This is a genomic window from Paraburkholderia dioscoreae (assembly GCF_902459535.1).
GTDB classification, from domain to species: Bacteria; Pseudomonadota; Gammaproteobacteria; order Burkholderiales; family Burkholderiaceae; genus Paraburkholderia; species Paraburkholderia dioscoreae.
In genome coordinates this window covers 2286909-2344007 of the sequence record NZ_LR699554.1, presented here as the reverse complement: position 1 = coordinate 2344007, position 57099 = coordinate 2286909, and the positions used below count along the sequence as shown (strand labels likewise).

Below are 57099 nucleotides of genomic sequence, written 5' to 3'. Positions count from 1 at the left end.
TCTGAAGCCGTGTTTTTCGCAACTGGCTTCGCAAATCCTCCGCATTTCCAAGTGAGCATGCCATGACTCCGACGACATCTCTGCAAGACCTGCCCCTCGCGGTCAGCACGCAAAGCACTTCGGCTACGAGTGCCGTGCCTGCAACTGCAGGCAATGAAGGCGGCGTGCGTCACGCGCTGGTGGAAGTGGCCACGCGCGTGGGCGCCGCGACCATGCTGAGCCTGTTCGCGTGTGCCGCGATTGCGCAGTGGTGGGCGGCGCCGTCGCGGATCACGCTGTTGTTGCTGGTGGTCGCGGCATGTTTCACGGTGGGCTTGTCGCTTTTCACGAGGGTGCCCACCAGGCGCGACTGGCGGCCGTTCGCTTTCATCTGTTCGATGGGCGGCACCTACTACTTTCTGGCCGTGCGTCTCGCGCCCGGCGCGCAACTCGTGCCGGAGACTATCGGCGCCGCGCTGCAACTGCTGGGGATTTTCTGGCAGCTGTTCGCCAAGGCTTCGCTGCGCCGCTCGTTCGGCATCCTGCCGGCCAACCGCGGTGTCGTATCGCGCGGAGCCTATCGCTTCGTGCGCCATCCCATGTACCTCGGCTACTTCGTGACCGACATCGGCTTTCTGCTGGTGAACTTCGGTTTGCAGAATCTGCTGGTATACGGCTGCCAGTTCGCGCTGCAGGTGGGGCGCATCGTGAGCGAGGAGCAGATTCTCTCAGCGGACGAGGGGTATCGGACCTATAAAGACCGCGTACGTTACCGCGTGATTCCGGGCGTGTTCTAGGTCCGCGCGCGTTCCCGGCCGAAGATCGCGCGATCCATGAGCCACACCGCGAGCAGCGTGGCGCCCATCAACGGGAACACGACGCCGAGCAGAACGAGGCCGGTTTTCCAGCCGCGCATGGGCGGCGCGGCCCGTTCGCGCGACGGCGCGCTGAGCGAGCGTTGCGGCCGACGCTTCCACCACATCACGCATCCGGTGACGGCCATTGCCGCCAGCCCCAGAGAAATAGCGGTGCAGAGAAGCTGGTTGGCGAGGCCGAAATAACGGCCCATATGCAGCGACGTGCCATACGACACCGCCTTCGACACCGCGCCGTAGTCGCTATAGCGAATGTCCTTCAGGATCGCGCCGTTGTATTGGTCGATGTACAGCGTGCGTTCGTCTTTCGGGTCGGCCGGAAAGTACGACACGGTGTAGACGCCGGTCATGGAGGTCGGCAGCACGATGTTATAGCCGTCCGTCACACCGAGCGATGCGGCCAGCGCGACCACGCGTCCGAGCGGCAGTGGGTGCGCCGGGCTTGCGCCGGCGGAAGCGGAGTTGGGTACCGGCGTGTTGCCGACCGCCCAGGGCGTGAGCGGCAGAGGCAGGTCGTCCATCACCATGCCGGGCATCGAGTCCATGCCGGCTGCGGCGGTATGGTGGCCGCTGTGCCCGGCATGCTCGTCACGCGCCGCGTTTTGCGCACGCGTGTCGGCTTCGGCGACTTGCATGTCGCCCGTACCAGGCAGGGTCGAACGCAACGCCAGGCCACCCCAGGAACCCGGCGGCGCGCCGAGATTCGCTGCGGTTGCGAGTGCCTTGAACTGCTTGCCCCACGATCCCGTCCAGGGCAGCCCCGTCAACACGAACGCAATTGCGCCGAGCGCGAGCCAGATGCCCATCACAGTGTGGATGTTTTTCCATAGCGTGCGGCCCTTCAGTGTGAAACGCGGCAATAGCGCCCTACGTGCCGTGGTTTTCTCACGCGGCCACCACAGGGCGACGCCGGTGCCGATCATCACAAGCGTCCAGCATGCGGCGAGTTCCATCAGCAGCTCGCCGGGTTTGCCGAGCAACAGCTTGCGATGAAGCATCCGGTCCACCTGCATGAAGCGCCGCTCGACGCTCAGCGTGCCCAGCACTGCACCGGTGTAGGGGTTCACATAGACGCTCTGTTTACTGCCGTCCGCGAGACGGAAGACGAATTCGGCGCTGCGCCGCGGGTCGCTATCGACGACGGCGGTCACCGCGGATGCGCCCCGCGGCATGGCCGAACGCGCTTTGGCGAGCAGCGCTTCTGCGGGCAGCCTGGGCACGGCTTGGGGTGCGACGATCAGACGTTCCGGATAAAGCAGTGGTTCGATCTGCGGCTGGAAGCAATATAGAGTGCCGGTGATCGCCAGCACGACCAGAAACGGCATGACGAAGAGGCCCGCATAAAAATGCCAGCGCCAGAGCGTGCGATAGCCGGGGTGAGCCGCGCTGGTCGCAGGGGGCGCGCGTCGTGCGTCAGCGATAGTGGTGGTAGCGGTGGTGGACATGAAATCCTCCTGGAGCAATAAATGAATCGATCGGTTCTAGCGGTGCCGGTGTGCATGCGGCAAGTCGGGCGCGCTTACATGCGCAGCTTCGCTTCGACGTAGAACGTGCGGCCGGGGTACGGGTGATAGACGAAGTAGCGGGCATCGAACAGGTTGTCGACGCCGATGCCGACTTCGCTCATCTTGTTCGGCCTTAAGGTGAATTTCGCGTCGGCCACCGTGTACGAACTGGTGCCGCCGAACACGTCCGGATTCGTGTCGGTATTGGTGAGCGTGTTGTACTGGCGTCCCGAGTAACGCGCGGCGAGTGTGAATGCCGCGCGTTCGCCGAAGTGATACGTCGCGGCGATATCCGCGCGCCACAGCGGAATCCGGTAGAAGTACTTGCCGACCGTGGCGGGGTTTTGCGCATTTTCGAGGATCTTCGACTGCGTGTAGGCCACGCTTGCCAGCAGGTCCAGGCCGTGCACCAGCACGTCCTCTCCCGAGTAGCTCGTCTCCACGCCGCGCGAGCGAACCTTGCCGATGTTCTGGAAGTTCGTCACGTTGGGAATCACGGTCGTATCGGTCTGGCTGAAGATCGTGTTCTTCACGTCGTCCTGAAACAGCGAGAAACGGAACACGCCATTCCAGTGCGCCCATTCGGCGGTCAGTTCCTTGGAGAGATCGTCTTCGGGTTTCAGGTTCGGATTGTTGTTGACGATCGATGAGCCGTTGATTTGCCCCTGGAACAGCTCGCTGACCGTCGGGAAGCGATACGCGCGGCCAATGGACGCACGCAAGGTCAGGTCGTCGGTAACATCGAACGACAAGGAGGCTTTCGGCGAGAAATGCTGCTGGCTTACGTCGCTGTACGGCAGGGTCGTGCCGGCCAGCGACTGCGAACCGCCGTAGGCCCGCCAGTCCTCGTAGCGCACGCCGTAGACGAGCTTCCAGCGTGGCAGAAAGCGCCATGCGTCCTGTGCGTAGAGCGCCTGGGTCTGGGTCTTGCCGGCGAACGCATTGGCGAACGAGGTGGCCGTGCCGTCGCGCCAGTTCAGCGTGTTGTAGCTCTCGTTGTCGAGGAAGTAGTTGTCGTAGTGATAGCCGAAGCTCAGCGCATGGTTCGTGAGACCTGCCTGGTTCGTCGCGGGCGTATAGGTGCTGCGCAGATCGAGCGTTTTCCAGCCGGTGCCGTCGCCGAAAATCACGGTGCCGGGGCCATTGCCCGGCGCGCCCGAATTCGCGGTGCGCGCCACGCTGTCGCTGACGTCGTAGTACGAAGCAATGGCCTCGCCATTCCAGCCAGTGGCATTGCGCGTTTTCAACGACACGCCATAGAGCCAGTTCTCGCTATGTCCGAGACTCGGGGCGAGGGCGGCGGCGGGAATCGTGTATTCATAGCCGTCGATCGCGACCTTGCCGCTGTATACCGGATTGCCGTTCGCATCGCGCAGGAAACTCGATGTCTGGCTGTTATACGTCTGATGCCAATAGCCGAGCGTGAAGCCGCCTTGCAGTGTCGGCGTGAAGTCGTACTGGGTTTTCAGCTTGAACTGGTCCTGCACCGTATGTTCTATACCTTCGCCGTTCACGCCGAGCACCGCCGTCGGTGTGTTGGTCTGGTTGTTGTAGAAATACGCGCCGGTTACCGGTATGTCGCCGGCTTTCGCGGGCGTATGTGACTGGGCCAGCGTGGCGAATTGCAGCGGCTGGCTGGTGTTTTCCAGGTGATTGACGCCGAGTAGATACGAGAACTTGCCGATGCGGTCTCCAATCGTTGCGCTCGCTTCACTGCCGTTGAAATTCTGGTTCACCCCGAACAGGCTGAAGTGCTGGGTAAAGCCTTTGACGTCGGCGCTCGCTTCGAACTGCTTCGGCATGCGTGTGCTGATGAGCACGGTCGCGCCGAGCGAATTGCCCGGATAGAGCGCGGAAAACGGCCCGTAGATCACATCCACTTGCTGGATCTCGTCGGGAAACACCATCGACCAGCGCGGCGGAAACGAATAGCTGTTGCCGAGCAGGTTGCTGAGCAGCAGACCGTCTGTGTAGACGAGACCTCGCGCGCTTTGCGTGTTGCTGGTGCCGCGCACGGCGATGATCGAATTGAGGTCGCCGATAAAGCGTTTGCGCACGGCGAGGTTCGGCATGTACTTCAGCACGTCTTCCGTATTGACGACGTTCCAGTTGCCGAACTGCTCGGGGGTGACGGTTTCGACCGAGGCCGGCAGGTTGGGATCGACGGCGCGCGGCGCGGCGACCGCATTCGCGCTCGCACTGACACTGACGACGGGCAGCGTGGCTTCGGCGCTCGCGCTCTGCGCGTGAGCGGGCGAGGCGACGAAAGCCGGTACGAACGCCGGAACGATGGCAGGCAGGCAGGCCGGGAAAAGCGACTGGGGCAGCGCTTGAAACGAGAGGCTGCGCACGCCGCTGCGGGCGCGAAGGGACAGCCTTCGCAGGACGAAGTTGAACATGAACGTTTCCTTGATGCATGGAACAGGCGATCGCGCGCCCCCTCGACGGGTGCGGCGAATGCGCGATCAGGACTGGCAGCGATCAGGAAACGGCGGGCGGAGCTCTGGGGCGGCCGGACGGAAATGCGCCGAGCGGCGTGAAGCGGGTGGAGAGCGTGGGCGGGGCAGTGCCCGCCAGCACGACGGCGGCCGGCGGCTCGACCGAGGCGACCGTCGGCATGGCGACGTGGTGTTGCAGCAGATGACAGTAGCCGCACGCGCCGAATGCGTCGTCGTGGCTCAAATGAACCGGCGCCGGGGCGGCCTGAGTCGTGGCGCTCGCCATGCCCAAATCACGAGGCTGGAGCGCGGAACAAAGCGCGGCGATCGGCTCGTGCGCACGGTTGGACACCAGCATCTGACTCACGACCGGCGCGAACACGACGAGCCACATGGCGAACAGGCCAAGCCAGGCGGTCATGCGGTTGCGGGAGCTTAGAGTCATGATGGTAGGCGTAAAGACGCGGGCGATTCTAACATCGCCGTGCCGTCTTTTCTCGGGTGATCCTGGTTATAGCGTGAGATTAGAAGCCCGAAAGCCGCTCATTTCGGCGCGTTACAGGTGCGCCGATTCCCGTAAGCTGCGTGGTAAATGTTCGCTTTCCCGGCCGGATCACCGCCGACTCCAGTTACCACGAACTCATGACCGACAAGCAGCTCGCGTCCCCGATCGACGACATCAACCAGCTGGCCGTCTCGTTGTTCTCCGCCGGTCAATTCGCGGAGGCTTTATTGATGGTGACGCCGCTGCTGGAAGGTGGTGCGCTGCCGGACGGCGCGCGGGCCGACGCGTTGAATATCGCGGGCGCGTGTTCTTTCGCGTTGCAACGGCCCGCGGATGCGGAACACCATTGGCGCCGCTGTCTGCGCATCAAACCCGGCTACGCGGAGGTGTACGGCAGCCTCGGCATGCTGCTCAAGTCGTTAGGGCGCCTGTCCGCAGCCAAAGCGATGTACCGGCAACTGGTCGCGCTGCAGCCCGCCCACGCCGACGCCCGCAATCATTTCGGCGCCGTGCTCTACGGCCTCGGCTACAAGGAGGAGGCGGAGGCGTCCTATCGCGAGGCGCTGGCGCTTCGTCCCGACTACGCCGAAGCCCACTACAACCGCGGCATTGTGTTGCACGACCTGGGCCGCCCGCACGAAGCGGAAGCGGCGTTTCGCCGCGCCGTGACGGGACTGCCTGGCCACGCCGAAGTCCATAACAACCTGGGCAACGTGCTGACGGAGCTGGGCCGTCTCGCCGAAGCGGACGCTGCCTACCGTGAGGCGCTGGCAATCCGGCCGCACTATCCCGAGGCGCTCAATAACCTCGGCGGTGTCCTGAAGGCCACGTTCCGTCTCGCCGAAGCCGAGCTGGCTTTTCGCCTTGCACTTGCCATTCGTGCGGATTACGCGGAAGCCCACCTGAATCTCGGCACGGTGCTCGCTGATTTCGAACGCTTGCCCGAAGCCGAAGCCGCCTATCGCGAAGCAATCTCGCAACGTCCTGATTATGCGGAAGCGCACTACAACCTCGGCGTGACGCTGGGCAAACTGGAGCGGCTGTTCGAGGCGGAAATGGCCTACCGCGAGGCGATCCGCCTGCGGCCCGATCTCGTCCGTGCGTACAACAACCTGGGTTGCGTGCTTCGCCGGCTCGATCGTCTGACTGCGGCGGTCGAGGCTTTCGAGCAAGCGCTTGGCGTATGTCCGGATCTGGCGGAGGCGCACTACAACCTGGGCGCGGCGTTGGCGCAACTCATGCAACTATCCGGGGCCGAAAACGCGTATCGCCGGGCGCTCGCTTTACGTGCCGATTACGGCGACGCGAAATTCGGTCTGGCCGTCCTGCTGCTCGGCATGGGTCGCTTCGACGAAGGATGGCGCCTGTACGAGTGCCGCTACGAGCAGCGCGGCTTCGTCCATTACAAAACCGCTTCGATGCTGGGCTGCCCGCAATGGCAGGGCGGTCCGCTGGCGGGCAAGTCCTTGCTGGTGTGGCAGGAAGACGGCCTGGGCGACATGATCCAGTTCAGCCGCTATTTCGCTTTGTTGAAGGCGCGGGGCGCCTCGCGCATCGCCTTTGCATGCGCGCCGTCGCTGCACAGGTTGATGGGTTGCGTCGATGGTGTGGACGCCGTGCTCGATCACGACACAGCGCGCGCAAACGCGGCTGCTTACGACTGCTGGACGAGCCTGCTGAGCGCGCCGCTGCATCTGGGTACGAACGTGGATACGATTCCGCGGCCTGTGTGTCTCGCTGCGGAGCCGTCTCTGGTCGAACGGTGGCGGCCGCTGCTGGATGCGCTGCCGGCCGCCCGCAAGATCGGTCTGGTGTGGAAGGGCAACGCGAACCATCATAACGACGCGAATCGGTCGATCCCCTCGCTCGCCATGCTGGCGCCGCTCTGGAGCGTGCCCGGCGTGAGTTTCGTGAGTCTGCAAAAAGGATGCGGCGAGGACGAAGCGAGACATCCTCCCGCCGGTCAGCCGCTGCTCGACCTCGGCTCGCGCGTGACGGATTTCGCGGACAGTGCCGCGATCATCGCGCAACTCGATCTGGTGATTGCCGTGGACACGTCCACCGCGCATCTGGCCGCATCGCTCGGCAAGCCTTGCTGGGTGATGCTGCCGGAAAAAGATATCGACTGGCGCTGGATGCACGAACGCAGCGATTCGCCGTGGTATCCGCACACGCTGCGCCTGTTCCGCCGCGCACCGGGCGAGGATTGGTCGATGCCGGTCGAGCGGGTGAGACAGGCGTGCGTGGAGCGATTCGCCGACGCGGGCCACGCGCTCACCTGACCCGTGCGCCGCGCTACCCGAGATCGCCGCCGCCTACCGGCAACACGGTGCCGGTGATGTACGACGCTTCGTCCGAGGCGAGAAACAGAATTGCGCCGACCTGTTCGTCGATCGTGCCGTAACGGTGCATCAAACTCGAAGCGATGGTCTGATCGACGATGCCTCGATACCAGCGCGCTTCCTGTTCGCTTTGCGGCGCGGTATTGCGCGGCACCTTGCGCGGCGGCGCCTCGGTGCCGCCGGTGGCGACGGAGTTCACGCGAATGCCGTCGCCGGCATGTTCGAAGGCGAGACTGGCCGTCAACGCGTTCACGCCGCCTTTGGACGCCGCATACGGCACGCGATAGATACTGCGCGTGGCAATCGACGATACATTGACGATCGCACCGCGCCGCTGCGCGATCATGGCGGGCAACACCGCGCGGCAACTCCACAAGGTGGGGAACAGCGAGCGGCGCACTTCGGCTTCGATCTGCGCTTCCTCATACTCTTCGTATGGTTTGGCCCAGATGGTGCCGCCCACGTTGTTGATCAGCACGTCGATCTTGCCGAAGGCGTCGAGCGCCGCTCGCATCAGCTTGCACGCGCCGGCATAGGTTTCCAGGTCGGCGATCACGGCGAGCGAAGGACTGCCGAGGGCGGCGATCTCCGCCTCCACTTCGTGCACGAGTTCGGCGCGATCGGCGAGCACGACGATCGCGCCTTCGGCGGCCGCGCGCAGCGCGACGCCACGGCCGATACCCTGCGCCGCGCCGGTGACGACCACGACTTTTTCATGGAAGCGTGGGTAGGACGAAGTCATAGTCATCATGCAAGGTTGCTCGCCGAGAACTTTTCGTAGAAGAAATGTGCCGGTGTGATGCCGGTTTCGCGCAACCATGTCTGCACAGCCTCGACCATCGCGACGGGGCCGCACAGATAGACATCGACATCGCCGTCGTTGAGCCAGGCAGGGTCCACATGCTGCGTGACGTAGCCTTTGCGGGCGTGGTCGCTGGCGGCGTCGGCCACACAGGTGCGGTATTCGAATTGCCCGATCGCGCGTTGCGCTTCATCGAGCTGCGCGGTGCCCACGAGGTCTCTGTCGTGCGTGACGCCATAGACCATGCGCACCGGTTGCGGGCTGCCGCTTGCACTCAGAACCTGCAACATCGAGAGAAACGGTGCAATGCCGGTTCCGCCCGCGAGAAACAGCACGGGCCGCACCGGCTCGCGCAGATAGAAGCTGCCATAGGGACCGGAAAACGTGATGCGTTGCCCCGGTTGTGCGTGCTCGCACAGATAGCGGCTCATGCGGCCGTCCGGCACGTTGCGGACCACGAAAGCGGCTTGCGCAGCGCCTGGGGCCGAACTGAAAGAGTACGAACGGAAGATGTCGCTGCCCGGAATGTCGACGTTCACATATTGACCTGGCAGAAAGCCCAGTTGCTCCGGCTCGTCCACGTCGATTGAAAAATGGATTGTCGAGTCGGTGAGTTTGTCGATCGTCGCCAGCTTGCCCGCATGCTTCGATACACCGGTCTTGCACGCCGCCGAAGAAGCCGGCACGCGGATCACGCAGTCCGAGCGCGGCCGCGTCTGACAGGCGAGCACGTAGCCTTGGGCGGCTTCGTCCTCGGTTAGCGCGTCTTCGATATAGCTCGACGCGGGCAGATCGTACTGGCCGGATTCGCAGAAACCGCGGCACGTGCCGCACGCGCCGTCGCGGCAGTCGAGCGGAATGTTGACCTTCTGGCGATACGCCGCGTCCGACAGCGTTTCGTTGTCGCGGCAGGTGATGAAGCGGGTCACGCCGTCTTCGAATTGAAGTGCAATGCTATGTTCCATGTGCTGCTCCCCAACCACGTCTACTCAGATGTGGTAAATGTCGATGACCTGATTGATGTAGTCGTTCTTCAGCACGACATACTTGTTCAGAATCCGCGGCTCATCGCCCGACAGGTCGATCACGTAGCGCGACATGCCGAAGTAGCTGTAATTCGTCTTGTAGCGGTGGCTCAGCGTGTGCCAGTTGAAGCGCACGGTGCACACGCCGTCCTGCTTGTTTTCCAGTTCCACGTTGCTGATGTTGTGACTGGTCCGTGTGTCCGGAATCGTCGCGCTCGAGCGCTCGGTCTTGATGCGGAACACGCGGTCTTCGAGCCCCTGACGATTCGGGTAATAGATCAGCGAGATTTCCGTCTGCGGATCGGTGACGAGCTTGTCCTCGTCGTCCCATGAAGGCATCCAGAACACCGCGTCGGGGTGATAGCACTGGAGCCAGTCGTCCCATTGCTCGTCGTCGAGCAGGCGCGCTTCGCGATAGAGAAACGCTTCGAGAGCGGTGATGGCGATCGGCTTCATGCGTCGACTCCTGCGGCGGATTCGGCGCGTGCCACTGGCGGCTGCAAAGCCTGTTTCATCGTCTGGAGCCAATAGCGATGCTGCACGGTGTAAAGGCCTTCGTCTTCGGTTTTGACGCCGCTCATCAACGGCTTCAGACCGATCCGGCTCGCTGCTTCGTCCGGACCTTCGATCCAGTGGCGCGCGCCACGGCACATGTCGTTCCATTCGAGCGCGCTGCCGGCATAGCCTTGCTGACAGGCGCGAAACTCTTCGAGATCGTCGGGCGTGGCCATGCCGCTCACATTGAAGAAGTCTTCGTATTGCCGGATACGGCGGGCACGCGCCTCGGCCGATTCGCCTTTGGGCGCGATGCAGTAGATCGTCACTTCGGTTTTGTCGACGGAGAGCGGACGCAGCAGGCGGATCTGCGAACCGAACTGATCCATCAGATACACGTTCGGATAGAGACACAGGTTGCGCGAGTTCTGGATCATCCAGTCGGCGGTTTCGCTGCCGCAACGCGCGGCGAACGCGTCACGCTGGCTGTAATTCGGACGGTCTTCCGGATTGGCCCAGCGCGACCACAGCAACATGTGGCCATGTTCGAACGCATAGAAGCCGCCGCCTTGCCGGCCCCAGTTGCCAGCGTCCATTGCGCGGACCTGATCGACCCGTGCGTTTTCTTCCTTGCGGTGGCTGGTCGTCGCGGCATAGTTCCAGTGAACCGCGGAGACGTGATAGCCGTCCGCGCCGTTTTCGGTTTGCAGCTTCCAGTTGCCTTCATACGTATACGTCGACGCGCCGCGCAGTACTTCCAGTCCGTCTTCCGACTGGTCGACGATCATGTCGATGATGCGCGCGGCCTCGCCGAGAAATTCTTCCAGCGGCAACACGTCGGCATTCAGGCTGCCGAAAAGAAAGCCGCGATAGCTCTGGAAGCGCGCGATCTTTTTCAGGTCGTGCGAGCCTTCCTTGTTGAAGCAGTCGGGATAGCCGGCCTCTTCCGGGTCTTTCACCTTCAGTAGCTTGCCGCTATTGTTGAAAGTCCAGCCGTGAAACGGGCAAGTGTAGGTGGCTTTGTTGCCGCGCTTGTGGCGGCAGAGCATCGCGCCGCGATGCGTGCATGCATTGATGAACGCATTCAGTTCGCCTTGCCGGTTGCGCGCGATCACGACCGGCTGTCGTCCCATGTGAGTGGTGTAGTAGTCGTTGTTGTTCGGAATCTGGCTTTCGTGCGCCAGATAAATCCAGTTGCCCTCGAAGATGTGCCGCATTTCGAGTTCAAAGAGAGCAGGGTCGGTGAACGCACTGCGATGCAGGCGATAGTCGCCGCGCCCGGCGTCTTCGACCAGAAAGTCGTCGATGCCGGTGACGCGCGGCGGACGATCGGGGTAAATCGGAATCATGGTTGTCTCCTGACAGTAGTGTGCTTGTCGAACGGCGCCGCGAAACGCTGCCGCTGTCGCCATGCAATGCCTGAAAGGTATAATTTGCGGAGGCTTCAGGTGTAGGTGCAGGATAGTTGGCGCCCGTTTGACGCGTCCAACACCGTTTTAGTATCAGGTTCATATCTAAAAGGTATGGTCATGGAATTGCGCCATTTACGCTATTTCGTCGCGGTTGCCGAGGAGCGCAATTTCACGCGCGCCGCCGAACGTCTGCACATTGCGCAGCCGCCGCTCAGCCGCCAGATCCAGCAGTTGGAGGAGTCGCTCGGCGTACTGCTGTTCGAGCGCGGCTCCCGCCCGCTCAATCTCAGCGACACGGGGCGCTTCTTTTATTCGCACGCGGTGCAATTGCTTGCGCAAACCGCCGAACTGGAATCGATGACGAGGCGCGTGGGCAAGATCGAGCGCAGCCTGTCGGTCGGTTTCGTCGGCTCGACGCTATACGGCATGCTGCCGAAAATCATCCGGCGCTTTCGCGATGAAAACAGCGCGGTGGAGTTGAGCCTCCACGAGCTGTCGACAATGGATCAGATCAAGGCGTTGAAAGAAGGGCGTATCGATGTCGGCTTCGGCCGCATCCGTCACGAAGATCCGAGCGTGCGCCGGGTCGTGCTGCGCGAGGAACGCATGATCGTGGCGCTGCCGTTGGGGCACCCGCTCACTGTGTCGAAGCCGGAACTGTCGCTGCACGATCTGCTCGGCGAGACGCTGATCATTTTCCCCAAGGCGCCGCGCCCGAGTTTTGCGGACCAGGTGCTCGCGGCGTTTCACGACCGCTCGCTCAAACCGAATCGTCTGTACGAAACGCGTGAATTGCAGATTGCACTCGGCCTCGTGGCCGCCGGCGAAGGCGTCGCGATCGTGCCGAGCAGCGTGTACGGCCTGAAGCGCGATGACGTGAGCTACATGAATCTGGACGACCCGAATCTCGTTTCGCCCATCATCATGAGTATGCGCATGCTCGACGAATCGGAAGACATCAACGCTATGCTGAAGCTGATCTACGCGTTGTATGTCGAAGAGCAGATGGAGTTTTTGCCGCCGGGCAAGCGTTGAGCCGCGGCCGGCGGCGTACAGTTACGCTCCAGTAACCTGCAGGTGATAGAGCCCCCAGGGCGACAGTTCGAAGCGGTCTTTGAGCGGTTTGCCCGACAACTCGGGGATATTGTCCGCGTCGTAGGTTGCCCATAATGGGCCGACGCCGCCAAGCGGTAACGGCTTGCCGTCCATGTGCGTCGCCACGATGAATTTATAGGCGCGCACCTTGTCGAGTGTCGTCGCGACGGCATAACCGTCTACCGCGTGCATGACGATTTGCGTGCTGCCCGCAGTTGGCGCGCCGACATGCTCCAGCACGTTGGTGAGCAGGGGGCCGCTCAAGGCGTGCGGGCGGGAATCGTATTCCGTGGTGGGCTTGATCGTCACGGCCGGCATGCCGGCGATGAATGGGACGTCGAGGCCGTATGCTTCGGAAAACTTCACCTGGTGCTTGGCGAGCAACTGGTCGAAGGCGGGATCGAGCGCGCCGCGATTGTGACGCCTGATCGCGCCGCTGATCGTAAGAACGACGGGAGATGCCGCGCAGGCTTGTTTGCGGACGGGCTGGCCGCCGAACGCGGGCGCAGCGGCCGCGCTTGCGCCGAGTAGAGCCGCGCTGCTCAGGAATTGGCGTTTGTTCATTGGCGTGGTCTCTGGAGAGTTAAAGGGGCGACGTGTTCCGGGCAGATCGTCGCGGTCTCCATTGTCGGGCAATTGGCGGTGACTGTGCCGCGTGGGCGGCTCGTCGGGGAAGCCGGTGGCCCGATCCGCTCTTTCTATTACATGCGAGGTAATTGGCGAGCCTCCGCTCCGCGCCTAATCTTCGGTTCTCGCGCAGTTCACGTTGAACCGCGTCCACTATCGAGGACACATCATGTCGACGTTTCGGCTTCACACCATCGACTCCGCACCGGAGCAATCCCGACCGGTATTGCGGCAGCTCCAGCAGACGTTCGGCTTTATTCCCAACATTGCGGGGGTCATGGCCGAATCACCCGTGCTGATCGGCGCTTTCATCAACCTGTTCCAGAAAGTCCACGCGGGCACGTTCACGGAAGCGCAGATCCAGACGCTGCTGTTGACGAATGCGGTGACCAACGCGTGTACGTGGGCGGTCGCGTTTCATACGGCATTGGCGCTGAACGAGGGGCTTACCTCCGCAGATGTCGAAGCGATTCGCGAAGGCCGGCAGCCTGCGGACCGCCGGCGTGCCGCGCTGTCGGCGTTGACGAAGACCGCGATCGAGAAGCGCGGACATCTCGACGAACACGATGTGAGCGCGTTCATCGCAGCCGGTTTCCGTCGCGATCAGGTGCTTGAAGTGCTCGCCGTGGCGGCAGCGTCGACGATTACGAACTACGTGGGCAGCATCGCGCAGCCGCCGCTGGAAGCGCAGTTCCAGGTTCACGCCTGGACGGCTTGAGTCGCGCGAGGGAAGAAACGGTCGGCCCGGGCGAGTATGCTCGGCGGCAGGCTTCGGTCGAACTGCGGCGCCGGCGCATCACGGATGTCGGCGTTCCCTCGTCACCGGCAATTCCGAATCGACTTGCGGACAAGAGAGCGATGAACCCAGCGAATCCGGTCAAAAATGCGCCGCCGAACGATCTCGGCGTGCTGTTGCGTCACTGGCGAGACATACGCGGCATCAGCCAGCTCGACCTGTCGTTCAGGGCCGGCGTCTCGCAGCGTCATATCAGCTTTATCGAAAGCGGGCGCAGTGCGCCGAGCCGTCAAATGCTGATGGATATCGCCCAGACCCTCGACATACCGCTGCGCGAACGCAATACGCTGCTGCTGGCCGCGGGCTATGCGCCGATCTACGCCGACGGCGCGTGGAACGCGCAGGAAATGCAGAGTGTCACGAAAGCGCTCGGACGCATGCTGCGTCAGCATGAGCCGTTTCCGGCACTGGTTATGGACCGCTACTGGAATGTGCTGATGACAAACGACGCCGCGCCGCGCTTTTTCAACTGTTTTGTCGATATGGCGGCACGCAAGGGGCCGCGCAACATGCTGCATCTAATTTTCGACCCGGGCGGAATGCGCCCGGTCGTGGCCGATTGGCAAACCGTGGCGAACAGCCTGATCCAGCGAGTCTACCGGGAGTCGGTGGGCCGCGTGATCGATGATCGGATGCAGCAGTTGCTTGACGAGCTGCGGGCTTATCCAGCCGTGCACACGAGCTTCGAGGCGGACCATCCGTTGGCTGCGGACGCCTCGGCGGCGGCCATGCCGGTCATTCCTATCGGTTTCGTCAAGGACGGCCACGTCATGAAGTATTTCTCGGTGGTCGCGAGCGTGGGCACGCCGCAAACGGTCGCGGCGCAGGAACTACGGCTCGAGTGCATGTTCCCCGCGGACGACGAAACCGAAGCACGTCATCTGGAGATGCTCGCCGCTGCACCGCAGTCGGAGCGTTAGTCGACTCGCGGTTGGCCGGCGCAGCCGCGTCGAGCACGGAAGGGCGTTTGCCTCATAGGCAATCGATGTGTGTCATGCGAGTCGGTCTACGGTGGCAGCTAGCGAGCTGGCCGGGAAAATCGCGACCCTCGAACAATTGAAGCGCGCACGCGGCTAGAATGCTGGCCACGGGCCGAGATAGGCGCTAAAGCGTCGACTCTGGCGGACCGCAGTGGCTTGCATGGGGCCGGAGTAAGCGCTAAAGCGCTAACTCCGACCGACCGCAATGACTTGCATGGGGCCGGAGTAAGCGCTAAAGCGCTAACTCCGACCGACCGCAATGACTTGCATGGGGTCGGAGTAAGCGCTAAAGCGCTAACTCCGACCGACACAGGAGACAGACAGGATGGCATCCCCAGATCATGCCGGCTCCGTCGCGAACAGCAGTGGCGCGGTATATTCGGATACGGCGGCGACTAGTGCGCGCGCGGCCACTCCGGTCGACGCCGGCAGCATTTCCGCCCGCCTCGACCGGCTGCCCGCCACACGCTCCATCTGGAAGCTGGTGGTGCTGCTGAGCCTCGGCTTCTTCTTCGAACTCTACGATCTGCTGTACTCGGGCTATGTCGCGCCGGGCCTCGTCAAAAGCGGTCTGCTGACCGCGACCACGCATGGTCTGTTCGGCTCGACCGGCGTAGCGAGTTTCATTGCCGCGCTGTTCAGCGGCCTCTTTATCGGCACGATCGCGTGCGGCTTTCTGGCGGATCGCTTCGGACGCCGTGCGGTGTTCACCTACTCGCTGCTCTGGTATACCGCGGCCAACGTCGTGATGGCGTTTCAGGAAACGGCTACCGGGCTGAACTTCTGGCGCTTCCTGGCCGGGATCGGCATCGGCGTGGAACTGGTGACGATCGGCACGTACATTTCGGAACTGGTGCCCAAGCAGATTCGCGGCCGCGCATTCGCGTGCGAACAGGCAGTCGGTTTTACGGCGGTGCCGGTGGTGGCATTTCTCTCGTATCTATTGGTGCCGCGCACGCTGCTCGGCCTCGACGGTTGGCGCTGGGTCGTGCTGATCGGCGCACACGGTGCGCTGTTCGTGTGGTGGATTCGCCGCGCCTTGCCGGAAAGCCCGCGCTGGCTCGCACAACAAGGACGTCTTGCCGAAGCCGATCGCGTGATGACCGAACTCGAAACGAAGGTGCGCCGCGAGTACGGCCGCGAACTGCCGCCGCCCGCGCCGCCGGTGCCGGTTGCGCCGCGCGGCAGCTTCCGCGATATGTGGGTGCCGCCGTACCGCAGCCGTACGCTGATGATGACGATCTTCAATATCTTCCAGACGGTGGGCTTCTACGGCTTTGCGAATTGGGTGCCCACGCTTCTGATCGAGCAGGGCATTACGATCACCACGAGTCTGATGTATTCGAGCGTGATCGCGCTGGCTGCACCGCTCGGTCCGGTGATCGGGCTTTTTATCGGCGACCGCTTCGAGCGCAAGACGGTGATCGTGGTGATGGCGGGTGTGAATATCGTCTGCGGGCTGTGGTTCAGTCAGGCGGCGGGTGCTGTGTTGCTGGTGAGTCTCGGTGTAGGTTTGACGCTCGCGGGCAACATCATTTCGTACAGTTTCCACGCGTATCAGGCCGAGCTTTTTCCGACCAGCATTCGTGCGCGGGCAGTCGGTTTCGTTTATTCGTGGAGCCGCTTTTCGGCGATTTTCACCGCCTTTCTGATCGCCGCCGTGTTGAAGCACTTTGGCACTGGCGGCGTGTTCGTGTTCATCGCAGGTGCGATGTTGATCGTGATGCTCGCGATTGGTTTGATGGGGCCACGCACCAACGGAATCGAACTGGAGAAGATTTCGAAGTAGCCAGTTCGTGCCTGGGACGATTGGGCCGGCGCTATTTCAAACGTTCAATGCGTGCGTCAACGGCAGTTGGTTATCCGCACCGGTTTCGATTTCACATCGGCTCGAGCTTTTCGTTGGTTTTTTCAGCGGCGGCCTGATAGTAGCCGGGGAATCGCTCGAACTGGCGTTTCGCGTCGGCCGGATCGACACCGTCTTTGAGTACCGCGCTAGAGAATCCCGTTCTCTGCATCTGGACGAGCTGGTCTATCAAAACGTCTCCGGTGGCGCGTAAGTCACCTTTGAATCCGAGCCTGCGGCGTAGGAGATAGGCTTGGCTGTATGCGCGTCCGTCTGTGAAGTCCGGGAAGTGGAGATCGATGCGTGCGATCGTTTCAATCCGCTCTGCAAGCGTAGTCGGGTCTGCGTCATTGGGAAGCAGAGTCGCGTTCTCGACATCGTCCGCCAGATGTTCGGACGTTGACAGGATTTTCAGTCGAGTGCCATTTGTCACAATGAAACCTCTGTTTTGCACCGGGCGCCGTTGGCGGCAAGCTTGAACGGTTCGAGACCGACGCGCCTGACTGTCTGGATAAACGTCTCCCGCGTTCCATCTGCGCTTCGTACATCGCGGTAAGTGGAGAGTATCGCTTCTATGACGTCAGGTATTTCATGCGAGGAGAAAGACGGTCCAATGACTTTTCCTGGCTGCGCGACACCGCTCGAATTCTTCCCATCCGCTCCGCCCAGCGTAACCTGATACCACTCTTGTCCGTCCTTGTCGACGCCGAGAATGCCGATGTGGCCGCTATGGTGATGACCGCATGAGTTGATGCAGCCGCTGATATGCAAATCGATCTCGCCGATATCGTCGAGTTCGTCGAGATCCTGATAACGCTCGGCAATCGCCTGTGCAACCGGAATGGAACGTGCATTGGCAAGGGCGCAAAAATCGCCGCCCGGGCACGCAATCATGTCTGTGAGAAGGCGCACGTTTGCACTGGCCAGGTCCGCGTCGGAGGCGGCTTGCCAGAGCGGGAAAAGGTCGTCCGCATGGACCCACGGCAGCACCACATTTTGCGTATGGGTTACGCGTGCCTCACCGGCCGAATATCGCGCGGCCAGTTCGGCGACAGTATCGAGCTGATCGGCCGATGCGTCACCGGGTGCCTGAAGCAGGCGTTTGAATGACAAGGTCACGACACGCATTTGCGGATCCTTGTGTAGCGCCACGTTGCGCTCCAACCATTTCCCGAAACGCGGATGGATTTCCGCTTGTGCGCGCAGATCCATGCGGACACCGCCGACGTTCGCAGGTGTTCGCTTATGCAAGGCTGGCGGCACGAACGAAGCGCTGACGCGGTCGAGTTCGGCCTGCGCAATGGTATGCGGTCCGCCATCGAATTCGACGATCTGGCGAAATTCCTCGTTCACGTCGTCGACATAGCGCTGCCCCTCGGCCTTGACCAGGATTTTTATGCGCGCCTTGTACTTGTTATCGCGTCGACCGTAGCGGTTATAGACGCGTACAACCGCCTCGATATAGTTCATGATCTGCTGCCACGGCAAAAACTCACGCAGCACTGCGCCGATCATGGGCGTGCGACCCATTCCGCCGCCGACTGTCACCCGAAAGCCAAGTTCGCCTGCTTCGTTCCTGATGAGCCGCAAACCTACATCGTGCCACTCCGTCGCGGCCCGATCTTCGGCCGCGCCGGTAATTGCAATCTTGAACTTGCGCGGAAGAAAGGCAAACTCGGGATGCAACGTAGTCCATTGCCGCATGATTTCAGCGAATGGCCTCGGGTCGGCGATCTCGTCCGGTGCGACTCCGGCACGTTCGTCGCAGGAAATGTTGCGAATGCAGTTGCCGCTGGTCTGAATCCCATGCATGTCGACGCTGGCGAGCAGGTCCATCACGTCCGCCGCTTTCGAGAGCGGAATCCAGTTGAACTGGACATTGGTGCGCGTTGTGAAATGCGCATAGTGGGTAGGCAGGTGGAGAGTGCCGAGTTTGCGCTGTGCTTCGCAAGCAAGCCGATAGACCTCGGCCTCAGGCTCGTCATACTCGCGCGCAATCCGGGCGAGCACACGCAACTGCGAACTCGACAACTCTCCATACGGCACGGCAACGCGCAGCATTGGAGCGTGCCGTTGCACATACCATCCGTTTTGAAGACGTAGCGGACGAAAGTCGTTCTCGCTGAGCTTACCGGATTGCCATCGCTCGACCTGGTCGCGAAACTGTGCTGCGCGGCTGCGTACGAAGGATTTGTCAAACTCAGTGTATTGGTACATGGTCCGGTGTGTCTGCGGCTGCACGTGGCGCTGCTCGCCCAGGCGTTGGGTCGGTAAAGAGACGGGTCTCGCCGGTGGTGATGCTTGCCGTACCTCGTCGGCCTGGCGGTGCCTGGCAAAGAGCCTTGCACAAAGACTTTTTTGCCACTTTTCGCCCTGTGCCTCGAAAGACAGCTGTGCGGTAAACGCGGGTTCTATTATCCGCAAACAATAGAGGGAAAGGAAAGCGCTGAAAAGTAGCAGATGCAGCAAAAATCGCGGTAGCAGATCCGGACGCAGGTCTCGGACAGGCCGCTGAACGGCCGCACGAAGGAAGACTGCTACGTTCGAATAGTTCACAACTGCTACTTCTTTGTCGGATCTGTCCGGCCCATAGTGTCACGGGAGATCAAACAATGCTGCATGGAGAGGTGCGGTCATGAACCTGTTGAAGATGACGCGAATCGTGCTGTGGAGTTTTCTGGGCGTTCGTCGCGGCGCCTCGCATCAAGCGGATATCACGGGAGTCAGGCTACCGCTGTTGCCTTTCGTTGCCGTGCTTCTTGCCACCGGGTTCGGCGCGATTCTCTTTGCCTTGGCGAAGCTCGCAATCACCGTCGCGCATTGAGAGGCGAGAAGGTGTCCGTTGTTCACTGGCTGGACAGTTTGATTAGCGAGCAGAGGGTTTTAACAGCCTGCTCGGTTCTTTCGTCCCACGGATGACCAAAATTCAAACGGATGTGGTCGCGGAATGCGTGCTGCGCGGAAAAAATGGGGCCCGGCGCAATGCTGATTCCATTTTCTATCGCAAGGCGGTGCAATTGCATCGCGTCGACATGGTGGGGCAGTCGGACCCAGACGAAATATCCACCGGACGGTCGCGTCCAGTGCGAATCAGCGGGCATCCAGCGGTGCAGTGCGGCATCCATCGTATCCAGCTGATTGCGCAACGCGCCACGTAGTTTCCGGAGATGCTTGTCGTAGCCGCCGTGCTGCAGATAGTCGGCTATGCCGGCCTGTGCGGGAATGCTGGCCGATAAGGTGGTCATCAACTTCAGACGTTGGACCTTCCCGGCGAAACGCCCCGCCGCTACCCAGCCAATGCGATAGCCCGGTGCAAGTGTCTTTGAGAATGAACTGCAGTGCATGACGAGTCCCTTCTGGTCAAAGACCCTCGCCGGCAGCGGGTTGGCGGCTCCGTGATGTAGCTCGCCATACACGTCGTCTTCAATGAGCGGCACGTCGTGCCGGGCCAGAAGCTCGACCAGTGCTTTCTTCTTTTCCTGCGACATCGTGGCGCCTGTCGGGTTCTGAAAGTTCGTCATGAACCAGCATGCCCGAATAGGCTGCGTCTCGAACGCATGCGCCAGAGCCTCCAGATCAAGACCCGAAACGGAATCGACCGGGATTTCCACCGCCCGCAAGTCGAGGCGTTCGATTGCCTGCAGCGCCGCATAGAATCCGGGTGACTCGATCGCCACCACGTCTCCCGGCCGCGTCACTGCCATCAGACAAAGATTGAGCGCCTCCAGTGCGCCATTCGTGACAACAAGCTCTTCCATTGGTTGCGCGATGCCCATCGCCATATACCGCAGCGAAATCTCGCGACGCAGTTGCTCATTGCCTGGCGGAAGGTCGACGACAGTGCTCCACGGACTGATCAAACGGGTCGAGTGCGCGAGCGATCTGGCGAGGCGCTGAAGGGGAAAAAGCTTGGGAGACGGAAACGCGGAGCCGAACGGAACCACGTTGGGATGCTTCGCCGCCTCGAGCACCGAGAAGACGAGGTCGCTGATCTCGACCCTGGCGGATGCCAAAGCAGGAGGAGGCTTCGAAGCCAGCGGCTGCTTAAGCGCGGCACCTGGCGCTACGTAGTATCCGGAGCGTTCGCGTGCTCGAATCAGCCCCCATTCTTCGAGAAGATAGTACGCGCGGAATACCGTTGACTGACTCACGCCGTGCTGCGTCGTGAGCTGTCGCAGGGAAGGCATCCGGGAGCCAACGAGGCGCCGGCCGGAGCGAATCTCGTCGGCCATTGTGTTGGCCAGCAATTCGAAGCGTTTCATTTAATGGCCGTGGTTCGCCTGAGTTTTTCCGGTAAGCGTCTGTAGCAGGTCGGTTTGGGAAATCCGGTTCATCGAGCAAGCGATGTTGCCTCGAATGCGCTGACAGGGCAAGTCGGCGCAGGCCATTGATAGATCCCTTGACCCGTGCAGCGTTACCGGGTTGAGACGAACGGGGGCTCAACTCAATCAGGGTGCCAGCACTGTTCTCGTTACGAGAACATTGATTTGACCTTGCGACGTATTCTGGAAAAAGGACGGCGTCCCTAGACTTGGCTCCAGTGGTTCGGATTTCCCAGCCACACCGCCAACCAGGGAAGATCGTCATGAAACTCTATTACCACCCGCTGTCCGGCCACTCGCATCGCGCCCACCTGTTCCTCTCGCTGCTCGGTGTCGAGCATGAACTCATTGAAGTCGACCTGATGAAGGCCGAGCACAAGTCACCGGAATTCCTCAAGCTGAACCGCTTCGGCCAGGTGCCCGCGCTGGTCGACGGCGACACGGTGGTGGCGGATTCGAATGCAATCCTCGTATACCTCGCCCGCAAGCTGAACCAGAAGGACTGGCTGCCGCAGACGCCGGCCGGCGAAGCGGCGATCCAGCGCTGGCTTTCGGTTGCCGCGGGGGAAATCGCTTACGGCCCGGCGGCGGCGCGGCTGATCACAGTGTTTGGTGCGGCACGCAATGCGGAGGAGGTGATCGGCCGAGCTCACGCGATCCTCAAGATCATCGATCAGGAGCTGACCGGTCGCGAATTCATCGTCGGAGCCCATCCGACCATCGCGGACGTCGCGCTGTACAGCTACATCGCGCGGGCGCCGGAAGGCAATGTCGATCTCTCCGGCTACCCGAACGTCAGTACCTGGCTGCGGCGCATCGAAGCGCTGCCTGGCTTCGTCGAGTTCAGGAAGACACCTGTTGGCCTCGCGGCGTAATGATGATCTCAGGGTGCCGCCCGGTTGATCCCGGCGCGATCCCCAAGCTGATACGGGCGCGACCTGATGCGCGCCAACCGTTTCTCTGATTCCCCGCTTATGCCTCATCCGGACAGGAGTGTCATCGTGAGCGCAAATTCGACAGACAACGCGGTTTCGCCCTGGCATGCGGGCGAATTGAAGCTTCAACGCGCAGTGGGCGTGGCTGAGCGGATGCAGGATGTCGGGCGGCGGGTCATTCGTCGTTTCATGCCCGACCAGCATCGCACGTTCTTCTCCCAATTGCCGTTTGTCGCGCTTGGCGCGGTGGATCACGAAGGCGACGTGTGGGCCACGCTGGTTGCCGGTAAGCCGGGATTTCTGCACGCACCGACCGCGCGCACGCTGCTAGTCGACCTGGTGCGCGACCCGCACGACCCGGCCTCCGCTGGTCTCGACGATGGCGAAGCGGTGGGTTTGCTGGGCATCGAACTGCATACCCGCCGGCGTAATCGCCTGAATGGTACGGTGAGCCATTGCACCGGCGCGGGTTTCAACGTCGACGTGACGCAGAGTTTCGGCAACTGTCCGCAATACATCCAGATGCGCGATGCCGAATTCGTTCGTGACCCGGCGAGCCCGCCGCCCGCCGAGGCCGTGCACCTTGAGTACCTGTCGGAACGGGCGCGCACGATGATCGATACGGCCGATACTTTCTTCGTCGCGTCTTATGTCGATGACCCCGCCGGCCGTCAGGTCGACGTCTCGCACCGCGGCGGCAAAGCAGGGTTCGTGCGCCTGAGTGAGGACGGCGTGCTGACGATTCCTGACTTTGCAGGCAACCTGTTTTTTGCCACGCTCGGCAACTTCGTCATCAATCCCCGCGCGGGGCTCGTCTTCGCTGATTTCGAAAGCGGCGATCTGTTGCAGCTCACGGGAGAGGCGCAAGTCGATCTCGACTCCCCCGAAATCGCCGCATTTCAGGGCGCGGAGCGTCTGTGGCGTTTCAAGCCGCGTCGCATCGTCTATCGCGCCGGCGCGTTGCCGCTGCGCTGGAAGTTTCAGGCGAACGGCTGGTCGCCGAACTCGCTGATGACGGGCAGTTGGGACGAGGTGGCGAGCCGCCTGAAAGCGCAGGCGCTGGCCGACGCGTGGCGTCCCTTCAAGGTCACCCAGGTCGTCGACGAAAGCTCGGTGATCCGTTCGTTCTACCTTGAACCGCTCGATGGCGCCGGCCTCATTCCGCACACAGCGGGCCAACATCTGCCGATTCGCGTCACGCCGCCCGGTTGCACCAAACCGGTAATCCGGACCTATACGTTGTCCACGGCGCCGGCAGACGGGGTGTACCGGATCAGCGTCAAGCGGCAAGGACTGGTTTCTGTGCATCTGCACGAAACGTTGCGGGTGGGCAGTGTCATCGAGGCGCGTGCGCCGGCCGGCCAGTTCACCATCGACGCCGCCGCGCACCGGCCGGCGGTGCTGCTCGCAGCGGGTGTCGGCGTGACGCCCATGCTCGCGATGTTGCGGCACGTCGTATATGAAGGTTTGCGTACACGCAGGGTCCGACCGACGTGGTTGTTTCACTCGGCACGCACGCTCGCCGAGCGGGCCTTCACGAAAGAGATCGATCAACTGGCCGCGAATGCCGGTGGTGAGGTGCGCGTGGTGCGCACGCTGACCGATAGCGAAGGCGCGCAAATGGGCAAGGATTTCGATGCCGCAGGTCGGCTCGATATCGAACTTCTGCGCGAGACACTCCCATTCAACGACTACGATTTTTACCTGTGCGGACCGGCGGGGTTCATGCAGTCGCTGTACGACGGGCTGCGCGAGCTGAATGTCGCCGATAACCGGATTCACGCCGAGGCGTTCGGGCCGGCGGGGTTGCATCGTCGGACAGACGCCGGCGCAGACGCAGGCCTTGCGCATTTGCCGGCGGATAAACCGACGCCGGTTGCGTTCGTCAAGTCCGGCAAGGAAGCGCGCTGGAATCCAGACAGTGGTTCGTTGCTGGATCTCGCCGAGTCGCGGGGCTTGTCGCCGGAATTCGGCTGCCGTGGCGGCAGTTGCGGGACTTGCCGCACCCGCGTCCTCGAAGGAGCGGTCGCGTATCCTGTCGCGCCCGAGTTCAGGGTGGCGAACGACGAGGCACTGATCTGTTGCGCTGTGCCGGCGCAAGCCGGGAGCGGCAGCGCCGAACGCCTGCTACTGGACCTTTGACGTGATCTCGCTTACGTCTGAAGCCGCGCGGCGCGCCTGCTATGCTTGGCGAATCCGCGCCGCTGATCGAAGTCTGCTGCTGATCGGCGAGCGTGCATCGATCGCTCACTCGCACATCCAGGCAGATATGGACCGACTTCAGGCAATGACGACGTTTGTGACCGTCGTCGAAACGGAAGGTTTTGCTTCGGCGGCGCGCAAGCTGAACGTGTCGCCCTCGGTAGTGAGCCGGATGGTGACCGAACTCGAAGAACGGCTCGGCGTCAGGTTGCTGACGCGTACCACGCGTATCGTCAGGCTGACCGATGCCGGCGCCACGTATTTCGAGGACTGCCGCCGCATACTCGGCGAAATCGACGCGGCGGAAGTTACGGCGGCCGGCACGCACGCGGCGCCGCGAGGCCAGTTGACCGTGACCGCGCCGGTGCTGTTCGGGAAGATGCATCTCATGCCGATCGTGCTCGACTACCTGGCGCGCTATCCGGCGGTCAACGTCAATTGCTGGTTTCTCGACCGCGTTGTGAATATGGTCGACGAAGGTGCGGACGTCGCGGTGCGTATCGGAGAGTTGCCGAGTTCTTCCCTGCAAGCGATCGCGGTGGGCGGGGTTCGGCGCGTCCTGTGCGCGGCGCCCGCTTATCTCGATCGATACGGTGTACCAGAGCGCCCCGAGGATCTGGCAGGCCACACCACCATTCAGGCAAGCGGTGTCTCGCCTGCGCCCGAATGGCGCTTCACTGCTGACCGGCAGTCGCTCGTTGTCCCGATTCAACCACGCATGATCACAACCACCAACGACTCCGCTATCGCGGCAGCCGTCGCAGGACTGGGGGTTACGCGGCTGCTGTCCTATCAGGTGGCGCGCGAGATCGAAGCGGGCGCGCTGAAGATCGTGCTGGCCGACTATGAACCGGCCGCGTTGCCTGTGCACGTCGTTCACCGAGAAGGGCGGCACGCAAACCAGAAGGTCCGGTCATTTCTGGACCTTGCTATCGAAACGTTGCGGACAAAGAGCTGGGTTTGACGGGTTCGTGCAGCGGCGGTGGTTCTTGCTTGCGCAAGGGCGGTATGCTTTCTGCCGCAGGATCGTGAAGGAAATTACTCTCGATGAAACTGCGGCAACACCTCATCAGCCAGTTCATTGACGACCTCGGCGACCGGCCGCGCCGATGACAGATTGAACGTCACATGATGCGTCCCGCCCGCGCGCATCTCCGTCAGTATGTCGATCAACGCATGCCGGCCGGTCCGGTAGCCAAGTGAAACGGCCTGGGCCGGCTCATGCGGATCACTGCTGAGTTCGAGCCGCATCGCGACACCGAACGCGCGAAACGCCTCGGGCGCCGCGCGTTCCACGGCAGCGCGCCACATGCTGTAGCGGGCCCGCTGCGCGTCGGGTTCGCGGTGGTAGGTCATCCATCCCAGCGAATGACGCGCAATCCAGTCGACGCTCTGGCCGCCCGATCCCACCGCGAGCAGCGGCACCTCATGAGAACTCTCGGGCAGCAGACGGAAAGTCGGCGCGCCTTCAGGCGTGCGATCGGGAATGACGCGCGGCGGCTCGCCGAGCGCGGCAGCAACCGTTTCCCAGTGACTGCGATACAGATCGCGGCGCTCGTCGGAATCCCGGCCGAATGCGGCATATTCCGGCGGACGGTCGCCCGATCCCAGACCTAAAATGAAGCGCCCGTGGCTGAGTGAGCCGACTGATACCGCCGCCTTGGCGATATGCAGCGGATGGCGCAGCGTGAGCACGATGGCGCCGCTCGCCAGCGCGATACGCCGCGTATTCACGGCGAGTGCGCCGAGCAACACCCACGGGTCGAGATGGCCGACAGGGTCCGGGTAATCCGCGCTGTTCAACGGAACATCGCGTATCCACAGTGCGCGAAAGCCGCGTTCGTCGGCAAGGCGTGCGAGCGCCAGTTGCTCGTCGAAATCGGCCACGACGGTGCCGGCGCGCAGCATCGGCAAGGTGAGTCCGATACTGAGCGCCCCGTTTGAAAACACGCGATCCGCAGCGGTTTGCGCGTCGTCTTTCAACTCGCCTGCCGTGTTCAGGTTCGACTCTTGCATGCGTGACCTTTGCTTTGAGCTTTGATCCGCCCGATGCTAGCACTGCTTCAGAACAGCGGCTTCTGGCCCGACATCAAAGTGATGAAATCATCGCGCAGCAGCGGCAGGATCGCGTCGGCGACGGGCTGCAACTGTCGCGTCAGATAGTGTTCGTAATCGATCGCCGAGCGCAGCGTTTCCAGCGGCTCGGGTCCGGCAACCGTCATGACATAACTGATCCAGCCGCCGTTCTGATATTGCAGCGGGCGCCCTTGCCGCCGATTGAACTCGTCCGCCACACGCGCCGCGCGCACGTGAGGCGGCACGTTGCGCTCGTATTCGCCGAGCGGCCGGCGCACGCGCTTGCGATACACGAGCTGGTCGTCGAGCTTGCCTTCGAGCGTATCGCGTACATAGTCGCGTACGTAATCCTGATACGGTTGCCGCGTGAAAATGCGCCGGTACAGTTCCTGCTGAAACTGTTGCGCGAGCGGCGTCCAGTCCGTTCGTACCGTTTCGAGTCCTTTGTAGACAATGTCCTCGCGGCCGTCCGGCATAACCGTGAGGCCTGCGTAGCGTTTCTTGCTGCCTTCCTCGGCGCCGCGAATGGTCGGCATGAAGAAGCGCCGGTAGTGCCGCTCGAATTGCAGTTCGAGCGCGCTGTCGAGCCCGAATCTCTCCCGCAGATTCTCCCGCCACCATGCATTGATATGTTCGACCAGCGCGCGGCCGATGCGGCTCGCGTCTTCCTCGCTGTGCGCATGCTTGAGCCACACGAAGGTCGAATCCGTGTCGCCGTAAATGACCTCGTAGCCTTCGCCCTGAATCAGTTCGCGCGTGGCATGCATGATTTCGTGGCCACGCATGGTGATCGACGAGGCGAGACGCGGATCGAAGAAACGGCAACCGGTCGATCCCAGCACGCCGTAAAAGGCGTTCATGATGATCTTCAACGCCTGCGAAAGCGGCTTGTTGTTCTCGCGTTTGGCCGTTTCGCGCCCTTGCCAGACCTGCCCGACGATCGACGGCAAACAATGGCGCGTGCGCGAGAAACGCGCGCCGAGAAAGCCCGGCACGGATTGATCGTCGGCGGGATTCAGCATGCCTTCCACCAGGCCGACGGGGTCGATCAAAAAGGTGCGGATAATGGACGGATAGAGGCTCTTGTAGTCCAGCACCAGCACGGAATCGTAGAGGCCGGGGCGCGAATCCATCACGAAGCCGCCGGGGCTCGCGGCGCCCGCCACGTCGCCGAGATTGGGCGCGACATAGCCTTGCCGATGCATACGCGGCATATACAGATGCGTGAACGCGGCCACTGATCCGCCGCTGCGATCCGCCGGCAGCCCCGTGACGCTCGCGCGTTCCAGCAGGAACGGCAGCAACTCCGTTTTTGCGAAAATGCGCGTGACCAACTCGCAGTCCTTGAGGTTGTACTGCGCGAGCGCGGGCTTGTCCTCGTCGAAGCGGCGCTGGATTTCGTCCATGCGCTGATATGGATTGTCGATCGACTTGCCTTCGCCCAGCACGGAACGCGCGACATGTTCGAGACTGAACGAAGGGAAACTCCACGTCGCGGAACGCAGTGCCTCGATGCCGTCGATAATCAGCCGCCCCGCGGCGCCGGCGAAGAAATGGTTCTGTTTGAGTCCGTGCTCGCGCCATTCCATCACCGCACCACCGCGGCCGAGCCGCAGCGGTATGCGATATTGTTCGGCGTGCTGCTGCAGCACACGCAGATCGAACTGCACCAGATTCCAGCCGATGATCGCATCGGGATCATGCCGCTCCAGCCACGCGTTCAGTTTTTCCAGCAAGTGTGCGCGGGTTTCGCAGTATTCGAGGTCGAAGTCGAGCGCGCCCGCATTGCCATTGGGTGGGCCCAGCATATACACCTGGCGCTGTCCGCAACCTTCCAGCGCGATCGAGTACAACTCGGCGTGGGCACTGGTCTCGATATCGAGCGAGACCAGCTTCAAGGGCGGGCGATAGCCCGTGGCCGGTTTGAGTTCGCTGTTAAGGAGCGGGCCGCTGTGGCCGTTGCTCTGCGCGTCTGCGCTGAACCACACCGGCGCCGTGATGAAGCGCTCCATCATGTAGCGCTCCGGCGGGAAGATGTCGGCTTCGTAGACGTCGACGCCGCCTTGCTTCAGGCGTTTCTCGAACCCCGTCAATTGCCGGTACTGCGGGCAATAAAGTCCCATGACCGGGCGATGCTGAAAGTCGCAGAGATCGAGCGGGCGCAGATCGAGCGGTGCTTCGCGGCGCAGGATCGTTTCGGCCCGCTCACGATGCTCGACGGGAATGAACGCCACCGAAGGCTGAGGGCGCAGACGGATGTGACGGGGCCCGCTGTCCGTTGCCAGCCAGAAATCGACTTCCGTGCCGGCGGGTGTGTCCCGCCAATGTCGGGTCAGGATGAAACCCTGTTCAAGCTCAGTCAAACTTCCACCTCTAATGCAGGCGTGATCGCCTTGCGCGATTTTACCGCCACGAGCTTCGAGCCGTGATGCCAGCACGGGGCATTGTCGCGAATACTCTTTACGTGGTCCGCATGCGGCCTCCCGCCGCGCTGGATGCAGTCGCGCGGCGCAATCTGTATGATCGTGCTGCAGCGATTCCTTTCGGCGCAGGCCATGCGCCGGTCAAGTCTTTAAACACGGAGTGAACGATATGACTTTGGGCAAACTTGTTGTTGTCGTCGCAGTAGCTGCAACCAGCCTGGGTGCGCAGGCGCAAGTCGCCGGCACGCAACCGCTGAGCATCACCGTCGAGCAGTCGAATGCGCTGTTGAGCGGCTGGAGTGTCAAGAAGAGCATTCTTGGCAAGGGGGTGTACAACGACCAGAACGAGAAGATCGGTACGGTCCGCGATCTGGTGGTTGCGCCCGATGGCTCGCTGTCCGCCGCAATCGTCTCCGCCGGTGGTTTCCTCGGCGTGGCCTCGCACGACGTTGCGGTACCCATCGCTGCGCTGGATATCCGCCAGGGGAATTTCTATCTGGCCGGCGCCACCAAAGACGCCTTGAAGGCGACGCCCGCGTTCCAGTACAACAAGGTTCAGGCGCCGCCGAAGCCCAAGAAGCTGACGGGGCAATAATGCATGAAGCCGGCATGGTCGCCGGCTGAGCCGCGAGAAGCGGCTCCGGATTGAGACCATGATGGAAAAGCGGCGCTCGCGGCGCGAATCGGTTGGGGGAAGCCGTTTCGTGCGCGGCGCCGCTTTCGCGTTTCTGGCGGACTGACGGACCAGGCCGTCAATGAAAATTCGAATCGGAGCCTTGAATCAAGGCTTATTCAAGCTTCCAATGCGAGCGTAGCGAACGTGCCCAGCCAGTGCTCGCCCATATAGTCGCCGGCCACGTGCGGTAGCGCGCTTTGCAGATGCCGCTCGGCGGCGTCGAACAGGACTGTCCGGCGAATGTCGCCTGCGGGCAATGCGCGCGCCAAAGAACGTTGGCACCACGCACGGCTCAGATTCAAACCGTCGAGGTGAGCGATCTTGCCGTCGGTACGATCCGTCACGGTGACGGGCTCGAACAGCGTGGCGGGCTTTTTCGCGCCGAGGTTCGGCAGAAAGCGGCCGAACCAGTCGACGAACTGCGCGGGCGGCAACACGCGGCGCATGAGCTCCGCTTCCATGAGTGACGGCGAGAGAAATTCGTCGCCGGCAGGCTCCCACGCCTGACACGCCACGTCGTCCACAAACCAGCGTTCCGCGGTATTGACGACCAATGCCTCAAGCGATTCACGCGACGTTTGCCGCGCGAAATCCAGCGTAAGCGCCAACGCGAAGGCCATGTTGAAGTGCGTGCCCACGCGCAGCGGGTAGGTCGCTTTCGGCAGAAATGCCTCGAACTGTTCGATAAAAAACCGGGTGAGCGGCGCAAAGGTTTTCGACCAGCGCGCGGCCTCCGAAAGCTTCAGCGAATCGAGTTGCGCGCTGAGCGCGAGCAGCCAGGCCCAACCATACGGACGCTCGAAACCACGGTTGTGCGGCAGATCGAGATACGCAAGTTCACCGGCCACGTTCGCCGCGGTGAAATGCTCGTCGACCACCGCGACAATGCGCGCCGCTTCGGGCAGATCGGGAAAGCGTTCCAATAGATGCAGAATCAACCAGTAGCCGTGCACGCACGAATGCCAGTCGTAGCTGCCGTAAAAGATCGGATGCAGCGCGCGCGGACCCTGTACGTCTTGCGGTCCGGCGAGCGAGTGCGTCAGCTTGTTCGGGTATTCGTGCGTGAGATGGGCGAGTGCGAGATTGGCGAATTTCGACGCGAATTCGCGAGTGAGTTGGGTAGTCATTGGCGCCTCCTCAAAAGCGGAATACGAACAGATATAACAGTATGGTGTTGACGATCAACAATAGCAAAGCGGTCGGCCATTGCGCCTTGATCACGCCGTTCTGATCTTTCAGCTCCAGCAGCGCGGCCGGCACGATATTGAAGTTGGCCGCCATTGGGGTCATCAAAGTGCCGCAAAAGCCGCACAGCATGCCGATCGCGCCCAGAATGGCGGGGTTGCCGTGGAATTGATGCACGATCAACGGCAAGCCGATACCCGCTGTCATGACGGGAAACGCGGCGAATGCGTTGCCCATGATCATCGTGAAAATGGCCATGCCGAACGTATAGGCCGCGACCACCGCGAAGGCGGAGTCGAGCGGAATCCACGTTTTCACCAGATCCGACACCACGTGGCCCACGCCCGCCACGGCGAACAGCGCACCGAGCGCGGCCAGCATCTGCGGAAGAATGGCGGCCCAGCCTACGGTGTCCATAGTGTGCCGCGCGTCTTTCAGTGCGTGCACCGGCGAGTCGCGCAGCATGAAAAGCGCCGCGCCGAACGCGACCAGCGTGCCCAATACGAGCGAAATCAGCGTGACATTCTTCGCTTCGACGAATGGTGCATATTTCAGCGTCAAGGTGCCGAGCAACGTGATGAACGGAATCAGCAGCGCCGGGATGAACAGCTTGTTGCCGAAGCGTTGCGCATTCGCTTCGCGGCGCGCGGCGGCCGCTTCGGTGTTGCTGTCCGCTTTGCCTTTGCCGAGCTTGCCGGAACCGGCGATCACGGCCAGTGCAATGGCAAGGCAGCCTGTCACGAAGTGCGGCAGTTCTCCACCGAACATGAAGGTGATCGCATAGACACCCCAGAAGAGAAAGTTGGCGAGGCGGCGCGGATTCGAACGGTCCTGCAGATTGAAGAGGGCGAAGGCGGCAAACATCAAACCGGCCAGCACGTAGAGCGATTCGAGTTTGATCATCATCGTGCGATACCCCGGCCGTACGCGGTCATCTTGTGTGAGAGATTGCGGTCCAGCAGCATCAGTCTCGCGATATGAATCACGAGTGCGGCCACGGCCGTGGGAATCGCCCACACCGACACCTGCAGCGGTTCGACGGCGATGCCGTTCTGTTCGAGAAAGCCCTTGATCAGCAGGATCGACTGGATCGCAATGAAAATGTCTTCGCCGAAGAACACGGCGATGTTGTCGACCGCCGATGCATTCGCGCGGATCTGCTGACGCACTGCATCGGGTAATTCGCCGTAGCGATTCGCGGCGGCCGCTTCGGCCATCGGCGCGATCAGCGGACGCACCATTTGCGCGTGGCCGCCGAGCGACGTCAGCCCGAGTGCGGCGGTGATCTGGCGGATCACGAAGTACAGCATCAGCACGCGGCCGGTGGTGGCGGCGTGCAGGCGCGAAATCAGGTGCTTGGCCTGTTCTTTCAGACCGTTGCGTTCCAGCAGTGCGATCACCGGCAGCGTCAGCCAGATCAGGCCCATGTAGCGGTTATCGGCAAACGCCTTGCCGAATGCGCTGACAATCTCGACCGGCTGCAAGCCGCCCGCGACGCCCGTGGCGATCCCCGCGATCGTCACGACCAGTAGCGAGTTAAAGCGCAATGCGAAGCCGAGTACCACGATCGGCACGCCGATTAAAACCCACATGATGTTCTCCTTGCTGCGTCGCTGAGGTGTCGTTGTTGTGTGCTGCCGGTGCGTTGCTTCAGTGCCGCGAACACGGGTTGCACGTAGGCGCCGATTGGTTGCGCCGGGTTGCGCCGGCTGGCAGGCGAAGAAATCTAACACGAGAATTTATCGATAAATAGTCGACAAATTGGGTATTTGGGGTAAACGCTTAGGAGAGTGTGGATGTTCGAGGGAACGGGGCCGAGGGAAAGGCGAGGCCAGTGACGCGCGTCACGGGTGGCGGAGGCGTGAATATAAGTGAAAAAGCAGCACGGCTACCGCACTTGCGCCGTGCTGTTGCTACAAGATGCGATGACGACTAGAACAACTCGAGTATTCGGTGATACATCATCCCAAGTTCAAGCGCCGGCCCGCGCAACGCCGGACCGCCTGGGAAGCGTGCATGGCGCAGCCGCGCGAACAGATCGAAGGCCGCCGTCTCGCCCGCCATTGCCTGGGCGACCACGCGCCCGGCAATACCGGTCAACGCAACGCCGTGCCCCGAAAACCCCTGCACGTAGAAGTAGTTCGGATCGATCGAACCGAAATCGGGCGCACGATTGCGCGTCACGTCGACAAAACCGCCCCACGCATAGTCGATTTTCACATCGGCGAGTTGCGGGAACACGGCGATCATGCGCTGGCGTATCTCTTCACTGAGTTGCGCCAGCGACGCCCCGGTCGAACTCGCCCGTCCGCCGAACAGCACGCGATGGTCCGCCGACAAACGGAAATAGTCGAGAAAGAAGTTGTTGTCGCAAATCGCCTCGCGCCCTTTGATCAGTGCATCCGCGCGTTCCTTGCCGAGCGGTTCGGTGGCGACGATATACGAGGCGATCGGTGCAATGCGCGCAGCGACCGGCGCAGGCAGCACGTCGCCGATGGTGGCGTTGCCGCATGCCGCGACGAAACGGCAGCGCACTTCGCCGCGAGCGGTACGCACCACAGGCCGCGCACCACGCTCAATCTCGACGACCGGCGAATGCGCGAACAATTGCGCGCCTTCGCGGCGCGCCGCATCGGCGAGACCGAGGCAGTACTTCAATGGATGCAGATGGCCGGAAAACGGATCGTACACGCCGGCCAGATAGCGCCGCGATGCAACCCGTGAACGTATTTCGTCGGTATCGAGCCACGAGAGTTTTGTATAACCCCAGCGCTGCGAAGCCGATTCCATCCACGAACGCAGATCGGGCACGCGTTTCGGTTTGGTGGCAACCGTCAGATAGCCGGCCGTGAAATCGCAGTCGATGCCATAGCGCCCGATGCGCTCGCGCACCAGCGCCACGCCTTCCACCGACATCGCCCACGCAGCGCGCGCGCCTTCGAGACCGAGCTGGCGCTCCATCACCTCGTCTTTCGCGAAACCCACCAGCGTCTGTCCGCCGTTGCGTCCCGACGCGCCCCAGCCCGGACGATACGCATCGAGCACGATCACCGAGAGGCCGCGCGCCCGGCACTCCAGCGCTACCGACAAACCGGAAAAGCCCGCACCGATCACGCACACGTCGGCTTCGAGCGTGCCTTCCAAGGCGGGGTCGTCGGTGAGCGGACGGGCGGCGCTCGCCTCATAGTAGGAGTTGGCGATCAGCGCATCGGCGCGGCGCTCGAGTGTGTTGAAGCCAGGCGTCGGAGCATTCATCAAAGCAGATCCTTCATTCGATACCAGGCCATTGCGAGTACGAGGGCGGGGGTGCGCAGTGTAGCGCCGCCAGGAAAGTCGCGGTGACGAATCTTGCCGAACAGATCGAAGCGCGACGCCTGGCCGTCGATCGCCTCGGCAATCAGTCTACCCGCGAGTCCGGTGGTGTTCACGCCGTGCCCGGAGAAGCCTTGCGCGAAATACACGGTTGGCGAGAGCCGGCCGAAATGCGGCGCGCGATTCATCGTGATGTCGACGAAACCGCCCCACGCATAGTCGATTTTGACATCGTCGAGTTGCGGGAAGGTTTTGAGCATATCGCGGCGCATCGCTTCGCCGAGGTTGCGCGGCGCGAATGTCGAATAACTCACTTTGCCGCCCCACAGCAGGCGGTTATCGGGCGCGGGACGGAAATAGTCGAGCACGAAGCGGCTGTCGCACACGGCGGCTTTGGCAGGCATTAACGCTTCGGCGCGATCGGGGTCGAGCGGCTCCGTGGCGATCACGTAGGTGCCGACCGGCATGATCTTGTTCGCGACGTCCGGCGCCAGCTTGCCGAGATAGGTGTTGCAGGCGAGCACGACGAATCGCGCCCGCACGTCGCCGCGCGCGGTTTGCGCGACATGGCGGCCGTTTTCTTCGCGTAAGGCCGTGACGCAGCTGTCTTCGAAAATCCGCACGCCGGCCTCGCGTGCCGCGCGCGCCAGACCCAGCGTGTAATTCAGCGGATGCAGATGGCCGCTGTCCGCGTCGAACAGTCCGCCGAGGTAGCGCTGCGACTGAACATAGTTGCCAACGCCGTCAGCGTCGACGTAACTGAAGCGGTCATAGCCGAAGCGCCGCCGCGCTTCGTCGCGCCATTTCTGCAGCGTGTCGGTATCGCGCGGCTTATTGGCAGCGGTCAGATAACCGATGGTCAGATCGCAATCGATCTGATGTTTGGCGACGCGTTCCTTGACGATGTCGAGGGTTTCGATCCCCATGTCCCAAACGCGTTTCACGTCGTCCGCGGGCATGTACTTCGCGAACGTATCGATATCGCACGCAAAGCCGCCGATCAACTGGCCGCCATTGCGGCCGCTCGCCGCCCAGCCGACTTTCGATGCTTCGAGCACGGCGACCGAATGGCCGCGCTCGGCAAGATTGAGCGCAGTGGAAATGCCGGTGAGGCCGGCGCCGATCACGCAAACGTCGACGTTGATGGTTTCTTCGAGTGCGGGATGGCGGGTGGTGTCGTTGGCGGTGGCGGCGTAATACGAGGCGACGTGAGGCTGATTCGAGAATCGGAGCATAGGCATTGCATGCGGAATGAGCCAGTGCGCGTGGCCTCTTTTACAGCGAGGCCACGCGCCGGCGGTACGGATTAGAACGAGTAGATGAACTGCGTCGCGAGCAGGTCGTTGGACTTGCCATACGAACCGTCGTTCTTCAGGAACACCTGCTTGTTGGCCCAGTCGTGGCGGTATTCCACCTTGACCGTGATCTGCTGGGTCGGATAGAACAGCAGGTCGAGCGAGACGTCCTGGCGGGTTGCGCCCTTGCATTCGAAACCAAGGCCGCCGTTTGCCTGCGAATTGGCAAGACAGTCCGCGCCGATACCGAAGCCGTTCGCCGTGTCCATGCCGTTGCCGTTCAACGCAATGCCAGCACCGCCACCGCCGTTCTTGCTGTCGACCAGCAGGTCATAGCGCACGGTCGCGCCCATGCGGCCCACCACCGGCAGATTGAACTTGCGGTGCGCGAGCAGCGACAGGCCGTACCACTGTGCCTGGCCGCCGTTGTACGCGGCGTTCTGCTGCTGACCGTAGTCGAGTTCGGCGTTGTACTGCACGTCGGCGAGCGTGTAGGTCAGGTCGGCTTCGGTGAAGAAGAACGTGCCGCCCGAGCTCGGCGCCTGGCCGCCTACGCCGTAGCTGACCGTGCCGTTGTCAGCGATCGAGCTCGGCAAGGTCTGACGCCCGATATTGATCGAGCCGCCGATATCCAGCGCGCTCGACCATGTGTAATCGGTGCGAGCCGTGAACGTCGGAATCTTGTTGCTGGTCGTGATCGGATCGCCCAGCGCGTTCGTGCCCGTCTGCGTGACTGCGCCGAACGTGCGGTACTGTTCGTTGCCGAGGAAGAACTTCCACGCCCAGTTGCCGGCCGTGTAGTTCGCGCCGATCCCGATGTAGCTGCCCGGATCCGAGAAGTCGTACAGCAGGTTGTGCGTGAGCGTGAGCATCTGATTCGACTGCTGCACTTCATAGCCGCCGAAGCTCGGAATCAAACCGGCCACGAGTGTCGTGGTCGCCGTGAGCGGCACGTTCACCACCGCCGTGTTCAGGATGTTGTTGCCGATATCGCCGTGCGAGTTCTGCAGCAGCGTAATGCCGTTACCACGGTTCGGCATCAACGTGATTTCGGCGGACGGCGCCATCGGGCCGACACCGAAAGTCTTCTTGATGTCGAGGTACAGGTCGCCGAACGTGCTGTTGAAGTAGTTGTAGCTGCTTTCGTGGTTAGCGAACAGGAACGACGAACTGCTCTGCGCACGGTTATAAATGTAGGTTGGGTCGATATAACCCGTCACCGACAGACCGGCGATCGGCCCGGTCTGAGCGGCATCTTCGAGCGAGTCGACCTTCAGTTGCTGATTGGCGATCTGTTGCTTCATCGCCGTCACGTCGTCGTTGGTCAGCGTCGCCTGAGCCTTGCCGTAATCAGGCGACGAGATATCCACCGGTGCGGCCACCACCGCCGGGGCCGGGGCCACGGTGGCGGCAGCGGCGGCCTTCGGTTTGGTGGCGACTTCCGCGCGCAGCTGCTTGACCTCCTTTTGCAGCGCGTTGAGTTGGGCCTGCAGCGCCTTGATCTGGTCGCTGGTGGCATCTGCCGCGGCTATGCCAGGCAGACTCCCCGCCACCAACAGACAGATGAGTTTCTTTCTCATTCAAATTCTCCTTATTGGTCGTATTGCAAACGGACTTCTTATGCACGTGCCGTATCGAGCGACTTCCGTACGGCGGCTTGTTGTGGAGCGGAGGGCAAGGGATCTGCGGCTTCGGCAAGCGCGAAAGCCATCTGCATGTCGCGGTTGCGTTTGCGCTCGCGCAACTGCATCCAGCGGTTCACGGCAATCACGCCGATCGTCACCGTGGTGATGAAGATCGTGGCGAGTGCATTCATTTCCGGATTCAGGCCGAGGCGAACACGCGAGAACACGACGAGAGGCAGCGTGGTCGAGCCGGGACCGGACAGGAATGCGGAGAGTACGAGGTCGTCGAAGGAAAGCGTGAACGACAGCAGCCAGCCGGACATCAGCGCCTGCGAGATCAGCGGCAGGGTGATCAGGAAGAACACCTTGAAGGGCGTGGCGCCGAGATCGAGCGCGGCCTCTTCGAGCGACTTGTTCAGCTCTTTCACACGCGATTGCACGATGATCGCCACATACGACACGCATAGCATCACGTGGCCGATCCAGATCGTGAAGAGACCCCGGCCCTTCGGCCAGCCGAGCATCTGTTCGAGCGCGACGAACAGCAGCAGCAGCGAGATACCCTGAATCACTTCAGGAATCACGAGCGGTGCGTTGATCATGCCGGCGAACAGTGTGAAGCCGCGAAAGCGTCCGAAGCGCGCGAGCACGAAGCCGGCCCACGTACCGATCACAACGGAGGCGCACGCGGTCAGCAGACCGATCTTCAACGACAGCCATGCCGCGTTCAGCAGTTCGCCGTCATGCAGCAGCGCGCCGTACCATTTGAGGGAGAAGCCGGACCACACCGTGACGAGCTTCGATTCGTTGAACGAATACACCACGAGGCTGATGATCGGAATGTAGAGAAACAGGAATCCGAACGTCAGCACGCCATTGGAAAGCGTCTTGTTAGGCTTGATCATTTCGCGCCCTCCAGTTCCTTGACCTGGTAGTACTGGAACACGGCCATCGGCACGAGCAGCAGTAGCACCATCGCGACGGTGACGGCGGATGCCATCGGCCAGTCCATATCGTTGAAGAATTCATCCCACATCACGCGGCCGATCATCAGCGTGTCGGCGCCGCCGAGCAGTTCCGGAATCACGTATTCGCCCACCGCCGGAATGAACACCAGCAAACTGCCGGCGATAATGCCGTTCTTCGACAGCGGCAACGTGATACGCGTGAATGCCGTCCACGGCTTGCAACCGAGGTCGTAGGCCGCTTCGAGCAGCGTCAGATCCATTTTCACGAGGTGCGCATAGAGCGGCATCACCATGAAAGGCAGGTACGAATAGACCATGCCGATATAGACGCCGATATCCGTGTGGTAGAGCCGCAACGGCGAATGAATCATGCCGATCGCCATCAGCGTGTGATTGAGCAGGCCGTCGTCCTTCAGGATGCCGATCCATGCGTAGACGCGAATCAGGAACGAAGTCCAGAACGGCAGCATCACGCCCATCATCAGCAGGTTGCGTTTGGTGGGTTCCGAGCGGGCGATGTAGTACGCAATCGGATAGCCGATCAGCAGGCAGAAGAAAGTGGAGACCGCGGCCATCTTCAGCGAACTGAGATAGGTGGCGACGTAGAGGTCGTCCTGCAGCAGGAACGCGTAGTGACTGAGCTGCATGGCGAAATGCACCATGCCGTCCTTGACCGTCACGAGATCCGTGTACGGTGGAATGCCCAGACGCAGATCGGCGAAACTGATCTTCAGCACCAGTACGAACGGCAACGCGAAGAACACCGTGAGCCAGAGGAACGGCACGCCGATCACGGTCGTGCGGCCCGACGGCACCAGCATCGACAGGCGTTTTTTCAGCGAGCCGGGCAAACGGCTGCCGGACGGCGCGCCGAGCGCCGCGGGGGAGGAGGTAGTGGGATTGCTCATTGCGTCAGCACCACGCCGCTAGCCGGCGACCAGTAGACGAACACGTCGTCGTTATAGGAGGGCGCACCTTCGGCCATCAGATGCGAGCTGGAGAGATTCGACACGACGGTCTTGCCGCTCGGCAGACGCACGTGATACAGCGAATAGCTGCCCATGTACGCCACATCCGAAACCACGCCGCGCGCCCAGTTGTGCGGCGTCGACGGCTTGTCGAGCGACACCTTGATGCGCTCCGGGCGCACCGAGATGCCAACCGGCATGCCGAGCGGCCCGGTAATGCCGTGGCTCACGTAAATGCGCGATTCGAGGTCTTCGCTTTCGACAAAGATGTGGTCCGGTTCATCCGCGACCACCGTGCCTTCGAACAGGTTGGTCGAGCCGATGAATTCGGCCGAAAAGCGGCTATTCGGAAACTCATAGACCTGGCTCGGCGAGCCGATCTGCACGATGCGGCCTTCGCTCATCACCGCGAGGCGGCCGGCCATCGTCATGGCTTCTTCCTGATCGTGCGTGACCATCACGCAGGTCACATCCACTTTCTCGATGATGTTCACCAGTTCGAGCTGGGTCTTCTGGCGGATTTTTTTATCGAGCGCCGACATCGGCTCGTCGAGCAGCAGCAGCTTGGGGCGCTTGACCAGCGAACGGGCGAGCGCCACACGCTGCTGCTGGCCGCCTGACAGTTGATGCGGCTTGCGTTGCGCGTACTTACTCATCTGCACGAGATTGAGCGCATCGGCCACGCGTTCCTTGATTTCGTTTTTGGGCGTGCCTTCCTGCTTCAGACCGAAGGCGATGTTCGCCTCCACGCTCATATGCGGGAAGAGGGCGTACGACTGGAACATCATGTTGACCGGCCGCTTGTACGGCGGCATCGCGGCGAGATCTTCGCCGTCGACGAAAATGCGCCCGGACGTCACCGTCTCGAGCCCCGCAAGCATGCGCAGGAGCGTGGACTTGCCGCAGCCGGAACTGCCGAGCAGCGCGAACAGTTCATTCTTCGCGATGCTCAGGTTGACGTTGTCGACAGCGGTGCTGTCGCCGAATTTCTTCACGACATTTTCGATGCGAACGAATTCGTCCGGTTTCGCTTTTGCCGTCACCGCGGGGCGGGCCATCTGGGTGGCGCCGGCGGCGCTTTTTGAGGTCGTCGAGTTCATGATGTAACCGTTCCTTGCGGATCGCGGGCGCAAGTGTCTCCATACGAGGCGCTGGAAGCGACTCGCAACGTGCGCTGCGATCGGAAAACATGGGACTGCGCGCAGGTGGGAGCCAAAAAGCGCGCAGGCTGACTGCCGTTACTGCTATTCATGCGCTCAGGGTTCGAGCGATCCCTGAGCGCGGGATCAATGTTTTATAACGTCGGCCTGATTAATGGCCGGTTTTGAGCTGCGCCCAAAGACGGTTTTCAAGGCGCAGAATGTCGGTCGGCATCGGCTTCATCAGCGTCATCTTGCTCAACACTTCGTCACCCGGATAAACGGTCTTGTCCTGTGCGACAGCCGGCGTGACGAACTGGCGCGCGGCCTTGTTCGCGGTCGGGTAGAACACTTCGTTGGTGATCGCAGCGTTGACCTTGGGGTCCGAGATGTAGTTGATCCATTTCAACGCGGCTTCGGGATGCGGCGCGTCTTTCGGGATCACCATCACGTCGAACCACAGCAGGCCGCCTTCCTTCACGTTCGAGAACTTGATCTGATACGAACGCTTGGCTTCTTCGGTACGGCGGCTGGCGATACCGACGTCGCCGGACCAGCCCAGCACCACGCACACGTCGTTGTTGGCGAGGTCGTTGATGTAGCCCGACGAATTGAATTGGGTGATATACGGGCGAATCTTCTTCAGCACTTCGAATGCGGCCTGGTAGTCGGCGGGATTCGTGCTGTTCGGATCCTTGTGCATATATTGCAGCGTGGCGGCAAAGACGTCGACGGCCTGGTCGAGAATCGAGACGCCGCAGCCTTTCAGCTTGGAGAGATTGGCCGGATCGAAGATCAGTGCCCAGCTATCCACCGGCGCATTGGCGCCGAGCGCCTTCTGCACGGCCTGCACGTTGTAGCCGATACCGTCCGTACCGTATGCCCAGGGCACGCCGTACTGGTTGCCCGGATCCGCGTCGGCAATCATCTTCATCAGCACGGGGTCGAGATTGGCAAGGTTCGGCAACTTCGATTTGTCGAGCTTCTGGTACACGCCGGCCTGAATCTGCTTGGCCATGTAGTTCGACGTCGGCACCACGATGTCGTAGCCGGAGCTGCCGGCGAGCAGCTTGGCCTGCAACGTGTCGTCGCTATCGTAGTTGTCGTATTTGACCTTGATGCCGTCCTGCTTCTCGAAGTTTGGAATCGTGTCCTTCGCGATGTAGTCCGACCAGTTGTACACATTCAGTTCCGTGTCGGCCGCAAGGGCCGGCGTGACCGACAGCGCCGCAAAACCGGTGAAGGCGAGAAGCGCGGCCCCCGCGACCGCATGACGAAGATGACTAACGCTCATGGTTTTTTCCCTTGATGTGAAGAACCGGCATGAGCGTGACGTGTGGGTGTGCCCATGCCGATACGGACTGCCGTTACGAAATGCCGAGTTGTTGTGCGGTCGCGTCGATGGCTTTTTTGGCCTTCGAGACGATCTCGTCGATTTCCAGCTTGTTGATGACCAGCGGCGGCGACAGCAGCATCCGGTCGCCGGTGGCGCGCATGATGAGATTGCCGTTGAAGCAGAAGTCGCGGCAGATCGTGCCGACGTCACCGCCATTGGCGAAACGCTTGCGTGTTTTCGGGTCTTCCGCGAGTTGCAGGCCGGCCACCAGACCCGCGCCGGAGATCTCGCCGATGATCGGGTGATTGCCGAGCGTGTCGCGCAGCTTCTTCTGGAAGTACGGACCCGTATGGGTCTTGACGCGCTCGACGATCTTTTCGTCGCGCAGCAGCTTGAGGTTCGCGACCGCAACGGCGGCGGCGACCGGATGACCCGAGTACGTGAGACCGTGGTTGAAGTCGCCGTTCTCGATGATTGCTTTGGCGACGCGATCATGCAGGCCGACCGCGCCCATCGGTATGTAACCGCTCGTCAGGCCCTTGGCCAGTGTGATCAGATCCGGCTCGAAACCGAAGTACTGGTGTGCGAACCACTCGCCGGTGCGGCCGAAACCGCCGATCACTTCGTCGGCGACGAGCAGAATGTCGTACTTGCGGCAAATGCGCTGGATTTCCGGCCAATACGTCGAAGCGGGGAAGATCACGCCGCCCGCTCCCTGGAAAGGCTCACCGATAAATGCGGCGACATTGTCCGCGCCGATTTCGAGAATTTTCGCTTCCAGCTGTTGCGCGCGAGCCAGTGCGAACTCTTCCGGCGTCAGATTGCCTTGTGCTTCGCCGAAGAAATACGGCTGGTCGATATGCACGATGTTCTCGACTTTCGAGGGCATCTGTTCATGCATGTAGCCCATGCCGCCGAGCGTGCCGCCCGCGATCGTCGAACCGTGATAGCCGTTCTTGCGCGAGATCACGAATTTCTTCGAGTGCTTGCCCTGCGTTGCCCAGTAATGGTGGACGATGCGCAGCACCGTGTCGTTGCCTTCCGAGCCGCTATTGCAGTAGAAGAAGTGATTGAACGGTTCGGGCGCCAGCTCCGCGAGCAATGCCGACAGTTCGATCACCGGCGGGTGCGTGGTCTTGAAGAATGTGTTGTAGTAGGGCAGCTCCATCATCTGTCTGTATGCGGCGTCGGCCAGTTCCTTGCGGCCATACCCGACGTTCACGCACCACAGGCCGGCCATGCCGTCGATCACCTTGTTGCCGTCCGAGTCCCACAGGTACACGCCTTGTGCCTTGACGATCACGCGGCTGCCGGTGCGATTGAGCGCGCCCATATCCGAAAACGGGTGGATGTGGTGCGCGGCGTCCAGCGCGCGATATTCGGCGGTGCTGCGTTGCTGTTGTGCGGCTTGCGCGCTTGCGGCAGGTTGCGCCGGTTGCACGTAAGCGACTTCTTCTGTTCTGTAGCTCATACTTCCTCCAGATTTTTTGCGTTTGCCTTACACGTGCAGCAGCAAATGCCTGCGTTCCCACGAACTGATCACGCGGAAAAACGCTTCGTATTCGGTTTCCTTCAGGGCGAGGTAAGCCTTGACGAATTTTTCGCCGAGTACTTCGGCGATCGGTTCACAGGCGCCCATCAACGTCAGGCCCTCTTCGAGATTGCGCGGCAACTGATACGGCAATTCGTAACCGTCGCTGAGCAGTGGCTCGGTGGCTTCGAGGTTCTGCGTCATGCCGAGATAGCCGGCGGCGAGCGTCGCTGCAATCGCGAGGTACGGGTTGCAGTCCACGCCCGGAATGCGGTTTTCGATGCGGCGCGCGGCCGGCCCCGAATGCGGAATCCGGAAACCCACCGTGCGGTTGTCGTAACCCCAGGCCACGTTGATCGGCGCGGCCATGAAGCGCGACAGGCGGCGATACGAGTTGATATACGGCGCGAAAATCGGCATCAACGCGGGCGTGTACTTCTGCAGACCGGCGATATAGCTCGTGAACAATGTGGTCGGCTTGCCGTCCGCGCCGGTGAAGAGGTTGTGGCCGGTTTCTTCGTCGACGAGACTTTGATGCATGTGCATCGCCGAGCCCGGTTCGCCTTCCATCGGCTTGGCCATGAAAGTGGCATACATCTTGTGGCGCAACGCGGCTTCACGCACCGTGCGCTTGAAGAGGAACACGCTGTCGGCGAGCTTGAGCGGATCGCCGTGCATGAAGTTGATTTCCATCTGCGCGGCGCCGACTTCGTGAATCAGCGTGTCGACTTCCAGTTCCTGCACCTCGCAGTACTCGTAGATGTCTTCGAAAAGCGGATCGAATTCGTTGACTGCCTCGATCGAATACGCCTGACGGCCGGTTTCCGGACGCCCGGTACGGCCGATAGGCGGTTGCAGCGGCAGGTCCGGATCCTTGTTCATGTCGACCAGATAGAACTCGAGCTCGGGCGCGATGACCGGCTTCCAGCCCTTGGCCTTATAGAGTTCGAGCACACGGCGCAGTACACGGCGCGGCGAGATCGCGACCGGCGTGCCGTCGAAGTGAACGCAATCGTGGATTACCTGGGCGGTCGGATCGACGGCCCACGGAATCATGCGGATGGTGCTGGGGTCGGGCACGCAGACCATGTCCGGATCGGTGACGCCAGTGAGCGTGCCGTCTTCCGGATAATCCCCTGTGACGGTCTGGATCATCACCGCCTGCGGCAAGCGCATGGACTCGCCGGATTCGAATTTGCTGCGCGGAATGATCTTGCCGCGCGCGATCCCGGCCATATCCGGAATGATCGCTTCGATTTCGGTGACACGGTTCTTCTTCAGAAAATCGTCGATGTCATGCATGATTGTTCTCTCAGTTTTGGTGCGCGACCGGCTCAGGCATGCGTGGCGGCGGCGGATGCCGCGCCATAGCCGGCCTTGGTGCGCATTCGATCGCGGCAGGCGTCGCCGAACGCACGAAAGATCGCGGTGGAAAGCGCGTCGCTGGCATGCTTCCACTCCGGGTGCCACTGCACACCCAGCGCGAAGGCACGCGCATCTTTCACGCTTACCGCTTCAATCAGGCCGTCCGGCGCGGTGGCTTCGGCCGTGAGGCCCACGCCCAGCCGCTCGACGCCCTGACCGTGCAATGAATTCACACGCGCTTCATTCGTGCCGCCCGCGAGGCGCTGCAACAAGCCGCCCTGCGTCAGCGTGATCGAATGCGACGGTGCGTATTGCACGTCGAGGTCGTCTTCCTTGTTCTCGCGATGGTCGTTCAGACCGTCCACCGCGTGAACGCTTTGATGCAGCGTCCCGCCAAAAACCACGTTCATTTCCTGGAAGCCCCGGCATACGGCCAGCACCGGCACACCGGCTGCGATCGCCGCGCGCATGAGCGGCAGCGTGGTCGCGTCGCGTGCGGCGTCGTGCAGCGTGCCCGGCGTGCTGGGCTGGCCGCCGTAGCGATGCGGCTCGACGTTCGAATAGCTGCCGGTAAACAGCAGGCCGTCGACTGTCGCCAGCACGTCCGCCGCGGACTGACGCTCGCCGAGCGCCGGCAGCAACATGGCGAGCGCCTGTGAGCCGTCCACGATAGCGGCGATGTACTTCTCGCCAACCACGTGCGACGGGTGAACTCCCATCATCGTTCTGTCGGCGCTGATGCCGACGAGAGGTTTGTTTCGCATAACGAATAGACGTGTGTGTTCCCCGCGGGACGCGGCATGAACAACGTTAAACACAGCGCGGCACGATTCCGCAGCCATGCGCGAAGCGCAAAGCCACCGGGTGGTGCAGGCGGTCGTCGTCGACAGAAACGCGCCGCGCGTGGTTATCGGATGGGCTGTTCGATTCGATCCGCTGCGGTGCGCAACTGATCCGATGGGCATGAAACGCGCGGGCGGCAGACGGCACCGCACATGCAGGAACGCACGGCTCGAAAGAGCGCGCTCACGCAAACGGATGAATCGAACGGCGAAAAGGAGAGAGGCGCTACGGCAGCAGCGAGGCGACTTCGTCCGTGCGCACGGCAATGAAGGCGCGCGCGGAGATAGAGTTGTGACGTCGAACTGAACGGCGGGACAGGATCGTGAAGACGGACAGAAAGCGGCGGAACGCAAGGCTGCCGTTGCTGCCGTCGGCGATGGCGCCGTCAGCGCGAGGACAACTCGCCTGACTACGATTCCATCTCACCAAAGGGCCTCGGACTCTCACGATTACACTCGACTAGCGACGTTGAAAGTATTGAACGGCCTGCTCGAAATCCGCACGGGGCGTTTAAAGAAACAGGACGCTGGGATGATCGCCTTGAACCGATGCGAACTGAATTCGCTGCGCCGCAAAACACGCTTTGGTGCTTCCCGACGTCGGTATGACGACCGCCTGTGAATCAGCATATACGAGCCAATAAAGCCGTCAAATCCTTTTTGATAAAAGATTTATCAGGGCTTTCCCGAGGGTGCGGCTAGAATCCCGCCCGGTGGGAACGTTCGTTGCGCTGTTCATATTTCGGAAACCTTTCAGGGTTTTCCCCAGCGGCGCAACGATTAAAGTGATTAGAATATTCAACACTCGCGGGCACCTCGTTGCCTGAGTCATGTGGTCCTTTAGCGGCCCGATCGTTTTCCATGTCAGAGAACCTAGCGATGTCCATAGAAGTAGCGACCCGTCTGCAATACATCCGCAAGAAGCACGGCTTGTCCCAGCGTGAACTGGCGAAACGGGCGGGAGTGACGAACGGCACGATCTCGTTGATCGAGCAGAATCGCGTGAGCCCCTCGGTTGGCTCGCTGAAGAAACTGCTCGAATGCATACCCATGAGTCTCGCCGAATTCTTCACCTTCGAAGTGGAGGTGGAGCGTTCGGTCGTGTCGCGCCGCGCCGATATGCCGAACCTCGGCAATGAATCGATCGAGTTCTATCTGGCGGGTTCGAGCGTGAAAGACCGCAACATGGGGATTTTGCGCGAAGTCTATCAACCGTTGTCGGACACGGGGCCGGAAATGCTGGAGCACGAAGGGCACGAGGGCGGGGTGGTGGTGAGCGGTCAGATCGAACTGACGGTGGACGGTACCACGTGGCTGCTCGACCCCGGTGACAGCTACTACTTCGAAAGCCGTCTTCCGCACCGTTTTCGCAATCCCAGCGCGGAGCATCTCTGCGAGATCGTGTCGGCCAATTCGCCGCCCACCTTCTGAGGACTCCGCGCCAACGCGCCTCGACTCAACTCAACTCAACTCAACTCAGTGCCGCAGTTCAGTACCGCATGAAGTCGATGCAGGTTTGCGTCGAGCGCACAACACATTGAGGCATCCTGATGGACAAGAAATCTCTCGCTTTCTGGCAAGACAAAGCCGCTACGCTTTCTATTGAAGGCCGCGCGTTTATCGACGGCGAATACCGTGACGCCGAAGGCGGCCGCACGTTCGACTGCCTGAGCCCGATCGACGGCAAGCTGCTCGCCAAAGTTGCCGACAGCGGCGCGGCCGAGGTCGACGCGGCGGTGTCGGCCGCACGCCGAGCATTCGACTCCGGCGTGTGGTCGGGCCTCAACCCGCGCCAGCGCAAAGCCATTCTGTTGCGCTGGGCAGCGTCGATCCGCGAGCATATGGACGAGCTCGCACTGCTCGAAACGCTCGACGCGGGCAAGCCGATCGCCGACACCACCAGCGTGGACGTGCCGGGCGCGGCGTATTGCGTCGAGTGGTTTGCCGAAGCGATCGACAAGATCGGCGGCGAAGTCGCGCCGGCCGATCATCATCTGGTCGGACTCGTCACGCGCGAGCCGATCGGCGTGGTGGCCGCGGTCGTGCCGTGGAATTTCCCGATCCTGATGGCGTCGTGGAAATTCGGCCCGGCTCTGGCTGCGGGCAATAGCGTGGTGCTGAAACCTTCGGAGAAATCGCCGCTCACCGCGATCCGCCTCGCGCAACTCGCTCTCGATGCAGGCATTCCCGCCGGCGTGTTCAACGTCGTGCCGGGCGGGGGCGAGCCGGGCAAGCTGCTGGCGCTGCATCAGGACGTGGACTGCCTCGCCTTCACGGGTTCGACCAACGTCGGCAAGCTGATCATGCAGTACGCCGGGCAATCGAACCTGAAACGCGTGTGGCTCGAACTCGGCGGCAAGTCGCCGAACATCGTGATGCCGGATTGCCCCGATATGGACCGCGCGGCGAACGCGGCGGCCGGGGCAATCTTTTACAACATGGGTGAAATGTGCACGGCGGGTTCGCGTCTGCTCGTGCACCGCGACATCAAAGACGTGTTCCTCGACAAGCTGATCGCCGCGGCACGCAGCTATACGCCGGGCAATCCGCTCGACCCGAACACGTCGATGGGCGCGATCGTCGACAAGGTTCAGCTCGAACGCGTGCTCGGCTATATCGAAGCCGGCCGCGCCGAGGCAAAGCTGCTGCTGGGCGGCGCACGCGTGAAAGAGGAAACGGGCGGCTTCTATATCGAGCCGACCATCTTCGAGATTCCGGCTTCAGGTGCGAAGGTCGCGCGCGAGGAAATCTTCGGACCGGTGTTGTCGGTGATCACGTTCGACACGGTGGAAGAGGCGATCAGGATCGCTAACGACAGCGAGTATGGTCTCGCCGCCGCAGTCTGGACCTCGAATCTGACCACCGCGCACGAAGTGTCGCGCAAGCTCCGCGCCGGCACGGTATGGGTCAATTGCTACGACGAAGGCGGCGACATGAATTTCCCGTTCGGCGGCTACAAGCAATCGGGCAATGGCCGCGACAAGTCGCTGCACGCGTTGGAAAAATACACCGAGCTGAAGTCCACGCTCGTGCGGCTGCGCTAAAGGATTCGCGAAGCCGGCGCGGCGGTGTGCGTGAGGCGCACCGCCGCGTTCCCAATGAATCCGATGCCGGCGTTGCGCGTGCCTCTTGAAGCTTCACGCGCGCCGCCGGACTGTCTATAGGTATCAGGTCACTCATGACTGAACTCGTCTACGGCGACGGCGCGATCCGCCGTGCGTCGCTCTATGGCTCGTCGATCGAAAACACCTATGCGGGCGTGCTGTCGTTCATGCGCCGCAAGTACACGCGTGAACTCGACGGCGTCGACGTCGTGGTCTCCGGCGTGCCGCTCGATCTGGCCACCACGTTCCGCTCGGGAGCGCGTCTCGGACCCGCGGCGGTACGCGCGGCCAGCGTGCAGCTGTCGGAACTGCATCCGTATCCGTGGGGTTTCAATCCGTTCGACGACCTCGCCGTGACCGACTATGGCGACTGCTGGTTCGACGCGCACAATCCGCTCACGATCAAGGCGTCCATCGTCGAGCATGCGCGCACGATTTTGCGCTCGGGCGCAAAGATGCTGACACTCGGCGGCGATCACTACATTACTTATCCGCTGTTGATCGCGCATGCGGAGAAGTACGGCAGACCGCTCTCGCTGATTCATTTCGACGCCCATTGCGATACCTGGGCCGACGATAGTCCAGACAGCCTGAATCACGGTTCGATGTTCTACAAGGCAGTGAAAGACGGCCTGATCGATCCGAAGACCTCGGTGCAGATCGGCATTCGCACATGGAATGACGATTTCATGGGCATCAATATTCTCGACGCCGCCTGGGTGCACGAGCATGGCACGCGGGCAACGGTGGAGCAGATTGCGTCGATTGTGGGGGAACGTCCCGCCTATTTGACTTTCGATATCGACTGTCTCGATCCGGCGTGCGCTCCGGGCACGGGCACACCGGTGGCGGGTGGTTTGTCGTCGGCGCAGGGACTGGCGATCGTGCGCGGGCTCGGCGCCTTGAATCTGGTGGGCGCGGACGTCGTGGAAGTCGCTCCCGCATACGACCAGAGCGAGATCACGGCGATTGCCGCCGCGCATATCGCGTGCGATCTGTTGTGCCTGTGGCGTCAGCGCAAGGTTGCGCAACGCGGCACTTAAGCGCTCGACGGCCATTTGCATTTAAATGGACCGGCTCAGCCCAACGACGACGAACGTTCGGGCTGACGCCGGCCTTCGCGCAATCCGAGCGTATAGACCACCAGCGCGCCGCTCATGAGCGCCAGTTGCCACATCAGCATGTCGCTGCCGCGCGCTTTCATTGCGAAGCCCGCGACAAGCGGTCCCACGATCGAACTCGCCGTGAAGGTAAGCGACACGAGGCGCATGTTGCGCGTGAGCGCGGCCTTGTCGCTGCAAGCCGCCGCGTACATGCCGAGCGTGATGAACGAACTGTTCATGCCGCCGAGCAATAGCGCGCTCGCGGCCGCGAGCCATGAGGCGGGCGCGGCCAGCGCGAAACCGCAGATGGCCAGCGTGCTGAGCGCGGCGCAGACGATCACCGCGGTGGCGAGCCCCGAGCGGTCGGCCAGCCAGCCGACCGGAAATTGCAGCGCCATGCCGCCCACGCCGAACAGCGTCAGCAGCGTGGCGGTTTGCGTGGCGCTGAGGCCGTGTGCGTCGGCGAATAGCGGAAAGAGGCCGTACAGTGCGCCGTCGCCGAGACCGCCGGCCGCGACGACCACCATGCCGAGGCTCACCAGCGGACCGATCGGCAAGCGCCGTCCGGCGGCTTTTCTTCGCACGGGCGGTTGTTCTGCCAAAGCAGGCCGCTTTCCATCCGATGCGGTCAGCCACAGCGGCAGCGCCGCGGCGAACGTGAAGGCCGCGCCGGCCGCGAACATGATGCGTCCGTCGACGTCGCACCACACGGCCAGCGCCGGGCCGATCACGCCCGCCGTGGCGATCAGCGCTTCGTGCACGCCCACCACGCGCCCGCTCGATTCAGCGGGAACCAGACTGTAGAGCCAGGTTTCGTTGGCAATCCAGCGCAGGCCGATACCCAAGCCCGTCAGCAGACCGGGCACGAGCCACAGTGGCCACGAAAGCGCGCTCATGGTAGCGAACGCCGCGAGCGTGGCGAGCAGGCCCAGCGACACCGTGCGTTTCGCGCCGATGCACGCCATCAGCCACGGCGCGATCAGCAAGCCGGCCAGCATGCCGGTCCATTGGGCGGCGGAGAAGAGGCCCGCGCGTGGCGCATCCAGACCGCGATGAGCGAGCCATACCGGCAGCACCATGAAGCCGATGCCGAACTGGCCGATCTGCGCCAGCGCCGACACCACGGTCAGCGCCGCGATTGCCCGCCAGCGCACCGGCGCGGCGGCTTTCACGAACTGCTCCGCGCGGGCATGGGCAGCCCCTGTTCGCGGCATTCGACCGGACAGCCGGCCTTCAGGCACGGCCCGTCGTCGCAGAGGCGGCACAGTTGCATGGCGTGTGCCGGGTCGCGGGTCTCGTTCCACAAGATCTTGATCAGCAGGCTTTCCAGCACCTCGCGCTCGTTGTCGTCGAGCCGGCCGACAATGCGTTGCAGCATCCTGTCGCGCGCCGTTTGCAGACGTTTAGCCTCGCGTTTGCCGGCCGCGGTCAACGCAAGGGCCACCGCACGTTTGTCCGCGCCCGATTTTTTCTCCACGAGGCCCGCTTCGACCAGCCCTGCCACGGCGCGCACGGCGGCCGGATGCGACAGATCGACTGCCTCGCGCAGCACTTCAATCGATGAATCGGGGTATTGGCCGACCGCGTTGAGCATGGCGCGGGCGGTGGGGCCGGCGAGCGCATCCACGGTGGGCTGCGCGTTCATTTCGTCAGTGACCAGCAGGGCGAGCACGCCCAGCAGATTTTCTGTGCGCTGCGTCATGGAGACACCTTAATGTGTGCAACGTGCATATATGCATGTTGCACACATTGGGTATGAAGTGCAAGCGGTTTTTTCGACGGCGCGTGCCGTGCTGCTGGAAGATAGAGGCCTTACTTCGCCAGCCGCGCCCGCACCGTGTATTCGCCTTCTTCGCCCTCGTCCTCCAGCATGTGCGCCTTCGCCGTGTGGAAGTCCGGCGGCAACGGCTCGACCGGATAACCGCGCTTCTCCCACGCGTCGAGACCACCCTTGAGCGCGCGGATATGGTGAATATTCTTGCGATGTAACTGGTTGACGATCCGCTTGGCCGTCGCCTCGTTCGGACACACGCAGTAGACGACAATCGGCCGCTCCAGCAGCTTCGGATCGATCGGTTCGGGCGAATCGAGATCGAGCGGCCGCGCGCCGGCAATCCGGTGCGATTCCTTTTCACGCACGCTGCGCGGCCGCGCGTCGAAAATCAGCGGCGGTTCGTTCGACTTCATCAGCTCGTCGAGTTGCTCCGGCGAAATACGCGTATGCGCGAGCCACCGGCGAAACTGCCAGCGGCGCACCCAGCGGTACAGCAAAACCGCCACGAAGATCGCCGCGAACGCGTCGAAAATCGTGCCGCCGTTGTGGCGTACGAGAAGCATCAGTTGCACGATCTGGTCGTGCAGGGCGCCGCCGCCGATCACCCACACGCCGGCCCACAGCACGGCACCGATAAAATCCCACAGCAGAAACACGCCCACGCTGATGGCTGTCGTGCCGAGCAGCGGCGCGGAGATCAGCCCGAGTCCGGGCAGGAACTTCGCGACGGTGAGAATCGGCGCGCCGTACCGTTCGTAGGTATTGCGCGCGACGCGGACGGTGGTGTCGAGCGAGAGGGAGAAGCGCACCAGCGAGTTCAGCAGGCGGCGGCCGTACGCACGTCCGGTGAAGAACCAGAGCGAGTCGGCAATCAGCGTGGCGCCGACCGCGGCGCACACGACGCTCGCATAGGAGGTTTGCCCCATGGCGGCCATGGTTCCACCGAGGATCAGCATCGGCGCGGCCGGAATCGGTACGCCGAGCTGCGTGACGAGCACGCTCATGAACACGGCCCACACGCCCAGCGAGGGTGGAATAGCAACCGGAAAATGCCACACAACCGCGCTCCTCAGAATGCGATGAAGGGATTTGAAATGTCCGCGCCCAGGCGGCGCGTTGCGAGCAGGCAGCGCATGTTCCGTTCCCGTACGACCGCGGGCGAGATGCCGTGCCGGCAGACGGGCGCAATAGTACAAGAACGGTGTGAAAGGCGAATTTAAGCACAGGTGGCGAAAGGGCGCTCTGAAAGAGGCTAACTGTCAGGGCAATTCATGCAGGTTGACGGGCTGAGGACGAGCGGCGTGAGGCGCTGCCGCGCGGTCCGTTGCTAGAATCGTCGTCGTGCACATTCAAATATGACGGAGACATCGCATGACAAAGATGGCAAAGCTTCAGCCGATTAGCCGCTACCCCGTGCCTGAACCGGGCCAATGGCCGGACGACATCCGCGCCCGCATTCTCGAAGTGCAGGAGAAAGCCGGTTTCGTGCCGAATGTATTTTTGACGCTGGCGCACCGTCCGGACGAGTTCCGCGCGTTCTTCGCCTATCACGACGCGCTGATGCTGAAAGAGGGCGGCCTCAGCAAAGGCGAGCGCGAGATGATCGTGGTCGCCACCAGTGCGATCAACCAGTGCCTGTATTGCGTGGTCGCGCACGGCGCGATTCTGCGCATCTACGAAAAGGCGCCGCTGCTCGCCGACCAGGTTGCCGTGAATCATCGCAAGGCGGATATCACGCCGCGCCAGAAGGCGATGCTCGATTTCGCGGTGAAAGTTTGCAGCGAATCGGGCACCGTCGGCGACGCGGATTTTCAAACGCTGCGCGAGCACGGCTTTTCCGACGAAGACATCTGGGATATCGCGGCGATCACGGCGTTTTTTGGTTTGTCGAACCGTATGGCCAACGTCATTTCCATGCGTCCGAACGACGAGTTCTATCTGATGGGGCGTGTGCCGAAAGCCGCTGCTGCAGATACGCCGCGAAAATAGCGGCGGGGGCAACTGCCGGGCGCTTCTATTCTCACCGCATTCCGCATTCCGCATTGAAGCGAGTGTGCGGTGGCAGCGCCCGCCGCCACCGCACGCAGGTTTACGCCGCCGCCGGCTCGGCCCGAAGCGCGGGCGTGCTCACCGTGGTGTCGTCGATCGGGAAGTGCAACATCGCGGCAACGAGGCCTGCCACGACAGTCGCTTCCCACAGCAGCGAATACGAGCCGGTGAGATCGAACACCAGCCCGCCCAGCCACGCGCCGAGAAAGGAGCCGATCTGATGGCTCAGAAAGCACAGCCCGAACAGGCTGCCGAGGTGGCGCGTGCCGAACACTTTGGCGACCAGTCCGCTCGTGAGCGGCACGGTGCCGAGCCAGGTCAGACCCATCACCGCCGCGAAGATCACGACCGAAGCAGGGGTTTTCGGCAGCAGGAAGAAGGCGCCGATCGTCAAGCTGCGGATCAGATAAAGCCAGCCGAGCACATGATGCTGCCGGTAACGGCCGCCGAGCCAGCCGCAGGCCCAACTGCCCGCCATATTGAACAGGCCGATCAGCGCGAGGGCAGTGGCGCCGAGTCCGACCGGCATATGGCAAAGCGACAGATATTCGGGCAGATGCGTGGCAATGAACGCAAGCTGGAAACCGCAAGTGAAGAATCCGAGTGTCAGCAGCAGGTAGCCGCGATGCCGGGCCGCCTGGCCGAGCACTTTGCGAAGCGGTGCGACGGGCGCTTCCTGAAGCGGTGTGCCGACCCGCGCGCGCCGGTCGAGCACCATGCCGAGCGGGGCGATCAGCAGCATCAGGAACGCCAGTACGAAGAGCGACGTGGCGATGCCCGAACTGAGCCGGACGCCTTGCACGAGCGGGACCATCAGCACCTGACCCGCGGAGCCGCCGGCGCTGACCAGACCCATCGCCATGCTGCGGTTTTCCGGCGAGGCGATGCGGCCCACCGCCGGCAGCACCACGCCGAAGGTCGTGCAACTCACGCCGATGCCCACCAGCAATCCCATGCCGACGATCAGCATGGCGCCGCTGGGCGCCACCGCGGCGAGCCCGAGCCCGGCCGCAAAGGTCGTCGCACCGAACGCGACCACGGGCGCCGAACCGTAGCGGTCCGCCGCGGCGCCCGCGAACGGCTGGGCTAAGCCCCACACCAGATTGTGCAGCGCGATCGCGAACGCGATCAGCGTGACCGGCAGACCGCGGTCGAATGAAAACGGACCGATGAACAGGCCGAAAGTTTGCCGGATGCCCATCGCGGCACTGAGAATGAGCGCGCCGGCGAGGATTACCAGCGTCGTCTGGTTGAACGCGGGGGCGAAGCGTTTGCTGTTAGCGGTTGACATGATTCTGATCTCCTTTGACACATGGTCGCAGCGAGCATCAGAAGCGGCAAAAGAAAAGATTTCGACGACAGGTGAGCGTGACTCACCTGTGCGGGCCGGACCTGCGGTTCAGCTGACGGCGTCGCGCACTGCTTGCCCAGAAGCGTCGACGTGTGCCTCCGGGCGCTCGGCCTCGCTCACCAGCCAGCGCTTGAAGTCGGCGAGCTCCGGCCGGCGATCGCCGTTTTCGGCGCTCACCAGCCAGTAGGCGGTGGTGGAGGCAATCGTCGCCGAATCGGCCTCCACAAGCGTGCCCCTGTCGAGGTCCGGGTCCACCAGCGGCCTTCTGCCGAGCGCGACGCCGAGGCCCATGCCGGCGGCTTCGAAGGCGAGCTGGATCGTGTCGACGCGCAAGCCGCCGGTCGTGTCGATGCCGTCGATACCGGTCGCATCCAGCCATGCCTGCCAGTCTTCACCGGCGGCGTTGACGTGAATGAGCGTCGCGCGGCGCAAGTCCGTGTTGCCCTGCTCGTCGCGCAGCGTCTCCAGGTACGCGGGGCTGCACACGGGCACGAAGCGCTCGCCGAACAGTCGCGTCCACGCGGTGCCGGCAACCGGCGCACGGCTCAGGCGGATCGCGAAGTCGAAACCGTCGACTGGAAAACCGACCTGACGGTGCGAGGTGTCGACGCTCACATTCACATTCGGCCAGCGCGCGCGAAAACCGGCGAGGCGCGGCAGCAGCCAGCGAGACGCGAAAGTCGGCGCGCAACTCAGCGCGATCGGGCGGTCCGCGCGATGATTAGGCAGGCGCTGCGTGCCGATGGCGATCAGCGAAAACGCTTCGGAGACGTACGATAAATAATCCGCGCCGCTTGCCGTGAGCGAAATGCCGCGCGGCTCGCGCACGAACAGTTCGACGCCGAGCGCCTGTTCGAGTCCGACAATGCCGTGGCTGATGGCGCTCGGCGTGACATTCAGTTCCGCGGCGGCAAGTTTGAAACTCTGGTGTCTGCCGGCCGCTTCGAAAAAGCGAAGCGCCGGCAGCGGTGGCAGACGAAGCGGCATGGTGCATCCTCATGGACGGCGCGTCGGGCGCGCGTGCTGGTGCGCTTAAGGATACCTTGCCGGGCGCTTCCGGTTGCCGTCACGGCGAACGTGAGCGTCGCCGCAAAAAAACTTGCCGATGCTGTCGATTTGCCGCCGCGCGGTTCGTCGTGGCTATATGGAGGACTGGAACGTGCCCGCCATCGCGGCGCGCCACTCGCGTTCTCTATCCTTTTTACGTAAGAGGAGACGGGCTGATGACTGACGTACACGCATCCACCCAGGCGCTGAAGCCGGCGCGGCTGCTCGCGGACTCACCGAGCCGGTTTCCCGGCGAGAGCGCCGAATATCGTCGCGCGCGCAACGATCTGCTCGTCGAGGAAATCGAATTGCGTCGCCATATCGAAAGCGTTGCCGCGCAAAGACGCGCGTTGCCGCCCGGCGGCGTCGTGCCCGAGGATTACCTGTTCATGGGCGAAGCCGGTCCGGTAGCGCTATCTGAAATGTTCGGCGCGCACGACACGCTCGTCACCTACAACTGGATGTTCGGCCCGCGGCGTGCCCGGCCGTGTCCGATGTGCACCTCGCTGCTGAGCGCGTACGACGGCGAAATGCCCGACATCCTGCAGCGCGTGGCGTTCGCCGTGATTGCCCGTTCGCCGATCGAGAAACTGGTTGCGTTCGGGAGAGAGCGAGGCTGGCGGAATCTGCGGCTGTATTCGTCGGGCGGCAACACCTTCAATCGCGACTACGCGGCGGAAGATCCTGCCGGCGACGATCATCCCGCGTTCAATGTGTTTACGCGCTCAGGCGGCACGGTGCGGCACTTCTGGGCCGAGGAGATGGGACCGTCGACAGCGGACCCGGGGCAGGATCCGCGCGGCGCGCCCGACGTGATGCCGATCTGGACCGTGCTCGACATGACGCCTGGCGGACGTGGCACGGATTGGTACCCGAAGCTGGAATACACTGCCGCAGCGGGTTAGGTCGCTATCGAGGCTGTCTGGCGGATTCGACACGGCTGTTCACTGGTGTCGGACGCGCGGCCGGCGGCGGCGCGGATCGCGTGGGCAATAGAGCGCAGACGGCATGCCGCCCGGGATCGACTACGACAGCGTTTGCACAGCGTAGTCGTGCCCACGCGTCGTATGCAAATACTCGGCGACGGCGCTTGCCCGCATCGGCCGGCTGAACAGATAGCCCTGCACCGCGCGAGCGCCGAGCGCTTTGACGACCTCGACTTGCGATGCCGTCTCGAGTCCTTCCACCACGCATTCGAGTCCAAGATTGCGGCACAGGTCGAGCACCGACTTGACGATCTTTTTCGACGCGCTGTTGGAATCCACGTCCGTCATGAAGCTGCGGTCGATCTTGATCGTATCGAAGGGCAGGCGATGCACGTAGCTAAGACTTGAATACCCGGTGCCGAAATCATCGAGCGACACGCGGCAGCCGGCTTTCTTGATCACGGTGAGCGAACAGCGCGCCTGTTCGAAATCGCGCGTCACCGCGGTCTCGGTGATCTCGAACGACACACGATGCGGCGGCACGCCGCTCGCCATGACGATATCGATCAGACGGCGGGCGCGTGCCGACGTGCAGATATCGATCGCCGACAGATTGAACGACAGATAAAGCTCTGACGGCCAGCGCGCCACTTCGGCGAGCGCTTTGTGCAGCAGCACTTCCGTGATGCGCAGAATCAGTTCTGTACGCTCTGCAATCCGAATGAACTCTTCCGGCCTGACCGCGCCGAGCCGCGCGTTGTGCCAGCGGCCGAGCGCTTCCAGGCCGATGGTGCGCTGTGCGAGCACGTCGTAGATCGGCTGA

51 protein-coding genes (2 of these 51 running past the window's edge) are annotated in these 57099 nt (G+C 62.3%); 18 read left to right on the top strand and 33 right to left on the bottom strand.

The annotated features are described in order from the left end of the window. Positions 1-55, top strand: partial view of a vWA domain-containing protein gene (locus PDMSB3_RS30695; RefSeq protein ID WP_007177812.1) — the 3' portion only. The gene continues 1286 nt to the left of window position 1, outside the view; only the last 55 of its 1341 coding nucleotides appear in the window; its start codon lies off the left edge, out of view; its stop codon occupies positions 53-55. A gap of 7 nt (positions 56-62) precedes the next feature. Beyond that, the gene (locus PDMSB3_RS30690; protein WP_165188694.1) at positions 63-776 is read left to right on the top strand and encodes a methyltransferase family protein; all 714 of its coding nucleotides are present in this window, start codon (positions 63-65) and stop codon (positions 774-776) included. On the opposite strand, the gene PDMSB3_RS30685 is transcribed toward PDMSB3_RS30690, so the two are convergent. The 3 genes from PDMSB3_RS30685 to PDMSB3_RS30675 all read right to left on the bottom strand — a co-directional run bounded on the left by PDMSB3_RS30685 (position 773) and on the right by PDMSB3_RS30675 (position 5242). Next, positions 773-2299 (bottom strand): PepSY-associated TM helix domain-containing protein, encoded by a 1527-nt coding sequence (locus PDMSB3_RS30685; RefSeq protein WP_007177810.1) that lies wholly within the window; start codon positions 2297-2299, stop codon positions 773-775. The genes PDMSB3_RS30690 and PDMSB3_RS30685 overlap by 4 nt on opposite strands. 74 nt (positions 2300-2373) lie before the next feature. Then, complete coding sequence (locus tag PDMSB3_RS30680) at positions 2374-4758, bottom strand: TonB-dependent receptor (RefSeq protein WP_165188692.1); 2385 nt, start codon at positions 4756-4758, stop codon at positions 2374-2376. 82 nt (positions 4759-4840) lie between these two features. Next, positions 4841-5242, bottom strand: a complete 402-nt coding sequence (locus PDMSB3_RS30675) for a DUF2946 domain-containing protein (protein ID WP_165188690.1) — start codon at positions 5240-5242, stop codon at positions 4841-4843. Between the two features lie 197 nt (positions 5243-5439). Here PDMSB3_RS30675 and PDMSB3_RS30670 point away from each other — a divergent pair, with 197 nt between their 5' ends. Continuing rightward, positions 5440-7584 carry a tetratricopeptide repeat protein gene (locus PDMSB3_RS30670; protein ID WP_007177807.1) on the top strand — a complete coding sequence of 715 codons (2145 nt, stop codon included), beginning with the start codon at positions 5440-5442 and terminating at the stop codon, positions 7582-7584. 13 nt (positions 7585-7597) lie between these two features. On the opposite strand, the gene PDMSB3_RS30665 is transcribed toward PDMSB3_RS30670, so the two are convergent. Genes PDMSB3_RS30665 through benA form a run of 4 tightly spaced genes read right to left on the bottom strand, consistent with a single transcriptional unit; the run spans position 7598 to position 11315 of the window. After that, on the bottom strand, positions 7598-8386 hold the full coding sequence (locus PDMSB3_RS30665; protein ID WP_035517306.1) for a 1,6-dihydroxycyclohexa-2,4-diene-1-carboxylate dehydrogenase: 789 nt from the start codon (positions 8384-8386) through the stop codon (positions 7598-7600). Positions 8387-8391: 5 nt separating this feature from the next. Further along, entirely contained in the window at positions 8392-9411 is a 1020-nt protein-coding gene (gene benC / locus PDMSB3_RS30660; protein WP_007177805.1) for a benzoate 1,2-dioxygenase electron transfer component BenC, read from the bottom strand. A 24-nt stretch (positions 9412-9435) separates the two neighbouring features. Continuing rightward, positions 9436-9927: a benzoate 1,2-dioxygenase small subunit gene (gene benB, locus PDMSB3_RS30655; protein ID WP_007177804.1), complete on the bottom strand. Its 492-nt coding sequence runs from the start codon at positions 9925-9927 to the stop codon at positions 9436-9438. Then, entirely contained in the window at positions 9924-11315 is a 1392-nt protein-coding gene (benA, locus tag PDMSB3_RS30650) for a benzoate 1,2-dioxygenase large subunit (RefSeq protein WP_007177803.1), read from the bottom strand. Before benA ends, benB begins: the two co-directional genes overlap by 4 nt. Before the next feature lie 180 nt (positions 11316-11495). On the opposite strand from benA, the gene PDMSB3_RS30645 reads away from it, so the two are divergent. Beyond that, a complete protein-coding gene (locus tag PDMSB3_RS30645; RefSeq protein ID WP_007177802.1) occupies positions 11496-12413 on the top strand; it encodes a LysR family transcriptional regulator in 918 nt (305 codons plus the stop codon). Positions 12414-12434: 21 nt separating this feature from the next. On the opposite strand, the gene PDMSB3_RS30640 is transcribed toward PDMSB3_RS30645, so the two are convergent. Then, on the bottom strand, positions 12435-13037 hold the full coding sequence (locus PDMSB3_RS30640) for a molybdopterin-dependent oxidoreductase (RefSeq protein WP_007177801.1): 603 nt from the start codon (positions 13035-13037) through the stop codon (positions 12435-12437). A 232-nt stretch (positions 13038-13269) separates the two neighbouring features. On the opposite strand from PDMSB3_RS30640, the gene PDMSB3_RS30635 reads away from it, so the two are divergent. The 3 genes from PDMSB3_RS30635 to PDMSB3_RS30625 all read left to right on the top strand — a co-directional run bounded on the left by PDMSB3_RS30635 (position 13270) and on the right by PDMSB3_RS30625 (position 16665). Next, positions 13270-13818 carry a carboxymuconolactone decarboxylase family protein gene (locus tag PDMSB3_RS30635; protein ID WP_007177800.1) on the top strand — a complete coding sequence of 183 codons (549 nt, stop codon included), beginning with the start codon at positions 13270-13272 and terminating at the stop codon, positions 13816-13818. A 140-nt stretch (positions 13819-13958) separates the two neighbouring features. Continuing rightward, positions 13959-14816: a helix-turn-helix domain-containing protein gene (locus PDMSB3_RS30630; RefSeq protein WP_165188688.1), complete on the top strand. Its 858-nt coding sequence runs from the start codon at positions 13959-13961 to the stop codon at positions 14814-14816. A 385-nt stretch (positions 14817-15201) separates the two neighbouring features. Further along, positions 15202-16665 (top strand): MFS transporter, encoded by a 1464-nt coding sequence (locus PDMSB3_RS30625; RefSeq protein ID WP_165188686.1) that lies wholly within the window; start codon positions 15202-15204, stop codon positions 16663-16665. 91 nt (positions 16666-16756) lie between these two features. Here the strand turns inward: PDMSB3_RS30625 and PDMSB3_RS30620 are convergent, their stop codons facing one another. Next, positions 16757-17155: a DUF934 domain-containing protein gene (locus tag PDMSB3_RS30620; protein ID WP_007177797.1), complete on the bottom strand. Its 399-nt coding sequence runs from the start codon at positions 17153-17155 to the stop codon at positions 16757-16759. After that, positions 17152-18939 carry a nitrite/sulfite reductase gene (locus PDMSB3_RS30615; RefSeq protein WP_035516730.1) on the bottom strand — a complete coding sequence of 596 codons (1788 nt, stop codon included), beginning with the start codon at positions 18937-18939 and terminating at the stop codon, positions 17152-17154. The genes PDMSB3_RS30620 and PDMSB3_RS30615 overlap by 4 nt, the downstream gene beginning before the upstream one ends. 418 nt (positions 18940-19357) lie before the next feature. Between PDMSB3_RS30615 and PDMSB3_RS30610 the strand changes: the two genes are divergently transcribed. Further along, positions 19358-19546: a DUF2970 domain-containing protein gene (locus tag PDMSB3_RS30610; protein WP_007177795.1), complete on the top strand. Its 189-nt coding sequence runs from the start codon at positions 19358-19360 to the stop codon at positions 19544-19546. Positions 19547-19568: 22 nt separating this feature from the next. Here the strand turns inward: PDMSB3_RS30610 and PDMSB3_RS30605 are convergent, their stop codons facing one another. Then, positions 19569-20984, bottom strand: coding sequence for an aminotransferase-like domain-containing protein (locus tag PDMSB3_RS30605; RefSeq protein WP_007177794.1), 1416 nt, complete (start codon positions 20982-20984; stop codon positions 19569-19571). A gap of 323 nt (positions 20985-21307) precedes the next feature. On the opposite strand from PDMSB3_RS30605, the gene PDMSB3_RS30600 reads away from it, so the two are divergent. The 3 genes from PDMSB3_RS30600 to PDMSB3_RS30590 all read left to right on the top strand — a co-directional run bounded on the left by PDMSB3_RS30600 (position 21308) and on the right by PDMSB3_RS30590 (position 25145). Then, positions 21308-21919, top strand: a complete 612-nt coding sequence (locus PDMSB3_RS30600; protein ID WP_007177793.1) for a glutathione S-transferase family protein — start codon at positions 21308-21310, stop codon at positions 21917-21919. A 126-nt stretch (positions 21920-22045) separates the two neighbouring features. Next, on the top strand, positions 22046-24121 hold the full coding sequence (locus PDMSB3_RS30595) for a 2Fe-2S iron-sulfur cluster-binding protein (protein ID WP_007177792.1): 2076 nt from the start codon (positions 22046-22048) through the stop codon (positions 24119-24121). Between the two features lie 127 nt (positions 24122-24248). Further along, positions 24249-25145, top strand: a complete 897-nt coding sequence (locus tag PDMSB3_RS30590; protein ID WP_007177791.1) for a LysR family transcriptional regulator — start codon at positions 24249-24251, stop codon at positions 25143-25145. 74 nt (positions 25146-25219) lie between these two features. On the opposite strand, the gene PDMSB3_RS30585 is transcribed toward PDMSB3_RS30590, so the two are convergent. Then, the gene (locus PDMSB3_RS30585; RefSeq protein ID WP_197740292.1) at positions 25220-26197 is read right to left on the bottom strand and encodes an LLM class oxidoreductase; all 978 of its coding nucleotides are present in this window, start codon (positions 26195-26197) and stop codon (positions 25220-25222) included. Positions 26198-26244: 47 nt separating this feature from the next. After that, a complete protein-coding gene (locus PDMSB3_RS30580; RefSeq protein WP_165188684.1) occupies positions 26245-28620 on the bottom strand; it encodes a DNA polymerase II in 2376 nt (791 codons plus the stop codon). Positions 28621-28849: 229 nt separating this feature from the next. Here PDMSB3_RS30580 and PDMSB3_RS30575 point away from each other — a divergent pair, with 229 nt between their 5' ends. Next, the gene (locus PDMSB3_RS30575; RefSeq protein WP_165188682.1) at positions 28850-29275 is read left to right on the top strand and encodes a PRC-barrel domain-containing protein; all 426 of its coding nucleotides are present in this window, start codon (positions 28850-28852) and stop codon (positions 29273-29275) included. A gap of 197 nt (positions 29276-29472) precedes the next feature. Here PDMSB3_RS30575 and PDMSB3_RS30570 read toward each other — a convergent pair whose 3' ends face one another. The 14 genes from PDMSB3_RS30570 to PDMSB3_RS38480 all read right to left on the bottom strand — a co-directional run bounded on the left by PDMSB3_RS30570 (position 29473) and on the right by PDMSB3_RS38480 (position 45370). Then, positions 29473-30483 (bottom strand): DUF2891 domain-containing protein, encoded by a 1011-nt coding sequence (locus PDMSB3_RS30570; RefSeq protein WP_165188680.1) that lies wholly within the window; start codon positions 30481-30483, stop codon positions 29473-29475. Between the two features lie 10 nt (positions 30484-30493). Then, the gene (locus PDMSB3_RS30565) at positions 30494-31444 is read right to left on the bottom strand and encodes a DUF979 domain-containing protein (RefSeq protein WP_035516726.1); all 951 of its coding nucleotides are present in this window, start codon (positions 31442-31444) and stop codon (positions 30494-30496) included. Then, complete coding sequence (locus tag PDMSB3_RS30560) at positions 31444-32133, bottom strand: DUF969 domain-containing protein (RefSeq protein WP_007177785.1); 690 nt, start codon at positions 32131-32133, stop codon at positions 31444-31446. Before PDMSB3_RS30560 ends, PDMSB3_RS30565 begins: the two co-directional genes overlap by 1 nt. Positions 32134-32473: 340 nt before the next feature. Next, positions 32474-33796 (bottom strand): NAD(P)/FAD-dependent oxidoreductase, encoded by a 1323-nt coding sequence (locus tag PDMSB3_RS30555; protein ID WP_165188678.1) that lies wholly within the window; start codon positions 33794-33796, stop codon positions 32474-32476. Beyond that, the gene (locus tag PDMSB3_RS30550) at positions 33796-35088 is read right to left on the bottom strand and encodes an NAD(P)/FAD-dependent oxidoreductase (RefSeq protein WP_007177783.1); all 1293 of its coding nucleotides are present in this window, start codon (positions 35086-35088) and stop codon (positions 33796-33798) included. The genes PDMSB3_RS30555 and PDMSB3_RS30550 overlap by 1 nt, the downstream gene beginning before the upstream one ends. A gap of 71 nt (positions 35089-35159) precedes the next feature. Continuing rightward, positions 35160-36728, bottom strand: a complete 1569-nt coding sequence (locus PDMSB3_RS30545; RefSeq protein WP_007177782.1) for a DUF3138 family protein — start codon at positions 36726-36728, stop codon at positions 35160-35162. 38 nt (positions 36729-36766) lie between these two features. Then, positions 36767-37678, bottom strand: coding sequence for an ABC transporter permease subunit (locus PDMSB3_RS30540; RefSeq protein ID WP_007177781.1), 912 nt, complete (start codon positions 37676-37678; stop codon positions 36767-36769). Next, positions 37675-38649, bottom strand: a complete 975-nt coding sequence (locus PDMSB3_RS30535; protein ID WP_007177780.1) for an ABC transporter permease subunit — start codon at positions 38647-38649, stop codon at positions 37675-37677. Before PDMSB3_RS30535 ends, PDMSB3_RS30540 begins: the two co-directional genes overlap by 4 nt. Further along, complete coding sequence (locus tag PDMSB3_RS30530) at positions 38646-39809, bottom strand: ABC transporter ATP-binding protein (protein ID WP_007177779.1); 1164 nt, start codon at positions 39807-39809, stop codon at positions 38646-38648. Before PDMSB3_RS30530 ends, PDMSB3_RS30535 begins: the two co-directional genes overlap by 4 nt. A gap of 211 nt (positions 39810-40020) precedes the next feature. After that, complete coding sequence (locus PDMSB3_RS30525) at positions 40021-41142, bottom strand: polyamine ABC transporter substrate-binding protein (RefSeq protein ID WP_165188676.1); 1122 nt, start codon at positions 41140-41142, stop codon at positions 40021-40023. 73 nt (positions 41143-41215) lie between these two features. Continuing rightward, a complete protein-coding gene (locus PDMSB3_RS30520; protein WP_007177777.1) occupies positions 41216-42655 on the bottom strand; it encodes an aspartate aminotransferase family protein in 1440 nt (479 codons plus the stop codon). Between the two features lie 27 nt (positions 42656-42682). Continuing rightward, positions 42683-44017 (bottom strand): glutamine synthetase family protein, encoded by a 1335-nt coding sequence (locus tag PDMSB3_RS30515; protein ID WP_007177776.1) that lies wholly within the window; start codon positions 44015-44017, stop codon positions 42683-42685. A 32-nt stretch (positions 44018-44049) separates the two neighbouring features. Further along, positions 44050-44844 carry a gamma-glutamyl-gamma-aminobutyrate hydrolase family protein gene (locus PDMSB3_RS30510; RefSeq protein WP_007177775.1) on the bottom strand — a complete coding sequence of 265 codons (795 nt, stop codon included), beginning with the start codon at positions 44842-44844 and terminating at the stop codon, positions 44050-44052. Between the two features lie 304 nt (positions 44845-45148). Continuing rightward, positions 45149-45370, bottom strand: coding sequence for a hypothetical protein (locus PDMSB3_RS38480; RefSeq protein WP_171983793.1), 222 nt, complete (start codon positions 45368-45370; stop codon positions 45149-45151). Between the two features lie 21 nt (positions 45371-45391). Here PDMSB3_RS38480 and PDMSB3_RS30500 point away from each other — a divergent pair, with 21 nt between their 5' ends. The 4 genes from PDMSB3_RS30500 (at position 45392) to speB (ending at position 49069) form a co-directional block, all read left to right on the top strand. Continuing rightward, positions 45392-45544 (top strand): hypothetical protein, encoded by a 153-nt coding sequence (locus PDMSB3_RS30500; RefSeq protein ID WP_157187714.1) that lies wholly within the window; start codon positions 45392-45394, stop codon positions 45542-45544. Positions 45545-45801: 257 nt separating this feature from the next. Further along, a complete protein-coding gene (locus PDMSB3_RS30495; protein ID WP_007177774.1) occupies positions 45802-46353 on the top strand; it encodes a cupin domain-containing protein in 552 nt (183 codons plus the stop codon). A gap of 119 nt (positions 46354-46472) precedes the next feature. Further along, positions 46473-47966 carry an aldehyde dehydrogenase gene (locus tag PDMSB3_RS30490; RefSeq protein ID WP_007177773.1) on the top strand — a complete coding sequence of 498 codons (1494 nt, stop codon included), beginning with the start codon at positions 46473-46475 and terminating at the stop codon, positions 47964-47966. A 134-nt stretch (positions 47967-48100) separates the two neighbouring features. Beyond that, positions 48101-49069, top strand: a complete 969-nt coding sequence (speB, locus tag PDMSB3_RS30485; RefSeq protein WP_165188674.1) for an agmatinase — start codon at positions 48101-48103, stop codon at positions 49067-49069. A 35-nt stretch (positions 49070-49104) separates the two neighbouring features. Here the strand turns inward: speB and PDMSB3_RS30480 are convergent, their stop codons facing one another. The 3 genes from PDMSB3_RS30480 to PDMSB3_RS30470 all read right to left on the bottom strand — a co-directional run bounded on the left by PDMSB3_RS30480 (position 49105) and on the right by PDMSB3_RS30470 (position 51961). After that, on the bottom strand, positions 49105-50301 hold the full coding sequence (locus PDMSB3_RS30480; RefSeq protein ID WP_007177771.1) for an MFS transporter: 1197 nt from the start codon (positions 50299-50301) through the stop codon (positions 49105-49107). After that, positions 50298-50831 (bottom strand): MarR family winged helix-turn-helix transcriptional regulator, encoded by a 534-nt coding sequence (locus PDMSB3_RS30475; RefSeq protein WP_007177770.1) that lies wholly within the window; start codon positions 50829-50831, stop codon positions 50298-50300. The genes PDMSB3_RS30480 and PDMSB3_RS30475 overlap by 4 nt, the downstream gene beginning before the upstream one ends. A 110-nt stretch (positions 50832-50941) precedes the next feature. Next, positions 50942-51961: a VTT domain-containing protein gene (locus tag PDMSB3_RS30470; protein ID WP_007177769.1), complete on the bottom strand. Its 1020-nt coding sequence runs from the start codon at positions 51959-51961 to the stop codon at positions 50942-50944. A 322-nt stretch (positions 51962-52283) separates the two neighbouring features. Here PDMSB3_RS30470 and PDMSB3_RS30465 point away from each other — a divergent pair, with 322 nt between their 5' ends. After that, positions 52284-52892, top strand: coding sequence for a peroxidase-related enzyme (locus tag PDMSB3_RS30465; protein ID WP_035517302.1), 609 nt, complete (start codon positions 52284-52286; stop codon positions 52890-52892). 100 nt (positions 52893-52992) lie between these two features. Here the strand turns inward: PDMSB3_RS30465 and PDMSB3_RS30460 are convergent, their stop codons facing one another. Both PDMSB3_RS30460 and PDMSB3_RS30455 read right to left on the bottom strand, forming a co-directional pair. Next, entirely contained in the window at positions 52993-54243 is a 1251-nt protein-coding gene (locus tag PDMSB3_RS30460) for an MFS transporter (RefSeq protein ID WP_007177767.1), read from the bottom strand. A gap of 108 nt (positions 54244-54351) precedes the next feature. Then, the gene (locus PDMSB3_RS30455; protein ID WP_007177766.1) at positions 54352-55290 is read right to left on the bottom strand and encodes a LysR substrate-binding domain-containing protein; all 939 of its coding nucleotides are present in this window, start codon (positions 55288-55290) and stop codon (positions 54352-54354) included. A 236-nt stretch (positions 55291-55526) separates the two neighbouring features. On the opposite strand from PDMSB3_RS30455, the gene PDMSB3_RS30450 reads away from it, so the two are divergent. Then, positions 55527-56255, top strand: a complete 729-nt coding sequence (locus PDMSB3_RS30450; protein WP_165188672.1) for a DUF899 family protein — start codon at positions 55527-55529, stop codon at positions 56253-56255. A gap of 120 nt (positions 56256-56375) precedes the next feature. Here the strand turns inward: PDMSB3_RS30450 and PDMSB3_RS30445 are convergent, their stop codons facing one another. Further along, positions 56376-57099 carry the end of a putative bifunctional diguanylate cyclase/phosphodiesterase gene (locus PDMSB3_RS30445; protein WP_007177764.1) on the bottom strand. It continues 1250 nt past the right edge of the window, so only the last 724 of its 1974 coding nucleotides appear in the window; its start codon lies off the right edge, out of view — the gene reads right to left on this strand; its stop codon occupies positions 56376-56378.

Excerpts from the sequence above, each read along its gene's own strand:
- benB (WP_007177804.1), bottom strand. The coding sequence starts at position 9,927 with ATGAAGCCGATCGCCATCACCGCTCTCGAAGCGTTTCTCTATCGCGAA.
- PDMSB3_RS30625 (WP_165188686.1), top strand. The coding sequence starts at position 15,202 with ATGGCATCCCCAGATCATGCCGGCTCCGTCGCGAACAGCAGTGGCGCG.
- PDMSB3_RS30575 (WP_165188682.1), top strand. The coding sequence starts at position 28,850 with ATGACTTTGGGCAAACTTGTTGTTGTCGTCGCAGTAGCTGCAACCAGC.
- PDMSB3_RS30540 (WP_007177781.1), bottom strand. The coding sequence starts at position 37,678 with ATGATCAAGCCTAACAAGACGCTTTCCAATGGCGTGCTGACGTTCGGA.
- PDMSB3_RS30590 (WP_007177791.1), top strand. The coding sequence starts at position 24,249 with ATGGACCGACTTCAGGCAATGACGACGTTTGTGACCGTCGTCGAAACG.
- PDMSB3_RS30570 (WP_165188680.1), bottom strand. The coding sequence starts at position 30,483 with ATGACTACCCAACTCACTCGCGAATTCGCGTCGAAATTCGCCAATCTC.
- PDMSB3_RS30645 (WP_007177802.1), top strand. The coding sequence starts at position 11,496 with ATGGAATTGCGCCATTTACGCTATTTCGTCGCGGTTGCCGAGGAGCGC.
- PDMSB3_RS30530 (WP_007177779.1), bottom strand. The coding sequence starts at position 39,809 with ATGAACTCGACGACCTCAAAAAGCGCCGCCGGCGCCACCCAGATGGCC.
- PDMSB3_RS30635 (WP_007177800.1), top strand. The coding sequence starts at position 13,270 with ATGTCGACGTTTCGGCTTCACACCATCGACTCCGCACCGGAGCAATCC.
- PDMSB3_RS30670 (WP_007177807.1), top strand. The coding sequence starts at position 5,440 with ATGACCGACAAGCAGCTCGCGTCCCCGATCGACGACATCAACCAGCTG.
- PDMSB3_RS30465 (WP_035517302.1), top strand. The coding sequence starts at position 52,284 with ATGGCAAAGCTTCAGCCGATTAGCCGCTACCCCGTGCCTGAACCGGGC.
- PDMSB3_RS30455 (WP_007177766.1), bottom strand. The coding sequence starts at position 55,290 with ATGCCGCTTCGTCTGCCACCGCTGCCGGCGCTTCGCTTTTTCGAAGCG.
- PDMSB3_RS30535 (WP_007177780.1), bottom strand. The coding sequence starts at position 38,649 with ATGAGCAATCCCACTACCTCCTCCCCCGCGGCGCTCGGCGCGCCGTCC.
- PDMSB3_RS30520 (WP_007177777.1), bottom strand. The coding sequence starts at position 42,655 with ATGAGCTACAGAACAGAAGAAGTCGCTTACGTGCAACCGGCGCAACCT.
- PDMSB3_RS30555 (WP_165188678.1), bottom strand. The coding sequence starts at position 33,796 with ATGAATGCTCCGACGCCTGGCTTCAACACACTCGAGCGCCGCGCCGAT.
- PDMSB3_RS30510 (WP_007177775.1), bottom strand. The coding sequence starts at position 44,844 with ATGCGAAACAAACCTCTCGTCGGCATCAGCGCCGACAGAACGATGATG.
- PDMSB3_RS30640 (WP_007177801.1), bottom strand. The coding sequence starts at position 13,037 with ATGAACAAACGCCAATTCCTGAGCAGCGCGGCTCTACTCGGCGCAAGC.
- PDMSB3_RS30680 (WP_165188692.1), bottom strand. The coding sequence starts at position 4,758 with ATGTTCAACTTCGTCCTGCGAAGGCTGTCCCTTCGCGCCCGCAGCGGC.
- PDMSB3_RS30475 (WP_007177770.1), bottom strand. The coding sequence starts at position 50,831 with ATGACGCAGCGCACAGAAAATCTGCTGGGCGTGCTCGCCCTGCTGGTC.
- PDMSB3_RS30450 (WP_165188672.1), top strand. The coding sequence starts at position 55,527 with ATGACTGACGTACACGCATCCACCCAGGCGCTGAAGCCGGCGCGGCTG.
- PDMSB3_RS30610 (WP_007177795.1), top strand. The coding sequence starts at position 19,358 with ATGAACCTGTTGAAGATGACGCGAATCGTGCTGTGGAGTTTTCTGGGC.
- benC (WP_007177805.1), bottom strand. The coding sequence starts at position 9,411 with ATGGAACATAGCATTGCACTTCAATTCGAAGACGGCGTGACCCGCTTC.
- PDMSB3_RS30685 (WP_007177810.1), bottom strand. The coding sequence starts at position 2,299 with ATGTCCACCACCGCTACCACCACTATCGCTGACGCACGACGCGCGCCC.
- PDMSB3_RS30525 (WP_165188676.1), bottom strand. The coding sequence starts at position 41,142 with ATGAGCGTTAGTCATCTTCGTCATGCGGTCGCGGGGGCCGCGCTTCTC.
- PDMSB3_RS30675 (WP_165188690.1), bottom strand. The coding sequence starts at position 5,242 with ATGACTCTAAGCTCCCGCAACCGCATGACCGCCTGGCTTGGCCTGTTC.
- PDMSB3_RS30495 (WP_007177774.1), top strand. The coding sequence starts at position 45,802 with ATGTCCATAGAAGTAGCGACCCGTCTGCAATACATCCGCAAGAAGCAC.
- PDMSB3_RS30585 (WP_197740292.1), bottom strand. The coding sequence starts at position 26,197 with ATGCAAGAGTCGAACCTGAACACGGCAGGCGAGTTGAAAGACGACGCG.
- PDMSB3_RS30490 (WP_007177773.1), top strand. The coding sequence starts at position 46,473 with ATGGACAAGAAATCTCTCGCTTTCTGGCAAGACAAAGCCGCTACGCTT.
- PDMSB3_RS30460 (WP_007177767.1), bottom strand. The coding sequence starts at position 54,243 with ATGTCAACCGCTAACAGCAAACGCTTCGCCCCCGCGTTCAACCAGACG.
- PDMSB3_RS30560 (WP_007177785.1), bottom strand. The coding sequence starts at position 32,133 with ATGTGGGTTTTAATCGGCGTGCCGATCGTGGTACTCGGCTTCGCATTG.
- PDMSB3_RS30615 (WP_035516730.1), bottom strand. The coding sequence starts at position 18,939 with ATGTACCAATACACTGAGTTTGACAAATCCTTCGTACGCAGCCGCGCA.
- PDMSB3_RS30690 (WP_165188694.1), top strand. The coding sequence starts at position 63 with ATGACTCCGACGACATCTCTGCAAGACCTGCCCCTCGCGGTCAGCACG.
- benA (WP_007177803.1), bottom strand. The coding sequence starts at position 11,315 with ATGATTCCGATTTACCCCGATCGTCCGCCGCGCGTCACCGGCATCGAC.
- PDMSB3_RS30605 (WP_007177794.1), bottom strand. The coding sequence starts at position 20,984 with ATGAAACGCTTCGAATTGCTGGCCAACACAATGGCCGACGAGATTCGC.
- PDMSB3_RS30600 (WP_007177793.1), top strand. The coding sequence starts at position 21,308 with ATGAAACTCTATTACCACCCGCTGTCCGGCCACTCGCATCGCGCCCAC.
- PDMSB3_RS30630 (WP_165188688.1), top strand. The coding sequence starts at position 13,959 with ATGAACCCAGCGAATCCGGTCAAAAATGCGCCGCCGAACGATCTCGGC.
- speB (WP_165188674.1), top strand. The coding sequence starts at position 48,101 with ATGACTGAACTCGTCTACGGCGACGGCGCGATCCGCCGTGCGTCGCTC.
- PDMSB3_RS30665 (WP_035517306.1), bottom strand. The coding sequence starts at position 8,386 with ATGACTTCGTCCTACCCACGCTTCCATGAAAAAGTCGTGGTCGTCACC.
- PDMSB3_RS30565 (WP_035516726.1), bottom strand. The coding sequence starts at position 31,444 with ATGATCAAACTCGAATCGCTCTACGTGCTGGCCGGTTTGATGTTTGCC.
- PDMSB3_RS30550 (WP_007177783.1), bottom strand. The coding sequence starts at position 35,088 with ATGCTCCGATTCTCGAATCAGCCTCACGTCGCCTCGTATTACGCCGCC.
- PDMSB3_RS30515 (WP_007177776.1), bottom strand. The coding sequence starts at position 44,017 with ATGCATGACATCGACGATTTTCTGAAGAAGAACCGTGTCACCGAAATC.
- PDMSB3_RS30545 (WP_007177782.1), bottom strand. The coding sequence starts at position 36,728 with ATGAGAAAGAAACTCATCTGTCTGTTGGTGGCGGGGAGTCTGCCTGGC.